General features: G+C 57.5%; 49 protein-coding genes (1 of these 49 running past the window's edge). 26 read left to right on the top strand and 23 right to left on the bottom strand.

Features of this window, described 5'->3' with window-relative positions:
* The 4 genes from R0I78_RS05140 to cysG all read left to right on the top strand — a co-directional run.
* Positions 1–759 carry the end of an assimilatory sulfite reductase (NADPH) flavoprotein subunit gene (locus tag R0I78_RS05140; protein WP_317074562.1) on the top strand. 1047 nt of this gene lie to the left of the window's left edge, so only the last 759 of its 1806 coding nucleotides appear in the window; the start codon falls outside the window, past its left edge; its stop codon occupies positions 757–759.
* Positions 749–2452, top strand: a complete 1704-nt coding sequence (gene cysI / locus R0I78_RS05135; protein ID WP_317074561.1) for an assimilatory sulfite reductase (NADPH) hemoprotein subunit — start codon at positions 749–751, stop codon at positions 2450–2452. Before R0I78_RS05140 ends, cysI begins: the two co-directional genes overlap by 11 nt.
* Positions 2442–3209, top strand: a complete 768-nt coding sequence (locus tag R0I78_RS05130; protein ID WP_317074560.1) for a phosphoadenylyl-sulfate reductase — start codon at positions 2442–2444, stop codon at positions 3207–3209. The genes cysI and R0I78_RS05130 overlap by 11 nt, the downstream gene beginning before the upstream one ends.
* A 629-nt stretch (positions 3210–3838) precedes the next feature.
* Positions 3839–5236, top strand: coding sequence for a siroheme synthase CysG (cysG, locus tag R0I78_RS05125; RefSeq protein ID WP_317074559.1), 1398 nt, complete (start codon positions 3839–3841; stop codon positions 5234–5236).
* Here cysG and R0I78_RS05120 read toward each other — a convergent pair.
* Complete coding sequence (locus R0I78_RS05120) at positions 5233–6048, bottom strand: TIGR03899 family protein (protein WP_019934461.1); 816 nt, start codon at positions 6046–6048, stop codon at positions 5233–5235. The two genes, cysG and R0I78_RS05120, sit on opposite strands and share 4 nt — an antisense overlap.
* A gap of 298 nt (positions 6049–6346) precedes the next feature.
* Positions 6347–6877, bottom strand: coding sequence for an inorganic diphosphatase (gene ppa, locus R0I78_RS05115; protein WP_019934460.1), 531 nt, complete (start codon positions 6875–6877; stop codon positions 6347–6349).
* Between the two features lie 201 nt (positions 6878–7078).
* On the opposite strand from ppa, the gene mpl reads away from it, so the two are divergent.
* The 5 genes from mpl (at position 7079) to R0I78_RS05090 (ending at position 11783) form a co-directional block, all read left to right on the top strand.
* Positions 7079–8437 carry a UDP-N-acetylmuramate:L-alanyl-gamma-D-glutamyl-meso-diaminopimelate ligase gene (gene mpl, locus R0I78_RS05110; RefSeq protein ID WP_317074558.1) on the top strand — a complete coding sequence of 453 codons (1359 nt, stop codon included), beginning with the start codon at positions 7079–7081 and terminating at the stop codon, positions 8435–8437.
* Positions 8430–9062: a flavin prenyltransferase UbiX gene (locus R0I78_RS05105; protein WP_317074557.1), complete on the top strand. Its 633-nt coding sequence runs from the start codon at positions 8430–8432 to the stop codon at positions 9060–9062. Before mpl ends, R0I78_RS05105 begins: the two co-directional genes overlap by 8 nt.
* Positions 9063–9481: 419 nt before the next feature.
* Positions 9482–10012 carry a hypoxanthine phosphoribosyltransferase gene (gene hpt, locus R0I78_RS05100; protein WP_317074556.1) on the top strand — a complete coding sequence of 177 codons (531 nt, stop codon included), beginning with the start codon at positions 9482–9484 and terminating at the stop codon, positions 10010–10012.
* Between the two features lie 80 nt (positions 10013–10092).
* Positions 10093–11013 (top strand): ABC transporter ATP-binding protein, encoded by a 921-nt coding sequence (locus R0I78_RS05095; RefSeq protein ID WP_317074555.1) that lies wholly within the window; start codon positions 10093–10095, stop codon positions 11011–11013.
* Positions 11010–11783 (top strand): ABC transporter permease, encoded by a 774-nt coding sequence (locus R0I78_RS05090; RefSeq protein ID WP_317074554.1) that lies wholly within the window; start codon positions 11010–11012, stop codon positions 11781–11783. The genes R0I78_RS05095 and R0I78_RS05090 overlap by 4 nt, the downstream gene beginning before the upstream one ends.
* Before the next feature lie 465 nt (positions 11784–12248).
* Here the strand turns inward: R0I78_RS05090 and panD are convergent, their stop codons facing one another.
* Genes panD through dksA form a run of 7 tightly spaced genes read right to left on the bottom strand, consistent with a single transcriptional unit; the run spans position 12249 to position 17641 of the window.
* Positions 12249–12629, bottom strand: coding sequence for an aspartate 1-decarboxylase (gene panD / locus R0I78_RS05085; RefSeq protein ID WP_317074564.1), 381 nt, complete (start codon positions 12627–12629; stop codon positions 12249–12251).
* Positions 12630–12655: 26 nt separating this feature from the next.
* Entirely contained in the window at positions 12656–13504 is an 849-nt protein-coding gene (gene panC / locus R0I78_RS05080; protein ID WP_019934453.1) for a pantoate--beta-alanine ligase, read from the bottom strand.
* A gap of 10 nt (positions 13505–13514) precedes the next feature.
* A complete protein-coding gene (gene panB, locus R0I78_RS05075) occupies positions 13515–14309 on the bottom strand; it encodes a 3-methyl-2-oxobutanoate hydroxymethyltransferase (protein ID WP_019934452.1) in 795 nt (264 codons plus the stop codon).
* Positions 14310–14321: 12 nt separating this feature from the next.
* On the bottom strand, positions 14322–14810 hold the full coding sequence (folK, locus tag R0I78_RS05070; RefSeq protein WP_019934451.1) for a 2-amino-4-hydroxy-6-hydroxymethyldihydropteridine diphosphokinase: 489 nt from the start codon (positions 14808–14810) through the stop codon (positions 14322–14324).
* Positions 14807–16198 (bottom strand): polynucleotide adenylyltransferase PcnB, encoded by a 1392-nt coding sequence (pcnB, locus tag R0I78_RS05065; protein WP_395535428.1) that lies wholly within the window; start codon positions 16196–16198, stop codon positions 14807–14809. The genes folK and pcnB overlap by 4 nt, the downstream gene beginning before the upstream one ends.
* 51 nt (positions 16199–16249) lie before the next feature.
* The gene (gluQRS, locus tag R0I78_RS05060; protein ID WP_019934449.1) at positions 16250–17173 is read right to left on the bottom strand and encodes a tRNA glutamyl-Q(34) synthetase GluQRS; all 924 of its coding nucleotides are present in this window, start codon (positions 17171–17173) and stop codon (positions 16250–16252) included.
* Positions 17174–17188: 15 nt separating this feature from the next.
* A complete protein-coding gene (gene dksA, locus R0I78_RS05055; RefSeq protein WP_019934448.1) occupies positions 17189–17641 on the bottom strand; it encodes an RNA polymerase-binding protein DksA in 453 nt (150 codons plus the stop codon).
* Between the two features lie 285 nt (positions 17642–17926).
* Here dksA and sfsA point away from each other — a divergent pair, with 285 nt between their 5' ends.
* Entirely contained in the window at positions 17927–18631 is a 705-nt protein-coding gene (gene sfsA, locus R0I78_RS05050; protein WP_317074553.1) for a DNA/RNA nuclease SfsA, read from the top strand.
* A gap of 76 nt (positions 18632–18707) precedes the next feature.
* Here sfsA and thpR read toward each other — a convergent pair whose 3' ends face one another.
* Both thpR and R0I78_RS05040 read right to left on the bottom strand, forming a co-directional pair.
* The gene (gene thpR / locus R0I78_RS05045; RefSeq protein WP_317074552.1) at positions 18708–19229 is read right to left on the bottom strand and encodes an RNA 2',3'-cyclic phosphodiesterase; all 522 of its coding nucleotides are present in this window, start codon (positions 19227–19229) and stop codon (positions 18708–18710) included.
* A complete protein-coding gene (locus R0I78_RS05040) occupies positions 19226–21424 on the bottom strand; it encodes an EAL domain-containing protein (protein WP_317074551.1) in 2199 nt (732 codons plus the stop codon). The genes thpR and R0I78_RS05040 overlap by 4 nt, the downstream gene beginning before the upstream one ends.
* A gap of 196 nt (positions 21425–21620) precedes the next feature.
* Here R0I78_RS05040 and hrpB point away from each other — a divergent pair, with 196 nt between their 5' ends.
* The 3 genes from hrpB to R0I78_RS05025 all read left to right on the top strand — a co-directional run bounded on the left by hrpB (position 21621) and on the right by R0I78_RS05025 (position 26933).
* Complete coding sequence (hrpB, locus tag R0I78_RS05035; RefSeq protein ID WP_317074550.1) at positions 21621–24053, top strand: ATP-dependent helicase HrpB; 2433 nt, start codon at positions 21621–21623, stop codon at positions 24051–24053.
* Positions 24054–24055: 2 nt separating this feature from the next.
* Complete coding sequence (gene mrcB / locus R0I78_RS05030) at positions 24056–26386, top strand: penicillin-binding protein 1B (protein ID WP_317074549.1); 2331 nt, start codon at positions 24056–24058, stop codon at positions 26384–26386.
* Between the two features lie 121 nt (positions 26387–26507).
* Positions 26508–26933: a VOC family protein gene (locus R0I78_RS05025; protein ID WP_317074548.1), complete on the top strand. Its 426-nt coding sequence runs from the start codon at positions 26508–26510 to the stop codon at positions 26931–26933.
* A 264-nt stretch (positions 26934–27197) separates the two neighbouring features.
* Here the strand turns inward: R0I78_RS05025 and hemL are convergent, their stop codons facing one another.
* Positions 27198–28484: a glutamate-1-semialdehyde 2,1-aminomutase gene (gene hemL, locus R0I78_RS05020; protein ID WP_317074547.1), complete on the bottom strand. Its 1287-nt coding sequence runs from the start codon at positions 28482–28484 to the stop codon at positions 27198–27200.
* A 149-nt stretch (positions 28485–28633) separates the two neighbouring features.
* Here hemL and erpA point away from each other — a divergent pair, with 149 nt between their 5' ends.
* Genes erpA through R0I78_RS05005 form a run of 3 tightly spaced genes read left to right on the top strand, consistent with a single transcriptional unit; the run spans position 28634 to position 29735 of the window.
* Positions 28634–28978, top strand: coding sequence for an iron-sulfur cluster insertion protein ErpA (erpA, locus tag R0I78_RS05015; protein WP_026344754.1), 345 nt, complete (start codon positions 28634–28636; stop codon positions 28976–28978).
* Positions 28979–28986: 8 nt separating this feature from the next.
* Positions 28987–29313 carry a glutaredoxin gene (locus tag R0I78_RS05010; RefSeq protein WP_317074546.1) on the top strand — a complete coding sequence of 109 codons (327 nt, stop codon included), beginning with the start codon at positions 28987–28989 and terminating at the stop codon, positions 29311–29313.
* On the top strand, positions 29310–29735 hold the full coding sequence (locus R0I78_RS05005; RefSeq protein ID WP_317074545.1) for an HIT domain-containing protein: 426 nt from the start codon (positions 29310–29312) through the stop codon (positions 29733–29735). The genes R0I78_RS05010 and R0I78_RS05005 overlap by 4 nt, the downstream gene beginning before the upstream one ends.
* 35 nt (positions 29736–29770) lie before the next feature.
* Here R0I78_RS05005 and R0I78_RS05000 read toward each other — a convergent pair whose 3' ends face one another.
* Positions 29771–31066 carry a peptidoglycan DD-metalloendopeptidase family protein gene (locus tag R0I78_RS05000; protein WP_317074544.1) on the bottom strand — a complete coding sequence of 432 codons (1296 nt, stop codon included), beginning with the start codon at positions 31064–31066 and terminating at the stop codon, positions 29771–29773.
* Between the two features lie 165 nt (positions 31067–31231).
* Between R0I78_RS05000 and tyrS the strand changes: the two genes are divergently transcribed.
* Positions 31232–32428, top strand: coding sequence for a tyrosine--tRNA ligase (gene tyrS, locus R0I78_RS04995; protein ID WP_019934436.1), 1197 nt, complete (start codon positions 31232–31234; stop codon positions 32426–32428).
* A 55-nt stretch (positions 32429–32483) separates the two neighbouring features.
* Here tyrS and R0I78_RS04990 read toward each other — a convergent pair whose 3' ends face one another.
* The 6 genes from R0I78_RS04990 to gltB all read right to left on the bottom strand — a co-directional run bounded on the left by R0I78_RS04990 (position 32484) and on the right by gltB (position 41837).
* The gene (locus R0I78_RS04990; RefSeq protein WP_019934435.1) at positions 32484–33113 is read right to left on the bottom strand and encodes a trimeric intracellular cation channel family protein; all 630 of its coding nucleotides are present in this window, start codon (positions 33111–33113) and stop codon (positions 32484–32486) included.
* Between the two features lie 55 nt (positions 33114–33168).
* Positions 33169–33984: a cobalamin-binding protein gene (locus R0I78_RS04985; RefSeq protein ID WP_317074543.1), complete on the bottom strand. Its 816-nt coding sequence runs from the start codon at positions 33982–33984 to the stop codon at positions 33169–33171.
* Positions 33977–34900, bottom strand: a complete 924-nt coding sequence (locus R0I78_RS04980; protein WP_317074542.1) for a cobalamin biosynthesis protein — start codon at positions 34898–34900, stop codon at positions 33977–33979. The genes R0I78_RS04985 and R0I78_RS04980 overlap by 8 nt, the downstream gene beginning before the upstream one ends.
* A gap of 3 nt (positions 34901–34903) precedes the next feature.
* Positions 34904–35602: a 5'-methylthioadenosine/S-adenosylhomocysteine nucleosidase gene (mtnN, locus tag R0I78_RS04975; protein WP_317074541.1), complete on the bottom strand. Its 699-nt coding sequence runs from the start codon at positions 35600–35602 to the stop codon at positions 34904–34906.
* Positions 35603–35951: 349 nt separating this feature from the next.
* Positions 35952–37367 (bottom strand): FAD-dependent oxidoreductase, encoded by a 1416-nt coding sequence (locus R0I78_RS04970; protein ID WP_317074540.1) that lies wholly within the window; start codon positions 37365–37367, stop codon positions 35952–35954.
* Positions 37368–37379: 12 nt separating this feature from the next.
* Positions 37380–41837 (bottom strand): glutamate synthase large subunit, encoded by a 4458-nt coding sequence (gene gltB / locus R0I78_RS04965; RefSeq protein WP_317074539.1) that lies wholly within the window; start codon positions 41835–41837, stop codon positions 37380–37382.
* 589 nt (positions 41838–42426) lie between these two features.
* On the opposite strand from gltB, the gene arcB reads away from it, so the two are divergent.
* The 3 genes from arcB to R0I78_RS04950 are packed head-to-tail and all read left to right on the top strand — an operon-like array spanning position 42427 to position 47348.
* Positions 42427–44772 (top strand): aerobic respiration two-component sensor histidine kinase ArcB, encoded by a 2346-nt coding sequence (gene arcB / locus R0I78_RS04960; RefSeq protein ID WP_317074538.1) that lies wholly within the window; start codon positions 42427–42429, stop codon positions 44770–44772.
* Entirely contained in the window at positions 44769–46124 is a 1356-nt protein-coding gene (dgt, locus tag R0I78_RS04955; protein WP_317074537.1) for a dGTPase, read from the top strand. The genes arcB and dgt overlap by 4 nt, the downstream gene beginning before the upstream one ends.
* A gap of 39 nt (positions 46125–46163) precedes the next feature.
* Complete coding sequence (locus R0I78_RS04950) at positions 46164–47348, top strand: inverse autotransporter beta domain-containing protein (RefSeq protein ID WP_317074536.1); 1185 nt, start codon at positions 46164–46166, stop codon at positions 47346–47348.
* A 4-nt stretch (positions 47349–47352) separates the two neighbouring features.
* On the opposite strand, the gene rfaH is transcribed toward R0I78_RS04950, so the two are convergent.
* The 4 genes from rfaH to metN form a co-directional block, all read right to left on the bottom strand.
* Entirely contained in the window at positions 47353–47856 is a 504-nt protein-coding gene (gene rfaH, locus R0I78_RS04945; protein WP_019934426.1) for a transcription/translation regulatory transformer protein RfaH, read from the bottom strand.
* A 99-nt stretch (positions 47857–47955) separates the two neighbouring features.
* Positions 47956–48786 (bottom strand): methionine ABC transporter substrate-binding lipoprotein MetQ, encoded by an 831-nt coding sequence (metQ, locus tag R0I78_RS04940; RefSeq protein WP_317074535.1) that lies wholly within the window; start codon positions 48784–48786, stop codon positions 47956–47958.
* A gap of 24 nt (positions 48787–48810) precedes the next feature.
* Entirely contained in the window at positions 48811–49464 is a 654-nt protein-coding gene (locus R0I78_RS04935; RefSeq protein ID WP_019934424.1) for a methionine ABC transporter permease, read from the bottom strand.
* Complete coding sequence (gene metN / locus R0I78_RS04930) at positions 49445–50488, bottom strand: methionine ABC transporter ATP-binding protein MetN (RefSeq protein ID WP_317074534.1); 1044 nt, start codon at positions 50486–50488, stop codon at positions 49445–49447. The genes R0I78_RS04935 and metN overlap by 20 nt, the downstream gene beginning before the upstream one ends.
* Positions 50489–50932: 444 nt before the next feature.
* Here metN and R0I78_RS04925 point away from each other — a divergent pair, with 444 nt between their 5' ends.
* The 6 genes from R0I78_RS04925 to gmhB are packed head-to-tail and all read left to right on the top strand — an operon-like array spanning position 50933 to position 57367.
* Positions 50933–51952 carry an ABC transporter permease subunit gene (locus R0I78_RS04925; protein WP_317074533.1) on the top strand — a complete coding sequence of 340 codons (1020 nt, stop codon included), beginning with the start codon at positions 50933–50935 and terminating at the stop codon, positions 51950–51952.
* On the top strand, positions 51945–52991 hold the full coding sequence (locus R0I78_RS04920) for an ABC transporter permease (protein ID WP_317074532.1): 1047 nt from the start codon (positions 51945–51947) through the stop codon (positions 52989–52991). The genes R0I78_RS04925 and R0I78_RS04920 overlap by 8 nt, the downstream gene beginning before the upstream one ends.
* A gap of 11 nt (positions 52992–53002) precedes the next feature.
* A complete protein-coding gene (locus R0I78_RS04915; RefSeq protein ID WP_317074531.1) occupies positions 53003–54808 on the top strand; it encodes an extracellular solute-binding protein in 1806 nt (601 codons plus the stop codon).
* Positions 54805–55785, top strand: a complete 981-nt coding sequence (locus R0I78_RS04910; RefSeq protein ID WP_019934419.1) for an ABC transporter ATP-binding protein — start codon at positions 54805–54807, stop codon at positions 55783–55785. Before R0I78_RS04915 ends, R0I78_RS04910 begins: the two co-directional genes overlap by 4 nt.
* On the top strand, positions 55782–56795 hold the full coding sequence (locus tag R0I78_RS04905; RefSeq protein WP_317074530.1) for an oligopeptide/dipeptide ABC transporter ATP-binding protein: 1014 nt from the start codon (positions 55782–55784) through the stop codon (positions 56793–56795). The genes R0I78_RS04910 and R0I78_RS04905 overlap by 4 nt, the downstream gene beginning before the upstream one ends.
* Positions 56796–56809: 14 nt before the next feature.
* Positions 56810–57367: a D-glycero-beta-D-manno-heptose 1,7-bisphosphate 7-phosphatase gene (gmhB, locus tag R0I78_RS04900; RefSeq protein ID WP_317074529.1), complete on the top strand. Its 558-nt coding sequence runs from the start codon at positions 56810–56812 to the stop codon at positions 57365–57367.
* Positions 57368–57671 lie beyond the last annotated feature (304 nt).

The following is a 57671-nucleotide window of genomic DNA, read 5'->3' as shown; positions in this document are numbered from 1 at the left end:
AAGGCCGCATTGCGCGAGTACTGTGCCAACCATCAGATTAAGGACATTATCGCCGGGCAGCCGGTGGCGCTGACCGCCGAGCAACTGCAGAGTGCCCTGCGTAAACTGACGCCGCGGCTGTACTCCATTGCCTCCTCCCAGGCGGAAGTAGACGAGGAAGTGCACCTGACCGTGGGGGTGGTACGTTTTGACCATGACGGACAGCCCCGTGCCGGTGGTGCCTCTTCCTACCTGGCCGACCGGCTGGAAGAAGGCGGCAAGGTGCGGGTGTTCGTGGAGCACAACGACAACTTCCGCCTGCCCGCCGACGACAACACCCCGGTGATCATGGTGGGTCCGGGCACCGGCATAGCGCCGTTCCGCGCCTTTATGCAGGAGCGGGATGACAGAGGTGCCGAGGGCAAAAACTGGCTGTTCTTCGGCAACCCGCACTTCACTCAGGACTTCCTGTATCAGCTGGAGTGGCAGCGCTACGTCAAATCCGGCCTGCTGGACAAAATCTCCCTGGCCTTCAGCCGGGATCAGGCCGAGAAAGTCTATGTGCAGCACAAGCTGAAGCAAGAGGGGGCCGAGGTCTATGCCTGGCTGGAGCAGGGCGCGCATTTCTATGTGTGTGGCGATGCCAACAAAATGGCTAAAGACGTGCATGAAGCCCTGATCGAACTGGTGGCTGAGCACGGCGGCAAGACCCGCGAACAGGCCGAAGATTATGTGGATGCGCTGCGCAGCGCCAAGCGTTACCAAAGGGATGTTTATTAAGATGAGCGAGCAAAAACTGTCTGACAACGAACGCCTCAAGCGCGAGAGTAATTTTCTGCGTGGCACCATAACGCAGGATTTGCAGGATCCGCTCACCGGTGGCTTTAACGGCGATAACTTTATGCTGATCCGCTTTCACGGCATGTATCAGCAGGACGACCGCGACATTCGCAACGAGCGTACCGCACAAAAGCTGGAGCCGCTGCACAATGTGATGCTGCGCGCCCGTCTGCCCGGTGGCATTATTAAGCCCGAGCAGTGGCTGACCATTGACAAGTTTGCCGCTGATCACACCATGTATGGCAGCATTCGCCTGACCACCCGCCAGACCTTTCAGTTTCACGGCGTGCTCAAGCGTGACATCAAGCTGATGCACCAGACCCTGAACAAGACCGGCATCGACTCCATCGCCACCGCCGGTGACGTGAACCGTAACGTGCTGTGCACCAGCAACCCGGTAGAGTCTGAGCTGCATCAGCAAGCCTACGAGTGGGCCAAGAAGATTTCCGAGCATCTGCTGCCCAAGACCCGGGCCTATGCCGAGATCTGGCTGGACGGCGAGCGGCTGGAAACCACCGACGAAGAGCCGATTCTGGGCTCCACCTATCTGCCGCGCAAGTTCAAGACCACTGTGGTGATCCCGCCGCACAATGACATTGATGTGCACGCCAACGATCTGAACTTTGTGGCCATTGCCGATAACGGCAAGCTGGTGGGCTTTAACGTGCTGGTGGGCGGTGGCCTGGCCATGACTCACGGCGACACCAATACCTATCCGCGCAAGGCCAGCGACTTCGGTTATATTCCGCTGGAGCACACCCTGGAGGTGGCCGCTGCTGTGGTCACCACTCAGCGTGACTGGGGCAACCGCTCCGAGCGCAAGAACGCCAAGACCAAATACACCCTGGAGCGGGTAGGCGTGGATGCGTTCAAGGAAGAAGTAGAAAAGCGCGCCGGCATTAAATTCGAGCCGGTACGCCCTTACGAATTCACCAGCCGCGGCGACCGCTTTGGCTGGGTGGAAGGCATAGACGGCAAGCACCACCTGACCCTGTTCATCGAAAACGGCCGCATTCTGGACTATCCGGGCAAGCCGCTGAAAACCGGCATGGCCGAGATTGCCAAAGTGCATCAGGGCGACTTCCGCCTGACCGCCAACCAGAACCTGATCATTGCCGGTGTACCCACCGAGCAGAAGGCGGAAATTGAAGCGCTGGCCCGTCAATACGGCCTGCTGGACGACAGCGTGTCTGAACAGCGGCAGAACTCCATGGCCTGTGTGGCGCTGCCCACCTGTCCGCTGGCCATGGCGGAAGCGGAGCGCTTCCTGCCGGAGTTCGTCACCGAGATCGAAGGCGTGCTGGCCAAGCACGGCGTGAATGATGACAGCATCATCTTCCGTGTGACCGGCTGCCCCAACGGCTGTGGCCGCGCCATGCTGGCGGAAATCGGTCTGGTGGGCAAGGCACCCGGTCGCTACAACCTGCACCTGGGCGGCAACCGGGAAGGCACCCGCATTCCGCGCATGTATAAGGAAAACATCACCGATCGCCAGATCCTGGAAGAGATCGACGGTCTGGTTGCCCGCTGGGCCGCCGAGCGTGAAACCGGTGAAGGCTTTGGTGACTTTGTGATCCGTGCCGGCATCATTGCGCCTGTGGTTGACTCCGCGAGGGATTTTTATGCAGTCTAATGTGTTGCCCGCTCTTGATGAGCTGACCGGCCTGTCCCGACAGCAGCAGGTCGAGGCCCTGGCGCCGCTCAATAAAGAGCTGGCGGCACTGAGCGCATTCGAGCGGGTGCGCTGGGCCCTGGACCATCTGCCGGGAGAGCCAGTGCTCTCCTCCAGTTTCGGTATTCAGGCGGCGGTGATGCTGCATCTGGTGACGCAGGCCAGGGCTGATATTCCGGTGATCCTTACCGATACCGGCTACCTGTTTCCGGAAACCTACCGCTTTATTGACGAGCTGACCGAGCGCCTGGGGCTCAACCTCAAGGTGTACCGGGCCGCCGAGTCCGCCGCCTGGCAGGAAGCCCGCCACGGCAAGCTGTGGGAGCAGGGGGTGGAAGGCATCAGCCGCTACAACCACCTGAACAAGGTGGAGCCGATGCAACGTGCGCTGCGTGAGCTGAACGCCGGCGTCTGGTTCTCGGGCCTGCGCCGCAGTCAGTCCGATACCCGTGAAGGGCTTGAGGTGCTGGGTATTCAGAACGGCCTGTTCAAGTTCCTGCCGATTATCGACTGGAGCAACAAGGACGTGCACTACTACCTGAAAGACCACGAGCTGCCGTATCACCCGTTGTGGGAACAGGGTTATGTGTCGGTGGGCGATGTGCACACCACCGCCAAGTGGGAGCCGGGCATGAGCGAAGCGGACACCCGCTTCAACGGCCTCAAGCGCGAATGCGGCCTGCACGAAATACCCGAGTCCGACGGCAGCGGTATTTGACCCCCTGAACCTGCAGCATCCGATGCAGGTCGAACAAGGAGCCGACTTCACGACACGCTTCGGTAAATGCTACTCACTAAAAAGCCTGCTGCGAACATATTCAATGTTCGGTCAGGCTTTTTAGTTCGTCACGGCGAGTAAACTCGCCCCATGAGCGCTCGGCAAATGTATCTGACCGCCATGGATGGCGGAAATGCCGAAAATGCAGGAGCAACTTTTCGGACCTGGCATTTGATCGGTCGTGAAGCCGCTCTCCTTGCCCTCCCTTTTAAGCGCTTTTGTAGCCGCCACTTTAGTCGGCGGGGCCTGTGAAACAGGCCAAAACTCCGGCCTCGAAATGGAATTACTCGTTCCCACGATCTGCGTGGGAATGCATAACCGTGCAGACAGCACCTCATTGTCACGAAGCAGCAGCAGGGATTGCCGTAGCCGACCGTCAAATGCCAGGGAAGGCATTTGCCGAGCACTACATGGATGTACTTGCAGCGTGTCGGCATAGGCAACCCTGCTGTGGCTTCGCAGTACAGTCCTAATGCGTTAAAAGCATAAAAAATCATTTTTTATTATTATACTGATATATGCCTGCCGGTTTATAGTTAGCCTGTCTATCGTTATTGTCGGAGCCGGCCATGGAACACCTGCCTCTTTTTATCAGCATTGAACAACGTCCCTGCCTGGTGGTAGGCGGCGGTGCCGTGGCCGCCCGCAAGGCCCGGCTGTTGCTGTCTCGCGGAGCCAGGCTGACCGTGGTGGCCCCCGAACTCTGCCCCGAGCTGGAACAACTGCTGCCGGAGTTTGAGTGGCGGCAGGCCGAGTTTGACGAAACGCATCTGCAGGATCATTTTCTGGTGGTGGCCGCCACCAGCAGCAAGGAAGTGAACGCCCGCGTCTATCAGCTGGCCAATCAGCGCGGCATTCTGGTCAACAAGGCCGATGACAGCAAGCGCTCGGCGGTGATCTTTCCGTCCGTGGTGGAGCGCTTTCCGCTGCAGCTGGCGCTCAGCACCGGTGGCAAGGCACCCTGGCTGGCCCGCCTGCTGCGGGCTCGTATTGATGCATTACTGCCGTCACACTGGGGCGCACTGGCAGAGGTGGCCGGCCGGTTGCGGGAGCGGGTGAAAAACAGTTTTGGCAGCAGCGAAGAGCGTCGTCGTTTCTGGGCCCGGGCTCAGGATGACGGCACCCTCAATGCTTACCTGAAACACGGTAACCTGGCGGCGGCAGAGCGCTGGCTGCAGCAGAAAGCGCAGCTGCCGTCACAAGGCGAAGTGATCCTGGTGGGGGCCGGCCCGGGCGACCCGGAACTGTTGACGGTCAAGGCGCTGAACGAGCTGCAGAAGGCCGATGTGGTGCTGTACGATCAACTGGTGTCGGATGAGATCATGGCGCTGCTCCGTCCTGAAGCGGAATTGATCCCGGTAGGCAAAAAGGCGGGTAATCACAGCGTGCCCCAGGATCAAATCAATCAGCTGCTGGTGGATCATGCGCTTGAAGGCAAGCGGGTGGTGCGTCTCAAGGGCGGCGATCCCTTTATGTTCGGCCGCGGCGCGGAAGAGCTGGAGACCCTGGTGGAAGCGGGCATTCGCTATCAGGTGGTGCCCGGCATTACCGCTGCCGCCGGTGCTACCGCCTATGCCGGCATTCCGCTGACCCACAGGGATCATGCTCAGAGTGCGGTATTTATTACCGGTCACTGCAAGAAGGATGGTGAAGAGCCGGACTGGGCCAGTCTGGCCAACAGCCGCCAGACCCTGGTGATTTACATGGGATTGATGCGCTCGGCGCATATTCAGCAGCGATTGATGGAGCATGGCTTAAGCGGTGCCACGCCGGTGGCGTTGATTGAGCGGGGCACCACTCAGCAACAAAAGCTGGTGCGTGGCACTCTGAATGAGCTTGGCGAGCTGGCAACTCAAGTGGAAAGTCCGGCGCTGATGGTAATTGGCTCAGTTACCTCACTGGCCGGCAAGCTGGGCTGGTTTCAGTCTCAGGCCGAGGTTGAAACCCTGCTCGATCGCGCTGTTTAAGCGCCTTTGTCCTGCTCCAGCTGGCCCAGCGGGGCCAGCAACTCCAGCACATCCGTTATATAGTCTGCCGGTGTGACTTCTGTCATCAGCGCGGCCAGCTCGTTGCCAATGCCGGTAAAACGGTAATACAGCAGCCGTACGCCTTTGCGCCGTGGGCTGAGTTTGAGCCGTCTGTCTCCCAGTATCAGGGTGAGCGGGTTGGCAGTGGTCAGCTCGCCCGACTCCAGCTCGGTCTGGTGTAATAATCCCAGTTCAAACAGCTGCATCAGGCCGGCAAAGGGCAGGCGATATTTTCCCGGAGTCAGCTTTTGCTGGCGCAGCCCCTGCCAGAGTCCTTTTTGCCGGTAACCCAGAAACAGCCGTAAATTGTCATCGCCAAAATGGCAGCCAAGCGCACTGGCCTTTTGCAGCAGCAGGGCGTCTTTTTGGGTCATACGCCGCAGGCAGGTGAGCGCCTGTACTGAACAACGGCCGGGCTGAGCAATTTCACGGGTCAGTATGCTGGCCCAGAACTGCTGCATGGCGCTGTGACGAATATTTTCTGCAAGACTCATGAAATGACTCAGCCAGTCAGGATCCGGCTCGCCCCCTACGTCGCTGCCGCATTGTTCATGAGCCAGGCGCATAATGGTTTCCAGATTCTTCTGGCGGGCGGCGTCTTCCAGCTGCTGCCGGATTCGGTAACGATCCCCAAAACTGTTGGGTGAGTCTCCGTGCAGCAAACCTGCCAGGCCTCGCTGTTCGGCCAGCTCGCGCAGTAAATGTTTACTGTTTTTTATCTTTGTATCCTGACTGAGTGTCTTGGTGATCATGAACGTCAATTCAGCTTGTTAATTATGTTTTCACCATGTTAAAATTCAGCTGCAACTTTTGAAAGGATCACCGAATGAAAAAAGACAAGTCCAGGATGACTTGGTTGCTTCTGTTCATTGGCTATGTCTCAAGCCTCGGGATCCTGGCCATCATGATATAGGGCAACCGGTTAATCTGTATACAAAAAAGGCTCGTTAAGAGCCATTTTGCCAACATTCATCAAAAACCGGCTGACCGCCACACCAATAAAAAAAGAGCACCGCAGTGCTCTTTTTTTATATCAGCAAGGCAGAATGATCAGGCCTTATTGTAACGCTCGGCGGAAGCCAGAATTTCGGCTTCAGCGGCGGCCTTGTCTTCCCAGCCTTCTACCTTCACCCACTTGCCGGCTTCCAGCTCTTTATAGCGCTCAAAGAAGTGTTTGATCTGGGCCTTGAGCAGCTCGGGCACGTCATTGATGTCCTGAATGTGCTCATATTCCTTGCTCAGCTTGCTGTGGGGAACGGCGATTACCTTGGCGTCTTCACCGGACTCGTCGGTCATTTTCAGTACGCCAACCGGACGGCAGCGGATCACTGAGCCGGGCACGAGGGGGTGAGGAGTGGGTACCAGCACGTCTACCGGATCGCCGTCCAGAGACAGAGTCTGGTTCACGTAGCCGTAGTTGCAGGGGTAGAACATGGGAGTGGCCATGAAACGATCCACAAACAGGGCACCGGTGTCCTTGTCTACTTCATATTTGATGGGATCGGCATTCTGAGGGATTTCGATTACCACATAGATATCTTCGGGCAGGCTCTTACCGGCCGGTACCAGGTTCAGGCTCATGACGTTTCCTTGTATATAGTTAGTTACGTATTTGTGAATCGAGTGTACCACCGCGGCCGCTTTGCATCTGTTATACAAATGGGTAACGGCGATGACAGGCAGGCATTATAACCGGCCTGTCGCGTGAATCACCAGAGCAGTGCCCAAAGAGCCGCCACATTGCTAGAATGGCTGCACTTTTTAAACGCCGAAGGCAGTCTCATGCATATTCATATTCTCGGTATTTGCGGCACTTTTATGGGCGGGCTGGCGGTGCTGGCCCGTCAGCTTGGCTACCAGGTCACCGGCAGTGACGCCAATGTTTATCCGCCCATGAGTACTCAGCTGGAGCAACAGGGGATCACGCTGATCGAAGGCTATGATTCAAGCCAGCTCGATCCAGTGCCGGATCTGGTGGTGATCGGCAACGCCATGAGCCGGGGCAATCCTTGTGTGGAAGCCGTGCTCAACCGGCGCATTCCCTATACCTCCGGTCCGCAGTGGCTGCTTGAGCATGTGCTGCAGGACCGCTGGGTACTGGCGGTGGCCGGCACTCACGGCAAAACCACCACTTCCGGCATGCTGGCGCATATTCTGGAAGACTGCGGCCTTGCGCCCGGCTTTTTGATCGGCGGCGTGCCCGGCAACTTTGAGGTTTCTGCCCGTCTTGGCAATGCACCTTTCTTTGTGATCGAGGCGGACGAGTACGATAGCGCCTTTTTCGACAAGCGATCCAAGTTTGTACACTACCGCCCCAGCACTCTGATCCTGAACAACCTTGAATTTGATCATGCGGACATCTTTCCCGATCTGGCGGCAATCCAGCGGCAGTTTCATCATCTGCTGCGCATGGTGCCCGGCCATGGTCGTATTCTGATGCCAACACATACACCGGCGCTGGACGCGGTGAAAAACATGGGCTGCTGGAGTGAGCTGGAATATGTGGGCGAGGGGGGCCGCTGGCGCGCCGAGCTGCTGGCGGGCGACGGCAGTCACTTTGCGGTCTGGCTCGATGATGAGCGGACAGGAGAGGTGAACTGGTCCTGCATGGGTCTGCATAATGTGAACAACGGCCTGATGGCGCTGGCCGCCGCCCGTCATGCCGGTGTGCCCGTGGCCGAAGCCATTGTCGCCCTGTGCGGCTTTGTGTCGCCCAAACGGCGCATGGAGCAAAAAGGCGAGGTGAACCGCATTCGAGTATGGGACGACTTTGCTCATCATCCCACCGCCATTGCCACCACCCTGGCCGGCCTGTGCGCCCGCAGCAAGGGCGGCCGGGTACTGGCGGTGCTGGAGCCCCGCTCCAACACCATGAAAATGGGCGTGCACCAGCAAGCGCTGGCAGACTCGCTGCAACAGGCCGATGTCACCTATCTGTTTCAGCCTTCCGGGCTTGAGTGGAATTTGCAGGCGGTGGCCGATGCCTGCCCTCAGGGCCGGGTGTTTGACGAGTTAAATGCATTGATAGCCGATCTGGTGCGCGAGGCCGAGGCTGGCGACGACATTCTGATCATGAGCAACGGTGGTTTTGGCGGTATTCATGACAAGTTGCTGGCGGCATTGGAGGCAAAGCATGGCTGAATATTCCCGACAGCAGCAAATCACTCTGGCCCTGAGCGGCGCGTCCGGTGCACCTTATGCGCTGTCTTTGCTGAAATGTCTGGTAGCGGCCGGTATGCAGGTGCATCTGCTGGTATCCAGCGCCGCCCGTGTGGTGTTAGCTACCGAGCAGGGTGAGCAGTGGCCGGGCAAACCGGAGCTGCTGGCCGATTATCTGTGCGAGCGCTATCAGGCCGGGCCCGGTCAGATTCGAGTGTATGGCAAGGAAGAATGGTTCTCGCCGGTGGCCTCCGGCTCAGGCGCTCCCCGGCGCATGGTGATCTGCCCCTGCTCCATGGGCACGGTGGCTTCCATTGCCAGCGGTGCGTCCGACAACCTGATCGAGCGCGCCGCCGATGTGGTGATCAAGGAAAAAGGCCAGTTGATTCTGGTGCCCCGCGAGTCGCCGTTATCCGAGATCCATCTGGAAAACCTGCTCAAACTGGCACGCATGGGCGTGACCATCATGCCGGCAGCACCGGGCTTTTATCATCAGCCCAAATCGATCGACGATCTGGTGGACTTTATGGTGGCACGGATCCTGGATCATCTGGGGCTGGATCAGGATCTGGTCAGCCGCTGGGGTTACGGATCAGAGCGAAGCTAGAACCCGGAAGCTGGAAGTAAAAACCAGTTGTCTGTAGGTACAGTGCAGTTCGTCGGCCAAAGCGCACTGCTTCTCCGGCACGCCGTGAACCCATCCATGGGGGCTCCACTGCGCCATCCATGGCGCAGAGGGCGCGACGAAGCAGACACCCTTTGTCCTCCTCAGAATGTGCTGGGGTGACTGTATGCAGGCGATGCCGAGGTTACTCGAAGTAGCAGTGGGGATTGCCGAAGCCGACCATAAAATGCCATGGATGGCATTTTCGAGCGTTACAGGGAAGTACTTGAAGCGTGTCGGCGGAGTGCAACCGCACTGATGCTTCGCGCTGCGTATCCGCGTTTGTGCACAGGTTTGGGAATTCCGCTAAAATACCGCTTTAATCACAGCCGGGTGTGATTCACCCGAATGGAGCAGTAACAATGAAACACCGAGTGGATGTGCTGATCGGCACCGATGAGGTCAATGCCAGAACTCAGGCGCTGGGCGAACAGATAAACAACCACTATCAGGGCGTTGATGAGGTCGTGATGGTGGGCCTGTTGCGGGGCTCCTGCATCTTTATGGCCGATCTGTGCCGCCATCTTACCGTGCCGGTGCGGCTCGACTTCATGACCGCCTCCAGCTACGGCAACAGCATGGACAGCAACCGGGATGTGCGCATTCTTAAAGATCTGGATGACGAGATTCACGGCAAGCATGTGCTGATAGTGGAAGACATCATCGACACCGGTTACACCCTGAGCAAGGTGAAGGAAATACTGACTCTGCGCAGCCCGGCCTCGCTCACCATTTGCACGCTGCTCGACAAACCCGAGCGTCGTGAAGCCCAGGTGCCGGTAGACTGGGTGGGCTTTACCATTCCCGATGAATTCGTGGTAGGTTATGGCATCGACTACGCACAACGTTACCGCAACCTGCCTTACATCGGCAAAGTGGTACCGCTGGAGTAGCGCGCTCTCTGTATTCCGACACTTAATTCCTTCATATGCCTGGTCCTTGCCCAGGCATATGTTTTTCGTTTGGAGAAAATATGACCAAAGCACTGGAAATTCAGGGCTTGCGCAAAACCTATGAGGGTGGTGTGGAAGCGCTCAAGGGAATAGATCTGAATGTGGAAGCGGGTGATTTTTACGCCCTGCTGGGCCCCAACGGAGCGGGAAAGTCCACGACTATCGGCATTGTTTCCTCGCTGGTGAACAAAACCGGCGGCACCGTAAAGGTATTTGGTCACGATATAGATACTGAGCTGGAGCAGGCCAAGTCCTGTATTGGTCTGGTGCCCCAGGAATTCAACTTTAATCAGTTTGAAAAAGTGCGCCAGATAGTGGTGAATCAGGCCGGGCTCTATGGTGTGGAGCGCAAGGAAGCTCTGGCCCGGGCCGAACGTTACCTGAAACAGCTGGATCTGTGGGACAAGCGGGATCTGCCGGCGCGTACTTTGTCCGGTGGCATGAAGCGCCGGCTGATGATAGCCCGTGCCCTGATGCATCAGCCCAAACTGCTGATCCTCGATGAGCCTACCGCCGGAGTGGATATCGAAATTCGCCGGGCCATGTGGGATTTTCTGAAAGAAATTAATGCTGAAGGTATCACCATTATTCTTACCACCCACTATCTGGAAGAGGCGGAGATATTGTGCCGCCATATCGGCATTATCGACAAGGGCCGGCTGGTGGAAAACACCACCATGAAGGGGTTGCTGGGCAAGCTCAATGTGGAAACCTTTATTCTCGATCTGGCTGCCGACTGTCGCGAGCCCTTTTTATCGGGTTTTAACTGGCAGATGACAGACGATCACACCCTGGAAGTGGAAGTAGCAAAAGAGCAGGGGCTGAATGGAGTGTTTGCTCAGCTGAATGAGCAGGGTATTCGTGTGCTGAGCATGCGCAACAAGGCCAACCGGCTGGAAGAATTGTTTGTAACACTGGTGGAGCAGGGGAGAAAAGCGTGAATACCAGACAATATTACATCGCCTTCAAAAGCATACTGCACCGGGAGATAGTGCGTTTTACCCGCATTTGGGTGCAGACCCTGGTGCCGCCAGCCATTACCATGACCCTCTATTTCGTGATTTTTGGCAACCTCATCGGCAGCCGTATCGGCGAGATGGGCGGCTATTCCTATATGGCCTTTATTGTGCCGGGTCTTATCATGATGTCGGTGATCACCAACTCCTACTCTAACGTCGCCTCGTCGTTTTTCAGCAGCAAGTTTCAGCGCAATATAGAAGAGCTGCTGGTGGCCCCGGTGCCCACCTATGTGATCATCGCCGGTTACGTTGGTGGCGGCGTGGTGCGGGGCCTGCTGGTGGGTCTGATTGTGAGTCTGGTATCGCTGTTTTTTGTGGATTTGCAGATAAGCCACCTGTTCAGCGTTATCTTTACTGTTTTTCTGACGGCTGTGCTGTTTTCTCTGGCCGGGCTGCTGAACGCCATTTTTGCCCGCTCCTTTGATGATATCAGCATTATTCCCACTTTTATTCTGACGCCGCTGACCTATCTGGGCGGGGTGTTCTACTCCATCGAGCTGCTGCCGGAGTTCTGGCAGGGCGTGTCTCATGCCAATCCTGTGCTCTATATGGTGAACGCCTTTCGTTATGGTTTTCTCGGCATCAGTGATGTGCCCCTGACCGTGGCCTACGGCATTATTATTGCCTTTATCGCTGCCTTCTACGGCGCGGCCTGGTACCTGATTCACACCGGCCGCGGCCTGCGGCACTGATCAGCAGGTGTCTGTAACGCCTGCGTAAACGGGCAAAGGGCACTGCTTCGCCGACACGCCGTGAACCCCTCCCTGGGGGCTCCGCTGCGCCCTCCCTGGCGCAGAGGGTGCGGCGAAGCAGACACCCTTTGTCCTTCTTGGACACTCGGAGCTGATTGGCAGCATGCAGGCAACGCCGATGTTGCCCGAAGCAGCAGTGGGGATTGCCGTAGCCGACCATAAAATGCCATGGATGGCATTTTCGAGCGTTCATGGGGCGAGCTTTGCTCGCCATGACGAATTAAAAAAGCCTGACCGAATATTAATTATGTTCGCAGCAGTCTTTTTTAGTGAGTGGCAATCAGTGAAGCGTGTCGGCGGAGCGCAACCGCATTGATGCTTCGTTGCACGACTTTTCCGGCTCGTTTAAGCAAAAAGGCAGCCAGTTGGCTGCATTTTGTTATTTACTGCGATGAAAGCCGATAATCAGGCCAGTTGCAGCGGAATGTTTTTGCTGGTGCGCACTATGTTGTTATCGGCATCCAGATAGACCAGGTTCGGGTCGTAAGATTCGATTTGCTGCTCGCTCATGGGCGCGTAGGCGCAGATAATGATACGGTCACCCACGGCGGCCTTGCGGGCAGCGGCACCGTTCAGGGAGATCATTTTCGAGCCACGCTCACCGGCAATGGCGTAGGTATGAAAACGCTCGCCGTTCTCGATGTTATAAATATCAATCTGCTCATATTCGCGAATATTCACTGCATCCAGCAGATCCTGATCAATGGCGCAGGAGCCTTCATAATTCAGCTCGGCGTGGGTAACCCGGGCCTGATGCAGCTTGCCTCTGAGCATAATGCGTTGCATGTCCATGTTTGCTTGTCTCCGTATCGTTAGCCGAGTGTGACGACCCGGTTGTCTATCAGTCTGGCCTTGCCCAGAAAGGCGGCCATTAAAATGACCACTGCCCGGCTGTGTTCATTCAGCGGGAGCAGGGTATCGGCATCTACCATATCGATGCCATCGGTGCGAAAACCGGCGTCATTCAGCCGGGCGCTGCCATCGGCAGCCAGCTGTTCAAGGTTACGTTCGCCGGCGGTCAGCCGTTCTGCCAGCCAGTTCATGGTGGCGGCAAGCATGGGTGCCAGTGCCCGTTCGGCCTCGGTCAGGTAACCGTTGCGTGAACTCAGCGCCAGGCCGTCGTCGGCGCGTACCGTGGGCACGCCAATAATGTCTACCGGCAGGTTCAGATCTGCAGTCATTTTACGGATCAGTGCCAGTTGCTGATAATCCTTTTCGCCAAAACAGGCCACATCGGGCTGCACCAGATTGAACAGCTTGCACACAACCGTGCTGACGCCGTCGAAATGGCCCGGGCGCAGCGCCCCTTCCAGTACTTCGGAAACACCTGGCACAACGACTTTGGTCTGTTGTTGCTGACCATGGGGGTACATCAGCTCGGGGGTGGGAGTAAACACCAGCTCGGCCAGCTCACCCAGGCGTTCGCAGTCTTGCTCCAGCGTGCGCGGATAGGCATCCAGATCGGCGGCACGGTCAAACTGCAGGGGATTGACGAAAATACTGACCACGACTCTGTCGGCCTGTTCACGGGCCCGGCGTACCAGCTCCAGGTGACCATTGTGCAGGTTGCCCATGGTGGGCACAAAGCCGATGCGCAGGCCGGCGCGACGCCACTCACTGATGGTGGCTCTCAGCTGTTCTATATTACTGACCACTTGCATGGAACTTCTCTCAGTTAAAGCTGTGCTCAGGGCCGGGAAAGCGGCCTGCGGCCACCTCGGCCACATAGGTCTCGATAGCGGCCTTTACATTGCCGCTGTCAGCCAGGAAATTTTTGGTAAATTTGGGCACATAGCCGGTAGTCAGCCCCAGGGCGTCCTGCATCACCAGCACCTGGCCGTCGGTATCGGCACCGGCACCAATGCCAATCACCGGAATCGACAGCATGCGGCTGATCTCGGCCGCAAGCGGGCTGGGTACGCATTCCAGTACCAGCAGCTGAATGCCGGCGGCTTCCAGCGCTTTGGCATGATGCTTGATCTGCGCTGCCTGCTCGGCTTCACGGCCCTGCAGCTTGAAGCCGCCGAACACATGCACCGACTGGGGTGTCAGCCCCAGATGACCACATACCGGCACGCCCTGACGGGTGAGCTGCTGCACCGTCTCGGACAGCCAGTCACCTCCTTCCAGCTTTACCATATGAGCACCGGCGCGCATTAACGTTGCCGCATTGGTACAGGCTTGCTCCGGGTTGCTATAGCTCATAAACGGCATGTCGGCGACGATGAACGCCTTTTCGCAGCCATTAGCCACACAACGGGTATGGTAAGCCATGTCATCCATGGTTACGCCAAGGGTGCTGCTTTCACCCTGCAGCACCATGCCCAGCGAGTCGCCAATTAAAATGGCGTGCACACCCGCTTGCTCAAACAGAGTGGCAAAGGTGGCGTCATAGGCAGTGATCATGGCGATTTTGTCGCCGGCCTGCTTCATGGCCCGCAGTCTGGCGGTAGTGATTTTACTCATTTTGGTTTCCTGTTACTGCTCGGACAGAGGCGTCATGCCGTTGAGCGGGCATTGTTGCAGCAGGGAGGAGAGAGTCGTGCCGCAGGGCAGGGTAAGCTCAGGGGCGAGATCTGCCAGCGGATAAAGTACAAATTCCCTTTGCTTCATGCCGTAGTGAGGAACGGTAAGACGTTGATCATTAATTTGCTGCTCTCCATAGAGCAGTATATCGAGATCCAGTGCTCTGGGTCCCCAGCGTTCATCCTTGCGAACGCGTCCTTCCCGCTGCTCGATGGCCTGCAGCGCATCAAGCAGGTCGTGGGGGGAAAGGCTGGTATCAAATACCGATACGCCATTGATAAAGTCGGGCTGATCGGCCGGACCCATGGGCTTGCTGCAATACAGCCGGGAGTGACGCAGGCTGCCGGCGTCAGCCAGGGACGACAGGGCCTGCTGGGCCGCGCGAATACGGGCCAGTGGCTCATTCAGATTAGCCCCCAGGGCGACATAAACCCGTGTCACGACTCTTTTTTCCGGCGCGGGCGGCGACGCTTGCGTTTACGGCTGCTGCCTTCGTTATCGTTGCTGTTGCGCGCAGGGCGGCTCTGTTGCTGACGATCGGCCGGGTGGTGCCCCACCGGGTGGCGTTCCATGGGGTTGGCCTGCTGAAAGTCGGTCCACCAGTCGGCCAGTTCACGCAAACGCGGGTCCAGCTCGGCCCGCAGCAGCAAAAAGTCGTAGCCGGCGCGAAACTTGGGATGTTCCAGCAAGCGGAACGGGCGCTTGCCGGCGCGTTTGGTGAGCCTGTCCTGCAGCTGCCAGATATCGCGCACGACGGTACTGAAGCGACGCGGAATGGCCACGCTTTTGACCTGGCGGCTAATGACTTCGTCGGCAGCCAGCATAAAGGCATCGTGATAGCCAAGGCCACCTTCGTTAACAAATTCCTGGGTGCGGGTTTCTACCGGGCCCCACAGCAGCGCAGCGTACAGGAAAGCAGGAGTGACCCGCTGTTCCTGAGCAACGCGTTCATCGGTGTTGGCCAGGGCCAGCTCAATAAAGCGACCATAGCGGTTGTTACCGCGGCCCATCACCTCAAAGGCTTCCGGAAACAGTGGCGCAAACAGGCCGTAGTGCTGCAGCTGACGATAGGTTTCGACACCCTGACCGGCCAGCAGCAGCTTGAGGGTTTCTTCAAACAGGCGGGCAGGCGGAATATCGGTCAGCAGTGGTGCCAGCTCTCTGATGGGCGCTTCGGTGCGCGGACTGATGGACAGCCCCAGCTTGGCGGAAAAACGCACGGCACGCAGCATGCGCACCGGGTCTTCCCGGTAACGGGTCTCCGGGTCGCCAATCAGATCAAGGCGGCGGGCTTCAAGATCTGCCAGGCCGCCGGCAAAGCCCAGCACGGTAAAGTCAGCAATATTGTAGTAGAGGGCGTTAACGGTAAAGTCGCGGCGTTCGGCATCTTCTTCGATGGTGCCGTACACGTTATCCCGCAGCAGCATGCCTTCCTTGGAGCGGGAAGACACATGCTTGCTGGTGTTCACGCTGTGGTGATGGCCGCGAAAGGTCGCCACTTCAATCACGTCCCGGCCAAACAGCACATGGGCCAGACGAAAGCGACGGCCCACCAGCCGGCAATTGCTGAACAGCCCCTTTACCTGCTCCGGTGTGGCATTGGTGGCCACGTCAAAGTCTTTGGGCTGGCGGCCCAGCAGCAGGTCGCGCACGCCACCGCCTACCAGGTAGGCTTCATAGCCACCCTTGTTCAGGCGATAGAGCACCTTGAGGGCGTTATCACTGATTTGTTGGCGCGAAATACCATGCTGGTCGCGCGTCAGTACCACGGGTTGCAAGGGCAACGCCTCCTGTTGTCGGGTCAGCAGCTTTTTACAAAAGCCGGCAATCTGGGAAAAAATAGGACACCTCGCGAGGGTCGGGGTTGAAAAATCGGCGCACTATGATAGCGCAGGGCGCTGAAAATGCGAACTGTCGGCGCAATTCAGCTCAATATCTGGCCTCGAAGGCACTTTATTCAGCTGCCAGTTCGAAATGGCCCAGGCCAGCAATTCATCTGCACCGGCACCAAACAAGTCTGCCGGTGGCTGCTGCCCGAGAAACGTCAGGGCCTGCCACAAGGCCTCACCTGGTGCTTTTATATTCAGGGGAGGCGCATGGTTTTGCTTGGACAGCTTATTGCCCTGAAATACCGCCAGGGGCAAATGCAGCCAGTCGGGTACGGGAGCATTCAGCAAACGGTAGAGTGCAATCTGGCGCGCTGTGGGCTCCAGCAGATCGGCACCGCGCACCACTTGTGTGATGCCCGCATCCATGTCGTCAATGACTACCGCCAGGTTATAGGCATAAAAGCCGTCGCGCCGGCGCACAATAAAATCTTCTTCTGCGAGGCGCTCGTCCACGCGCACCTCACCTTGCAGCTGATCGTGAAAACCATAGACGGGGCTGAACATTTTCAACCGCACGGCGGCACCTTTTGCTGCCAGTCCCAGTTTCCGGCAGTGGCCGGTGTAGAGCCCCCCGGCGGCGGCAATCTGTTTGCGGGTACAGTGACAGTAATAGGTAAGCCCGCGGCTGGCCCAGTCATCCAGTATCTGCTGATAACGCTCATGCCGCTGGCTCTGATATACCAAGGCACCGTCCCAGTGCAGGCCAAAGGCCTCAAGGGTGCGTAAAATATCATCGGCTGCCCCCGCAACTTCCCGGGGCGGGTCCAGATCTTCAATGCGCACCTGCCATTGCCCTGCCAGACTGCGGGCCTGCAGGTAGCTGCCAAGAGCGGCAATCAGAGAACCAAAATGAAGGGGACCGCTGGGAGAGGGGGCAAAGCGCCCTGTATAGCGGTCGGGCGCTGTGTTATTCATGGATATACTGACCGGTCAGTAACCGGCCATCTGCTTTTCCTTGATCTCGGCCAGGGTTTTGCAGTCGATACACAGATCGGCAGTGGGACGGGCCTCAAGACGACGAATGCCAATTTCCACGCCGCAGTGCTCGCAAAAGCCGAAATCGTCTTCTTCGATTTTCTGCAGGGTTTTTTCGATCTTTTTGATCAGTTTACGTTCCCGGTCGCGGGCACGCAGCTCAAGGGCGAATTCTTCTTCCTGGGCGGCTCTGTCTACCGGATCCGGGAAGTTGGCGGCTTCGTCCTTCATATGGCCCACGGTGCGATCCACCTCTTCGCGCAATTGATTGCGCCAGGCACCCAGAATTTTGCGGAAGTGCGTCTTCTGCGCTTCGTTCATGTATTCTTCGTCGGGCTTGGCCTGGTAGGGTTCAACACCGGCAATAGCCAGAATACCGAGAGATTTTTTGGTTTCGACTGCTGGCATTCTGTATCTCCTAAAAAGCAAATATTGCGCCAACCAAATTTGAGAAGCGGCTATCTATAGCAGAAAGCATAATGGCAAAGCAATTTTACCGTGCTGTTTCTGCGAAAGTGGTCTTCGTACGGCACAATCTGGCTATATAAACACCACCACCATGTCACCAAAGAGTCCATGCTTTCTTATGGTGACCCCACCAGATGGGGGCGAAGTGAGCGCTTTTCAAGTCTGGAGCCTGAAACCTTGTTACGGTTACCATTCCGTATCATTTCAACAACTATAGGTTTTATTTTGGATTTTTCCTCATCATTGGGCTGCGGGCGGCTGATTCGGCGCTATAAACGTTTTTTGGCCGATGTGCAGGCGGAGGGGCGGGAGCTGACGCTGCATTGCCCCAATACCGGCCGGATGACGGGGTGTGCCGAGCCGGGCTGGACCGTATTTTACTCCACTTCCGATAATCCCAGGCGAAAATATGCCCATACCTGGGAGCTGAGCCGCAATGATGCCGGTGATTTTATTTGCGTGAATACCAGCCGGGCCAATCAGCTGGTGGCCGAGGCGCTGAGTGAACAGCGAATTCCGGCACTGGCCGGTTATGAACGAGTGCGGGCCGAAGTGCGCTATGGCAGTGAAAACAGCCGCATTGATTTTTTACTGAGCGGCGAAGGCCGGCCCGACTGTTATGTGGAGGTGAAAAGCGTGACCCTGCATGAAGGTGGCGGGGCCGGTTTTTTTCCGGATACGCAAAGCCTGCGGGCACAAAAACATGTGCGCGAGCTGATGGAATGCGCCAAGGCCGGTCACAGAGCGGTGATGCTGTTTTGCGTGCTGCACACCGGCATTGAGCGGGTCAGCCCCGCAGAGCATCTGGATCCCAAATACGCCGCTCTGGTGCGCGAAGCCGTTGCCGCCGGCGTGGAATGCCAGGCCTGGAAGGCAACGATTTCACCAGAAGGCATGACCCTGACCAAGCCAGTACCGGTGGAGGTTTAAACACCGAAGTGTCGTTGAAAGCCGTCTGCAGGAGCGGAATAGCGCTGCGATAACCGACATTCCTGCTCCCTAGTCCCTATTCCCTTTTCAAAGGCCAGCGCTTCTGGCAGTGATAAACCGGCCCCTGCGCGGTCAGCTCGGAGCGATACAGGCACAGGCTGTCCGGGCGGTAATGCAGTGGCGCTATGGGTGGTAGCGCCTCACTGGTACAGTTTCTGAACAGAGTAATATGAGGCCGGTAGGCGCGGTGGGGCTTGCCGGCACCCAAAGCCCGGCATTTCAGCTCTACGGTCTCGTATAACTTCATCAGAGAGTCAGGCGGTGCGCTTGGCCCCAGCCAGATAACGCCGGCTTTGGCAAAGCAGCCCAGCCGATCCAGAGTGAGGGCAAAGGCAGGCAGTGTCAGGCGGTCTATCTGGGCCAGCAAAGAGGTCTGCTGTTCGGGTGTGCATTGACCCATAAAATGCAGAGTCATATGGAATTGCCCGGGAGGAACGCGCCGGCCCGGCAGCGCCAGCCGGTTTTGTAATAATGTCAGCTCAGGGGCCAGCTGCTGGGCGGCGAAGGCCAGAAACAGGCGATTGTTCGTTTCAGTCATACCGTTGCTTTTTGATCGCCTTTTGATCGTATGTTATGGCCGCGGTATTGCAGTGCATCGGCTGCCGGAAGCGGTCTGGCGAACAGAAAGCCCTGGCCATGATCACAGCCGGCAGCAGCAAGAAATGCCATTTGCCATTCTGTTTCTATGCCTTCTGCTACCACCATCAGGTCGAGCTTGTGCACCATGGCGGTAATGGCTTCTACCATTTGTTGATCCACCAGGCTGGTTTCCAGATCCTTGATGAACAAGCGGTCAATTTTGAGGGAGTTGAACGGCAGTTGGCGCAGTTGCGACAAGGAGGAATAGCCGGTGCCAAAGTCGTCAATAGAGATGCGAATGCCGAGCTGTTGCAGCTGGTTAATCAGCGTCATGGCCAGCTCCACATTTTCCATCAGCATGGATTCGGTAATTTCCAGTTCCAATAAATAGGGAGGCACCTTCAGGTGTGCCATTATTCGCTCTATCTTGCAGGCGAGATCCGGCTCTCGTAGCTGGCAGACACTCAGGTTGACGGCAACGGGTCTGACCGGCACGCCATGTTGGTACTGCTGCCGAATAAACTCGCAGGCGGCTTCAATCACCCAATAGCCGACAGGGACAATCAGGCCGGTTTGTTCAGCGATATCGATAAAACTGCCTGGGGCCAGCAGACCTCTTTCAGGATGCTGCCAGCGAATTAATGCTTCAAATTTTATGTTTTTGCCGCTGTTCAAAGACACTATGGGCTGAAACATCAGCACAAATTCCCGGCGTTGCAGAGCCCGTCGTAACTCATCTTCCAGCACCATGGCCTGCAGCGCCTGCTCCTGCATAACGCTGTTATAGAAGGACAGCTGATTCTTGCCTGCCCGCTTGGCGTTATACATGGCCAGATCAGCATTGCGCAGTAACTCGCTGCTACTGCTGCCGTCATCAGGAGCCATGGTAATGCCGATGCTGGCACTGATGGTTGCCTCGTGCTGCCCCAGGTTTACCGGTTGGCTCAGGGTGCTGATAATCTTTTCGGCTACCTGGCGGGCATTATCGGCATTTTCTATGTTGAGCAGAATCACTGCAAATTCATCGCCACCCAGCCGTCCGATGATATCGGCTTCCCGTACTGCTTCTTGCAGACGGTGCCCCACCATCACCAGCAAGCGGTCACCGTCTTCATGGCCGGTGGAGTCATTGATGCGCTTGAAATCATCCAGATCCAGATATATCAGCGCCAGGCATTCACCCTTGCGGTGGTTGTGAAAAAGGGCCTGATCCAGCTTTTCGGTCAGGAAGCGACGATTAGCCAATCCGGTGAGCTCGTCGTGAAAAGCCAGGTGTTCCAGCCGGTTGGTTTGCTGTTTTACCAGGCTGCGCAAGCGTTCAGGCTCACGTAAGATGCGATGGAGTAATAAAGACATAATGGCAGCAAGCAGCAGACTGAAGCCGGCCCCGGTGATCATGGGCTGAACAAAGCTGACCGGACGACTCATGGTCAGAGTCCATTCACCATTGGGCACTTGAATGGTACGCGTAATTTGCAACGGTGTCAGCGGGGCGTCAGTGCGGGCAAAAATATCGGTGCTGCCGGTATCGGGGTGCTGGCGTGACAGGGTATAGGTGTAGTGTTTTTGTGCCAGCGTCTCCAGCTCTGTGACTGCCAGCAAATCATCCAGGTGGATCAGGGCCGTTACAAAACCCCAGAACTCCTCACGGCCATTTTGATCAAGAAAAACAGGATTGCGCCCTACCAGGCCCACACCACCCTGCACCAGCGGGAAGGGACCGGCCAGAGTCAGCTTTTTGCTGTTGACGGCCTGCCAGGCTTCTTTGCTGCGCTGGTCACTGAATAGCAGATTATGACCAATGCCCTGCTCATTACCATGCAGTGGATAGACTTGCTCGGTTGTACCGTCTGGTGCCAGCTGTAATGCAGACACACCACCCAGAGAATCCATGACTTCTCTGGCAAACTTGTTGAAGTCATGAAATTCCCCGTTACTGCGGCGTACTTCCTGAGCAAGAATATAGGTAGACGATAGCGCCTGCGTCAGGCGGCGCTCCAGTGATGAGGCCTGAGCACTGGCGACTTCCTCTACCAGCAGCAGCTGCTCTTTACGATCTGCCTGCAGCCTAAGGTGCGTATAAAACAGGCCAACAGAAAAAATGCAGACAAACGTCAGCAGCGTATAAAAAATGCTAAGCCGAGCTTTAAACATAACAGCTGCCGGCGCAGAACCGTGAAATTGCTGGTGGTAAAAACCAATGCATGGGCAACAAGCTCCGTCTGGTTACCGAGAAACCACTATACACAATCTTACGCCAGTGTTCCGTATGAGTGTTGCGCTGGCGCAAATTTCATTCCTGCAGACCTTTTGGCACAATAGCCGGGTTTAATGCCAGCCGAGTAACGCCGTGAACCAGCTACCCATTACCCAGGTTCTGCCGCAACTGCAGCACGCCCTTGCGGCCAGCCAGATTATTATTGAAGCCCCGCCCGGTGCCGGCAAGTCTACCTGGCTGCCCTTGTGGCTGTTGCAGCAGCCGGCTATTGAAGGGCGCATTATTATGCTGGAGCCGCGCCGGCTGGCGGCTCGCAGCATAGCGCAGTATCTGGCGACGCAGCTGAATGAGCAGCCTGGGCAGACGGTAGGCTATCGCATGCGTGGTGAAAGCCGTATTGGTAAACAGACCCGGCTGGAAGTGGTCACCGAGGGCGTATTAACCCGCATGCTGCAGGCAGATCCGGAGCTGAACGGGGTTGGTCTGCTTATTTTTGATGAATTTCATGAGCGCAGTCTGCAGGCGGATCTGGCGCTGGCTTTTGCGCTGGAATGCCAGGCACTGCGGAATGACCTTAAAATCATGGTGATGTCGGCCACTCTGGATGGCCTGGCTCTCAACAGCCTGCTGCCGGAAGCGGCCCTGGTAAGCAGCCAGGGACGCAGTTTTCCGGTGGCGCTGGAATATCGGCCCCGCAACCTGCATACACCGCTGGAAGAAAGTCTGGGTCTGGCCGTGCTGGATGCGTTGGGCCGTGAGCAGGGCAGCCTGCTGGCCTTTTTGCCCGGCGAGCGGGAAATTCGCCGGTCTGCAGAGTGGCTGAATGAGCGCTTGCCCGATGATGTGGAGCTCAGACCCTTATATGGTCGTCTTTCCCTTGCGGAGCAACAGGCAGCCATAGCGCCAGCCCAAGAAGGCCGGCGCAAGCTGGTGCTGGCCACCAATGTGGCAGAAACGTCGCTCACCATTGAAGGTATTACCCTGGTCGTGGACTCGGGGCTGGAGCGCCAGGCCCGTTTTGACCCTGAGTCGGGTATCACTCAGTTGCACAGCCGGCTCATCGGCCAGGCCTCGGCCACTCAGCGGGCCGGCCGCGCCGGACGGCTACAGCCGGGCACCTGTATTCGGCTGTGGAGCAAAGAGCAGCAGGAACGGCTGGCCCCCCGACGACCGGCAGAAATTGAGCAAAGCAGCCTCAGTGGTTTTTTGCTGGAATGCGCCGCCTGGGGAGCCCTGCCGGAACAGTTGCCTTTGCTTACACCGCCGCCTGCATCGCTGCTGGCGGCGGCGCAGCAAGAGCTGGAGGCGCTGGGCTTACTGGCCGGCACTCAGCTGACAGCGCTGGGCCGGCGGGTCTGGCAGCTGGGCTGCGAGCCCTGGCTGGGGCAGTTGCTGCTGACTGCACTGGAATGGCAACAGCAGGGCCGCAAGGGGGCCCTGGCGGATGCCGCCTGGTTGCTGGCGCTGCTGGAAGAAAGCCGCCTGGGTAATGGCCCCCTGTCGGGTCAGTTGCTGGCCTCCCAAGGCCGGCTTAAACCGTCGGCCCGGCGCTGGTTCGAGCGGGTAAAGCAGCCAATGAGTGAGCCCGAAGGAACCTATGTGGGCGCCTTGCTGGCCAACGCCCGGCCTCAGTGGCTGGGGCAGCTGCGTAGCGGGCGTCGTTACGGCCTGGCTGGTGGCCTGAGTGCCGACCTGCCCGAAGCCAGCTCGCTTACCGGCAAAGACTGGCTGGCGGTGGCGGCACTTGGCCGGGGCGAGCGGGGCGTGTTTGTGCAGGCGGCCGAGCCGGTAGCGCTGAGTCAGTTACAGCAGTTGTTACCGGAGCGCTTCAGCGAGCGCGAACAACTGGAATGGGATGACGATGCCGGCCGGGTACGGGCCGAGCGACAGCGCTGCTTCGGCACTCTGGTGCTGCAACGGACGCCGTTGAGTTCGGTCAGCCCGGAACAAAAGGCGCAATGTTTGCTGCAGGAAATACAAAAACGGGGCTGGGAAGCATTACCGTTGAATGAAAAAGCCGGGCAAACCTGGTTACGAATGAAGCTTGCCGGACAAAAACTGGCCGATAAAGGCTTTACCGAATGTGATGAAATCGCCTGGCTGGCCGATGCCGAGCAGTGGCTCGCCCCGCACCTGCATGGCCTGGGCCGCTGGAGTGAGCTGAGCAGGCTCGACTGGCACAGTATTTTACTGAGCCGGCTGGACTGGCCACAGCGGCAATTGCTGGATACTCTGCTACCGTGCCAGTTTGAGCTGGCCACCGGCACCAAGGCAGCCATTCGTTACCGGGAACAGGAAGATCCGATTCTGCCGGTGAAATTACAGGAAATGTTCGGGCAACCCGGCTCGCCGCTGCTGGCCGAAGGCCGTGTGCCACTGATTCTGGAGTTGCTGTCGCCGGCGCGCAGGCCGCTGCAGCTGACCCGGGATCTGGCTGCCTTCTGGGCCGGTGCCTATGACGATGTAAAAAAAGAAATGCGCGGACGCTACCCCAAACACCCGTGGCCCGATGATCCCGCCAATGCGGCGCCGACCCGGTACACCAAAAAACGAATGAATCACTGACTATGGCAAAAAAGACAACCCGTAAATCCCGCAAAAAGCCGGTGAAAAAACAGCGCCGCTTTGGCTGGGGACTCATGCTCAAGCTGGCCCTGGTAGGGACAGTATTAATGGGCATTTTTGGCATTTATCTGGACAGCCAGGTGCGCGCCCGCTTTGAAGGACAGAAGTGGTCGCTGCCAGCGCTGGTCTACAGCCGGCCGCTGGAGCTGTTTCCGGGGCAGAAGCTGTCTCATGCCCAGATGCTGCGTGAACTGCAGATGCTGAATTATCGCAAGGTGGCCAGCCCTTCGCGGCCCGGTGAATATGCGGTGAGCCGTAACCGTATTGAAATTCATCGCCGGCCGTTCAACTTCTCTGATGGTGCCGAGCAGGCCCGTACTTTGCTGCTGAGCTTTGACGGCCAGCGTCTGAGCCGCATGCAGAATCCGGATAACGGCCGCGAGCTGGGTTATGCGCGCATGGATCCGGTGCTGCTGGATCGTCTGAACGTGGACGAACGGGAAGACCGGCTGCTGGTGCGTCTGGATCAGGTGCCCGAGCTGCTGGTGCAGGCGCTGATCACGGTGGAAGACAGAGACTTCTATCAGCACGATGGCGTGTCGCCGCTGGCGATATTGCGGGCCCTGGTGGTCAACATCAAGGCCGGCCGCACCGTGCAGGGCGGCAGTACCCTGACTCAGCAGCTGGCCAAGAACTTCTTCCTCAGTCAGGACCGCAGCCTGTGGCGCAAGGTTCAGGAAGCCTACATGGCACTGATTATCGACTTTCGCTACGACAAGGACGAGATTCTTGAAGCCTATCTGAATGAAGTTTATCTGGGGCAAAACGGCGCCAAAGGGGTTTATGGCTTTGGTCTGGCCAGTTATTTTTATTTCGGCCTGCCCATCAACGAGCTGAATCCGGATCAGATGGCGCTGCTGGTGGCGCTGGTAAAAGGACCTTCTTTTTACGATCCCTGGCGTAACAGTGAGCGGGCCCGTGATCGCCGGGATCTGGTGCTGCGGCTGCTGGCCAATGAAGGTCATATTGACCGCCAGACCTATGAGCAGGCCAGCAGCCGGGATTTGGGGCTGATTGAGCGTGGCCGTATGGGCTATGGCCGCACTCCGGCTTTTATGGGGCTGCTGAAAGACGAACTGAATACCCGCTTTGGTGCCGGCTTTCTTAATCAGAACGGCCTGCGCATTTTTACCAGTCTGGATCCCATCGCCCAGCATACTGCTGAGCAGGCGGTGGCCGAGCAGATAAAGCAGCTGCGTGCCAATACCAAGCGCCAGGATCTGGAAGCGGCCATGGTGGTGTCAAACTGGCGCAAGGGGGAAGTGAGTGCTGTTGTGGGCGGAGCCGATCCGGCCTTTGCCGGCTTTAACCGGGCGCTGTCAGCCCGTCGCCAGATAGGCTCGCTGATCAAGCCGCCTGTGTATGCGCTGGGTCTGGAAAACGGCTATCGTCTGTCCAGCCCGCTTAAGGACGAACCCGTTACTCTGCGCAGTGAAGGCGGACAGGTATGGCGGCCCAAAAACTACGATCGCCAGTATCGCGGCAGCGTGCTGCTGGTGGATGGTCTGGCCAAATCCCTGAACGTGCCCACGGTGAACCTGGGGATGGCAGTGGGTCTGGATAAAGTAGTGGACGGACTCAAGCGCATGGGCGTAGAGCAGCCGGTGCCGCCTTATCCTTCCATGCTGCTGGGCACGCTGGAGCTGACCCCGCTGGAAGTCAACCAGCTGTATCTGACTCTGGCCAATCAGGGGTTGTATCAGCCGCTGACGTCCATTCGGGCCATTCAGGACGAAGAGGGCGAGCTGATTTATCAGCACACTGCCAAGGCCACTCAGGTGCTGGACCCTCAGGCCGGTTATCTGGCGCTTTATGGTATGACCCGGGTAGTGGGTGGCGGTACCGCGGCCCATCTGGCGGCCCGTTTTCCTAACCGGATCATGGCGGGTAAAACCGGTTCTACCAATGACTTGCGGGATGCCTGGTTCTCCGGACTGGATAACGAAGAGCTGGTTACCGCCTGGGTGGGCCGGGACGATAACGGCGTGACCGGCCTGACTGGTGCCAGCGGCGCCCTGCGCATTTACAGCCGCTATCTCGATGGCCGCGGCGTTGACTCTTTACAGCTGTCGCCGCCGGCGGGTATTGATCAGGTTAACTTTGCCCTGAGTGACGGCCAGCCTGCCGACCCCCGTTGTGAGCAGACCCGGCTATTGCCGGCCCGCACCAGTGGTCTGCCGCCGATACGCGGCTGTCAGCCGTCCATGCCTGAGCTGCCCAGCGGAGAGCAGGTGGGCGACTGGCTGCGGGATATTTTTAACTTTGCCCGCTGATGATAATAAGCTGAGTAAATAAGGGGGAGCCACTGTGCTCCCCCTTATTGTTGATGCCGGCGCAAACGGGTGAAAGCCGCCGTCTCCGTATATGCTGAATAGAGAGACGGAGGGAAGCGCTATGTTTGCTTTTCATCATGTAACGTTAAATGTGCGTAATCTGAATGCATCAGAAGGGTTTTACAAAGGGCTGGGGTTTGAGCCTGATTACCGCTGGCAGGATGAGAAGGGCGAGCTGCAGATTTGTCATCTTCGTCTGGGGCAGGCGCGGCTGGAGCTGTATTGTTTTCGCCCTGAAGAAGAGCCGGATCTGGGCGCTTTGCCGCCCTGGGCGCAGAGCCATAGGCTGGGGCTGAGACATTTTGCCCTGCAGGTTACTGATCTGGATGATGCCTTAAGCAGTTTGCACGGGGCCGGCTTGCTGGCCGATAAACCAACGCCGGTGCCGGGTCAGACCTGTGCCCGCTATGTATTTATTATGGATCCCGACGGCAACAGCGTGGAGTTGCTGGAAGCACCGCTGGTGGAAATACAGCGGCCGGCGTAAGCAGAATGGATATTTGAGACTTCTGAAGCTGTGCTCATATTCAGCGAAGCAATGGCAGGGATTACCGTAACCGACCGGCAAATGCCAGGGATGGCATTTGCCGAGCGTTCATGGGGCGAGCTTGCTCGCCGTGACGAACTAAAAAGCCTGACCGAACATTGAATATGTTCGCAGCAGGCTTTTTAGTGAGTGGCTTTCAACGAAGCGTGTCGGTGGAGGTAACCCTGCCGTTGATTCGTGGTGAAGACGGCTCGGTACTAGCCTTTAGCTCTTGAGCGCAGCAAAGGCCTTGTCGGCGGCGGCCAGGGTGTCAGCAATTTCCTGCTCACCGTGGGCCAGCGACATAAAGCCGGCTTCAAAGGCGCTGGGTGCCAGATAAACACCGTTATCCAGCATCAGGTGGAAGAAGCGTTTAAAGGCGTCCAGATCGCAGCGGGTGACCTGCTCATAGCGGCTGATGTTTTTTTCTTCGGTAAAGAAGAAGCCAAACATGGCACCCACCCGGGTGGTGGTAAAGGCAATGCCGTGCTTGTCGGCGGCGGCCTGCATGCCCTCAACCAGGGTTTTGGTTTTCTGCTCCAGTGCTTCATACACGCCGGGCTGGCTGATGGCATTCAGGGTGGCCAGGCCTGCGGCCATGGCCACCGGGTTTCCGGACAGGGTGCCGGCCTGATACACAGGACCGGTGGGAGCCAGGTGCTCCATCACATCACGACGGCCACCAAAGGCACCTACCGGCATGCCGCCACCGATGATCTTGCCAAGGGTGGTGAGGTCGGGCTTAACGCCAAAGCGCTGCTGTGCGCCGCCCAGAGAAGCGCGGAAGCCACACATGACTTCATCAAAAATCAGCAGGGCACCAAACTCGTCACAGATGGCGCGCAGGCCTTCCAGAAAGCCGGGTGCGGGAGGAATGCAGTTCATGTTGCCGGCCACCGGCTCCACGATAATACAGGCGATGTCGGCCGGGGCGGCCTCAAAAGCGGCGCGTACCGAGTCCAGATCGTTAAAGGTGCTGGTGAGGGTGTGCTTGGCAAAGTCGGCGGGCACGCCCGGCGAGTTGGGCTGGCCAAGAGTCAGGGCACCGGAGCCGGCTTTAACCAGCAGGCAATCGGCGTGGCCGTGGTAGCAGCCCTCAAACTTCAGAATCTTGTCGCGGCCGGTAAAGCCCCGGGCCAGACGAATGGCACTCATGGTGGCCTCGGTGCCGGAGTTTACCATGCGCACCTGCTCCATAGAGGGCACCAGCTGGGACACCTTCTCGGCCATGGTCACCTCCACGCCGGTAGGGGCACCGAAGCTAAGGCCGCGGGACACGGCTTCAATCACGGCGTCTTTGACCACGTCGGCATTGTGGCCCAGAATCATGGGGCCCCAGGAGCCGATATAATCGATATAGCTGTTACCGTCCACATCATACATACGGGCACCGTCGGCGCGTTCAATAAAGCGGGGAGTGCCGCCCACGCCGCTGAAAGCGCGAACCGGAGAGTTGACACCGCCGGGAATAAAGCGGCGGGCCTGGTTAAAGAGATCGTCAGACTTGGACATGCACAAAATCCTTGGTGGTTATGGTCGAGTGTGATGCGGACTATAACAAAATCTGCTCAGGCCGAGAATCGGCCCCGGTCGCACAATACTTGAACTGTTTGGTCGGGTATTGGATAATTTTGCACAACACCATATATAAAGAGGTAGTGATGAGCGAAGCAGTCCCCTTGCCGATCCAGATGAGCGATGCGGCAGCCAACAAGGTAAAAGCCCTGATCGCCGAAGAAGAAAACCCGGATCTGAAGCTGCGGGTTTATATTACCGGCGGCGGCTGCTCCGGCTTTCAGTACGGCTTTACCTTTGATGAAAAAAGCAATGACGGCGACACCGTGATTGAAAAGAATGGCATCATCATGGTGGTAGACGCCATGAGTCTGCAATATCTGGTGGGCGGTACCGTTGACTACATTGAAGGCCTCGAAGGCTCCCGCTTTCTGGTAACCAACCCCAACGCCACCAGCACCTGCGGCTGCGGCTCTTCCTTTAGCATCTGAGGCTGAATATGTCTTTGTTTGACTGGTTTGGTGGTGGTGCCAGCAAGGCGGCTGAGTCGGCCCCGGCGGTGCAGAGCCCGGAAAAGCTGGCGCTGTATCAGAAGGAATGGTGCCCTTTTTGCCAGAAGGTGAGCGCGGTAGTGCGCGAACTGGGCCTGGAACTGACCGAATATGACACCAATAACCCCGAGCACCTGCAGGCACTGATGGCCGGTGGCGGTCAGCGCATGGTGCCCTGCCTGCGCATTGAACAGGACAACGGCGAGTATTTCTGGCTGTATGAGTCGGCAGATATTGCTGCCTACCTGCGTTTGCACTTCGGCAAGGCATCATGAGCAGCTTTGTGCTGCATGAGCGCCTGGCCGCCGACTGCGTGGTGCTGGGCGACCTGCCGTTAAGCCGGGTGCTGCTGGCCAAAGACGGCCGCTATCCCTGGCTGATTTTAGTGCCCCGTTATGCCGAATTGCGGGAAATTCATCACTTGAGCGAGGCGGATCAACAGCAGCTGATGCGTGAGTCCTGTGCGCTGGCGCAATTAATGGAACAGTCGCTGTCACCCGATAAGCTGAATGTGGCCGCACTCGGCAATATGGTACCTCAGCTGCACCTGCACCATGTTGCCCGCTTTACCACCGATGACGCCTGGCCAGGCCCTGTCTGGGGGCGTTTTGAGGCCTTGCTCTATGATGATCTTGAGGCCGAAGCTGCCCGCTGGTGTGAACGGTTGGCTGCACTGCCGGACTTTGTCGCTGCTTAATAAAAAACGGCCCGCCAATGCGGGCCGTTTTTGTATCAGTTCTTCGCCAGCATCACATTGCCGACACGAGTCAGCTGGGCCAGCAGTGTGTTGGCCCTTGGCTTGAACCGGGCCAGTTCGGCAGCGGGCAGTTTGGCGGCCTGAGGCAGCTTCACCGTCTTGGGATCCTTGTGCACGCCGTTAACCAGAAACTCATAATGCAAATGCGGACCGGTGACCCGGCCGGTGGCCCCGAGCGTTCCGATTTGCTGCTCCTGCTTTACCCGCTGACCTTTTTTAACCATGCGTTTATGCAGATGCAGATATTTGGTCACATAAGTACTGTCGTGGCGAATAAACACATAGTTGCCGTTAAAGCGGTTATAGCCAGACTCGGTCACGACACCGCTGCCGGCGGCCATTATCGGCGTACCGGTGCGTGCTGCATAGTCTATGCCTCTGTGCGGCCGCACCTGACCGGTGACCGGATGCAGCCGGCGGGGGTTAAAGTTGGAGCTGATATGGGTAAAGTTCACCGGTGCCCGCAAAAAGCTTTTACGCATGGCGCGGCCTTCCGGTGAATAGTAGTTGCCGTCTTCATGACGCACAGCGCGATAGACCTTGCCCTGATTCACAAATTCGGCGGCAAGAATGTCGCCGCTGCCTACCCTTAGCCCGTCTTTGTACTGCTCTTCAAATAGCACGGTAAAATAGTCACCTTCGCGAATATCCAGCGCAAAGTCGAGATCCCATGCAAACATGCCGGCCAGGCTCATAATTTGACTGGCGCTGAGGCCAGCAGTCTTGCCGGCATTCCAGAAGCTCGAGCTGACTCTGCCCTGGGCAAACCGGCTGCGGCTTTCCAGACTGGCACTGTGAATACGGCTGCTCAGTCCCTTGGCACCTTTGGTGATTTCCAATGTGCGGGCGGCGTCCAGAGAATAGAGCAGGGCGGTAAATTCATTATTGCGGTTGTAGCGAAATGTGAGTTTGTCACCGGGATGCAGTGACTGCAGGGCCTTCGCTTCTTCAAGCTGGCTGAGCTCGTGCAGCAATGCAGAGGGCAGGCCCTGACGGGAAAAAATCAGCGACAGCGCATCACCGGACTTTACCTGAACTATTTGCTCCTGAGCATGACGGCGAGACTCATTAAAAGGAATATTCTCGACTTCCAACGCCAGAGGATAACGCTCGCCAGCCACAATGAGGGCATCGGTTTGCTCAGCTATCGCCCGGCTGGCAACGGCCTGTTCACTGGGTAACATGGCCAGTATGCCCATACCGATACCAAGGGCAAAAATGGCAATACGATGTCGACGGGGTAAATTATTCAGCAGTTTAATCACAGGCATGCTCGGCTCTTCCCTGAAAACTGGCAAAAATTCTACAGTCTTTCCAATTTCTTCGCCATTCCAGTAATATGGCTTGCTTAACTAAATTATATTGCCTGATCCCTTTTTGTGCCCCGGCAAAGCGCCAGAGGGTGTCTCAGGCTTGCCAACAGGAGTGTAGTTGTCATGTCCCAGCTGGAAGCGGCGCTGGCGGAAATTAAACGCGGTGCCGAAGAGATACTGGTTGAAGAAGAGCTGATTGCAAAGTTGAAGGAAGGTCGCCCGCTACGGGTAAAACTGGGTATGGATCCCACCGCGCCGGATATTCATCTGGGTCATACCGTGATCCTTAACAAGCTGCGTCAGTTTCAGGATCTGGGCCATCAAGTATTGCTGCTAATTGGTGACTTTACCGCTCAGGTAGGCGATCCGTCCGGCAAAAACACGACCCGCCCGCCGCTGACTGCCGAGCAGGTGGCCGCTAATGCCAAAACCTATGCCGAGCAGGCATTCAAGGTGCTGGACCCGGCGAAAACCGAGATAGTGTATAACTCCAGCTGGTTGAGTGAACTGGGTGCCACCGGCATGATTCGTCTGGCTGCCCGTCAGACAGTCGCGCGTATGCTGGAACGGGACGATTTTAAGAAACGCTATGCTTCCGGCCAGTCCATTGCTATTCATGAATTTATGTACCCGTTATTGCAGGGCTACGATTCAGTGGCACTGAAGGCCGATATTGAGCTGGGAGGAACCGATCAGCGCTTTAACCTGCTGATGGGACGTGAGCTGCAGAAAGACGAAGGCATGACGCCTCAGGTGGTGCTGACCATGCCGTTGCTGGAAGGCCTGGACGGCGTCAAGAAAATGTCCAAGTCGGCAGGCAACTACATTGGTGTGGACGAAGCTCCCAATGAAATGTTCGGCAAAATCATGTCGCTGTCCGATGAGCTGATGTGGCGCTATTTCGAGCTGTTATCCCGTCGTAGTCTGGACGAGCTGGCCGCCCTCAAGCAGGAAGTGGCCGACGGTGCCAACCCGCGGGATACCAAGATTTTGCTGGCCAGAGAAATTATCACCCGCTACCACAACGAAGCAGCTGCCGAACAGGCTTATCAGGACTTTGTGCAGCGGTTTCAGAAAAACGCCATTCCTGACGATCTGCCGGAAGTGACCCTGAATGCCGGTGCCGACGGCATGGGCATTGCCAATTTGCTGAAAGACGCCGGTCTGGTGGCGTCCACCTCCGAGGCTCTGCGCATGATCAAGCAGGGTGCGGTAAAAGTGGACGGTGACAAGCTGGAAGACAGCAAGCTGCAGGTACTGCCCGGTCAGGCGGTATATCAGGTAGGCAAGCGCAAGTTTGCCAGGGTCACCGTGGCCTGAGTCTGAGGCTTTAACGCTAAAAAAGGCAGCTCATTGAGCTGCCTTTTTGTTTTCCTCACCGCGTCAGCGAGAACACCGGCAACGACAGGTGCCAGCGAATGGCGGCAACCCTGAGTATAAAGGTGCCCAGCATGCCCAGGGCGGTGGCCAGCAGGGTGGGCAGGCCCAGCGCCAGAGTGCCGGTGTAGAGAATGCCGCCCAGAATACAGGCGGTGGCATAGATTTCCCGCTGCAGCACCATGGGCACTTCCCGGGCCAGCACGTCCCGAATCATGCCGCCGGCCACCCCGGTAATTACCCCCATTACCACCGCCACCATGCCGGAGGTGCCATGGCTCAGAGCCTTGTCGGCACCAATCACGGTAAACACCGCCAGGCCAAAGGCATCTGCCAGAGGCAACATATACCAGGGCAGCCGGCGGGGCAGGCGAACTATATAGAGTCCCAGCATGGCCGTGCCCAGAATGACCCAAAGATAAAGGGTATCCGCTACCCAGAATACTTGCTCGGCCCCGATAATAAGGTCCCGTATGGTGCCACCGCCAATGGCGGTGACGGCTGCCAGTACGATGACGCCAAAGCCATCCATGCGCAAACGGCCTGCAACCAGAATGCCCGAAAAGGCAAATACGGCGGTGCCGAATAAATCACTCCAGTAAAATACCGAATCAACCAGGGGCAGCAATTGTCTTTACCTCAACAAAAAAGGGCCGCCATTGTATAGAGGCGGTATGAGGAACTCAATTCGCCTTCTGTCTGTGTTGACGAACCAGATCCAGCTGCTGGCAAAGCCCGGCAATGCCACCGGGAGTGCGTGGAGTAAAGCGGTGCAGAGTGTCCACATCCATAGTGAACAGCTGGTTTTGCTGTACGGCAGCAAGCTCCGGCCAGTCTTTCCAGCGCTGCAGAGCAGACAGGTTCCGGGCCAGAATCACGTCCGGATTTTGTGCCAGCACAAATTCTGCATCAATTTGCGGATAGGGTGTGGGGCTGTCGGCGGTAATACTGTCTCCGCCGCACAGGCTGACCGCCTGGCCCATCCAGGTATGCTGGCTGGCCGACATCAATGGCACTTCGTTCAGCTGATAAAACAGCCTGACCGGCGCTGCTTCTTGATAGCGCTGACGCAGGGCGGCAAGGCGGTGCCGATAATGTTCTGCCACCTGCTGAGCCTGCTGCTCATGGCCGGTGAGCCGGCCAAATCTGAGCAGCTCGTCACTCAGGTCATCCAGTTGTTTGGGCTCGGAATAGGCTACCGGTATACCCAGTTGCACCAAGGGAGCCACCTGCAGCGACTGCGCGCTTTGCCAGGCGATAATCAGATCCGGCTCCAGTGCCAGCACTTGCTCCAGATTAATGGAGCGGTAATTGGCAATGTCGGGAAGGGCAGTGGCGGCCTCGGGATAATCACTGGCCTCATCCACTCCCACCACCTGTTCGCCGGCACCAATGGCAAACAGTATTTCGGTAATATGCGGGGCCAGACTGATAATGCGTTTTGCCTCTCCGTAGGCCAGCGCCGGCATCAGCACTAACAGCAGCAGTAATTTAGCCATAAAGCAGCGGCACCAGAGTCAGGGTCCAGCCAATGGAGAGCCAGAACAGTAACGCCAGAGCCAGCCGCAGCAGCAGCCCGCGGGCCTGATCAGAACGCAGCTGATTGCCGCTGCCCAGCTTGGGGTAATACTCGGTGGCCTGAGTGTAACGTCGTGGCCCGCCCAGGCCAGCATTCACGCCAGCAGCGGCGACTGCCAGCAGCCGGCCGGCGGCAGCAAAGCCCCACAGGCTGCCTTTGGCCCAGCCACGGACTGCCCGGCGGGAGCCGGGATAAATCAGCAGGGTCAGTGCCAGCATATGAAATGGCAGCCAGGCCATGGCACGGTACAGCGCCGAGGGCAGAGTGCCAAAGGCGCGCCAGTCATTCAGCTTGCATGGCCAGGCCTGTACCGCCAGCCGCAGCAGGGCAAAGCTCAGCGCCGCATAAATGCCTCCGGCCAGATACCAGCAGGCCAGGGCAAAATCCCCGGCCAGCCGCAGCACCGCCACTTCCGCCGCTGCCTTGCGCAGCCCCAGCTCGGAGAGGGCATCGGTCTGGCGCAAGCACAGAGGGGCCAGAGTTAACCGGGCCAGATTGCGTTGTTCAGCTATCTGTTTAAGCGTTTGCGGCAGCCGCCGGCTGATCCGGCCCGCATCCAGGCAGGCCCATAACAACAGCACATCCAGTAACTCGGGCCAGGGGGCCAGCTCGGCAATGGCCCACCAGGCGGCCAGCAGCGGCAGCAGCACCACCAGCCATAGCCCCATCCCCGCGGCTTTCAGGTAACCCCGGCTGTAGCCGGATTTGTTCAGCCGCCGGCCCAGGCGTGTCAGCCCTTGGGTGAGCAGCGGCTGCAATTTGTCGGCAGGCTGCAGCAGACTGAGCAGCAGTGCCAGCGTCAGCAGGCTGAGAGGGTGTTCCAGCAGAAACGTCATGGCTTAGCCGGGCAGACGCTGTACCATGGCCTTGACCATGGCCGAGGAATGGCGGGCGGCCACGTTCAGAAAGGCTTCAAATGATTCGGCCTGCTCCTTGCCGGCAATGTCCGACAGGGCACGCACCACCACAAAGGGCACCTTGAACTGATGGCACACCTGAGCAATGGCACCGGCTTCCATTTCGCAGGCCTTCATGGCCGGAAACTCGGTGACCGCCTTGTGCAGCTGCTCTTCCCGGTGCATAAACTGATCGCCGGTACAGATAAGGCCGACGGCGGAATTGATGTCATCCTGGCCGGTGAGGCATTCCCGGGCCAGTTCAATCAACGCCGGATCGGCGGTAAAGGCCGGCGGCTGCTGGGCCATTTGCCCCATTTCGTAGCCAAATGCGGTCACGTCCACATCGTGAAAGCGCACCTCACTGGATACCACCACATCGCCCACATGCAGGGCCGGATCAAAGCCGCCGGCGGAGCCGGTGTTGATCACGCACTTGGGTGAAAAGCGCTCCAGCAGCAAGGTGGTGGCAATGCTGGCGGCTACCTTGCCGATACCGGAGCGGGTGATCACCACCTCCTTGTCGGCAAGTCGGCCCTGATAAAACTCGCAGCCGCCTACTGTGGTGGTAGTGGCGTTTTCCAGCTGGGCGCGCAGCTCGGCTACTTCCTGCTCCATGGCCCCGATAATTCCGATAGTCATAACAATAAATTCCGCAAAAATGATGGGCGCAAGTGTACCACCATCACCTTAAAAGGCCGATTGCACAGCACCTAAATTCGTTTGTTGGATGTGGATTTGTGGATTGCGAAGCACCAGCAGGGTTGCCAGCAAATAGCTACAGACAGCCCGGTGGTGAACAAGGAGGATAAAGGGTGCCTGCTTCGGCGTGCCCTTCGCGCCAAGGATGGCGCGACGGAGCCCCCAGGGATGGGTTTACGGCGAGCCGAAGAAGCAGTGCCCTTTGGCCGACGTATTTGCATGACTCAACCGACAGTTAAAACAAAAAGGCCGCTCAATGAGCGGCCTTTGCACATGAGGCTAATCAGGCTTACACGCCGATATAGTCCATGATGCCCTCGGCGGCCTTGCGGCCTTCGGCGATGGCGGTCACCACCAGGTCAGAGCCGCGTACCGCATCGCCGCCGGCGAAGATGCGCGGGTTGCTGGTCTGGTAGGCAAACTCGGCCTGCTCGGGGGCGATGACCCGGCCCCACTGATCGGCCTCAATGCCAAATTCCTTCAGCCAGGGCTGCTCGTGAGGCTGGAAGCCAAAGGCCATAATCACGGCGTCGGCCTCAAGTACCTGCTCGGAGCCGGGTACGGCTTCAGGGCGGCGGCGGCCGTTGGCATCGGGCTCGCCCAGCTGGGTGGAGACCACTTCCACGCCGGTGACCTTGCCATTGTCGCCCACCCGAATGCCGGTAGGCTGCAGGTTGAACATGAAGTTCACGCCTTCTTCCCGGGCATTCTGCACCTCGCGGCGAGAGCCGGGCATGTTGGCCTCGTCCCGGCGGTAGGCACAGATAACGTTGTCGGCGCCCTGACGAATGGAGGTGCGCACGCAGTCCATGGCGGTGTCGCCACCACCCAGCACCACCACCTTCTTGCCGGCCATGTCGATGTAGTCAGCAGCCTGCTTCTCGAAACCCAGCACCCGGTTAGCGTTGGAGATCAGAAAGGGCAGGGCGTCGTACACGCCGTCGGCGTTTTCGTTGGCGAGGCCGCCGCGCAGGTACTTGTAGGTACCCACGGCCAGGAAGACGGCGTCATAGTCGTCCACCAGGCTTTGAAAGGACACGTCCTTGCCCACTTCGGTATTAAGGCAGAATTCCACACCCATCTCGGTGAAGATTTCCCGGCGACGGCTCATCACCGACTTTTCCAGCTTGAACGACGGAATGCCGAAGGTCAGCAGACCACCGATTTCCGGATAACGGTCAAACACCACAGGGGTCACACCGTTACGGGCCAGAATGTCGGCACAGGCCAGGCCGGCGGGGCCGGCACCGATAATGGCGACTTTTCTGTCGGTCTTCACCACCTGAGACATGTCCGGACGCCAGCCCATCTCAAAGGCCTTGTCGGTGATGTACTTTTCTATATTACCGATGGTCACGGCACCGAACTCGTCGTTCAGGGTGCAGGAGCCTTCACACAGCCTGTCCTGCGGGCAGACGCGGCCGCACACCTCGGGCAGGCTGTTGGTCTGGTGACACAGATCCGCCGCCTCAAAGATGCGTCCCTCGTTGGCCAGCTTCAGCCAGTTGGGAATGTAGTTGTGTACCGGGCACTTCCACTCGCAGTAAGGGTTGCCGCAATCCAGGCAGCGATCGGCCTGCATGCTGGCCTGGCTGTCTGAAAAAGGTTCGTAGATTTCCACGAACTCGATTTTACGGGTGCCGATGGGCTTCTTGGGCGGATCGACACGTTGTACGTCTATAAACTGAAATACGTTCTGGCTCATCACAATCTTCCTTTACTGCGCGTGGACACGGAGCTCGGCGGTAGAGCGGCTCTGGTGACCCAGCAGGGATTTCACATCGCTGGACCTGGGTTTGACCAGCTTGAACATGGGCAGGTAACGGTCGAAGTCGGCCAGTATTTGCTGTGCCCGGTCGCTGCCGGTTTCCTGCAGGTGCTGAGTAATAATGCCGCGCAGGTGCTCCTGATGGATCACCAGCTCGTCCAGTCCCAGCAGCTCAACCAGCTCAAAGTTGGTTCTGAGCTCGAAATCATCGTCTTCGTCCAGCACATAGGCAAAACCGCCGGTCATGCCCGCGGCGAAGTTCACGCCGGTGCGGCCCAGCACGGTGACAATGCCGCTGGTCATGTACTCGCAGCCGTTGTCGCCCAGGCCTTCCACCACGGCAATGGCGCCGGAGTTGCGCACCGCGAACCGCTCGCCGGCGCGGCCGGCCACGTAGAGGTAACCGCCGGTGGCACCATAGAGGCAGGTGTTGCCTGCCAGGGTGGCGTCCTGAGAGGCAAAGGCCACGCCCACATGAGACTTGATTACCAGCTTGCCGCCGGTCATGCCCTTGCCTACATAGTCGTTGGCATCTCCGGTGAGGATCATCTCCAGACCGCCGGCATTCCACACTCCGAAGCTCTGACCGGCAGTGCCGTCCAGATGAATGCGTACCGGGTCGGCTGCCATGCCCTGGTTGCCGTGACGTTTGGCTATTTCGCCGGACAGGCGGGCCCCCACCGAACGGTCTGTGTTGCGAATGGCATAATAGAAGTTACCGCCGGTCTTGCTTTCCACCGCAGGCAGGGCGTCTTCGGTTATTTTCAGGTTGAGTACACCCTTGTCGAAGTTGGGATTGCCGGTCTGACAGAACACACCCAAGCCCGGTTTGGGCTCGGGCTTGGCCAAAATGCCGGACAGATCCAGTTTTTGCTGTTTGGCGGTGAGGCCGGGCAGGGCTTGCAGCAGATCGGTGCGGCCGATAAGGTCGGTCAGCTTGGTGACACCCAGTTGCGCCATCAGCTCGCGGGTTTCCTCGGCGATAAACTTGAAGTAGTTCTCTACCATCTCCGGCAGACCGAGGAAGTGATCCCTGCGCAGCTTTTCATCCTGAGTGGCCACGCCGGTGGCGCAGTTGTTCAGGTGACAGATCCGCAGGTACTTGCAGCCCAGGGCCACCATGGGGCCGGTACCAAAGCCGAAGCTTTCGGCACCCAGAATGGCCGCCTTGACGATATCCAGACCGGTCTTCAGGCCGCCGTCCACCTGCAGCCGGACCTTGTGGCGCAGGCCGTTGGCCACCAGCGCCTGCTGGGTTTCGGCCAGGCCCAGCTCCCAAGGAGAGCCGGCGTACTTGACCGAGGTCAGCGGGCTGGCGCCGGTGCCGCCGTCGTAACCGGACACGGTGATCAAATCGGCATAGGCCTTGGCCACGCCGGTGGCGATGGTGCCCACGCCGGGCTCGGACACCAGCTTCACCGACACCAGGCAGTCGGGGTTGATCTGCTTGATGTCAAAGATCAGCTGGGCCAGATCCTCGATGGAGTAAATATCGTGGTGCGGTGGCGGCGAGATCAGGGTCACCCCCGGTACCGCATAACGCAGCTTGGCGATTTCGGCGGTTACCTTGTGGCCGGGCAGCTGGCCGCCCTCGCCGGGCTTGGCCCCTTGAGCCACCTTGATCTGAATGACCTCGGCGTTCATCAGGTAGTGCGGGGTCACGCCAAAGCGGCCTGAGGCCACCTGCTTGATTTTGGAGTTCTTCAGGCTGTTGAAACGGCGGGGATCCTCGCCGCCCTCGCCGGAGTTGCTCTGCCCGCCCAGGCGGTTCATGGCCACGGCCAGCGACTCGTGGGCTTCCGGCCCCAGCGCGCCGATGGACATGGCGGCGCTGTCGAAACGGGGGAACAGTTCGCTGGCAGGCTCCACCTCACTCAGGTCAATACCGGCACCGGCGGGCTTCAGCGTCAGCAGATCCCGCAGGGTGGCCACCGGACGCTCGTTCACCAGTCTGGCGTAGACCTTGTAGTCGTCATAGTTGCCGGAGCGCACCGCCTTTTGCAGGCTGGTAACCACGTCCGGGTTGTAGCTGTGATATTCACCGTCATGCACGTATTTGAGCAGGCCGCCCTGGTTCAGGGGCTTGCGGGCAATCCAGGCAAGCTTGCTCAGGTTGAACAGGTCCTGCTGGAAATCTTCAAAGGCGGCGCCCTGAATACGGCTGGACACTCCCTTGAAGCACAGTTCCACCACCTCGTCGTGCAGGCCGATGGCTTCAAACAGCTGGGAGCAGCGGTAAGAGGCGACGGTGCTGATGCCCATTTTGGACATCACCTTGTACAGGCCCTTGTTGATGCTGTTGCGGAAGTTCAGCAGCGCCTGGCGCAGGGGCATGTTCAGCACGCCGTCGGCCACCTGGCGGGCCAGGGTCTCGTAGGCCAGATAGGGGTAGATGGCGGTGGCGCCAAAGCCCAGCAGCACGGCGAACTGGTGCGGATCCCGCGTGCTGGCGGTTTCTACTATGATGTTGGAGTCGCAGCGCAGGTTGGCTTCCACCAGGGTGCGTTGTACTGCGCCCACCGCCATGGCGGCGGGGATCGGCAGCCGGTCTTCGCGAATGGCGCGGTCACTCAGCACCAGCAGCACGGCGCCGTCGCGCACGGCGGTGGTGGCTTCTTCACACAGCCGCTCGATGGCCGCCTTCAGGCCTTCGGCCGGCTCAAAGTTCAGATCCAGCACGCAGTGTTTGTGCTCGGACTGATCCAGCTGCATCAGCTGATGAAAGTCGGAGTACAGCAGAATGGGTGACTCAAACTGAACCCGGTTGGCATGGCCATGGGTTTCGTTAAACACGTTCTGCTCCCGGCCGATCAGGGTAGCCAGAGACATAACGTGATTTTCCCGCAGCGGATCGATGGGCGGGTTGGTCACCTGGGCAAACATCTGGCGAAAATAGTCATAGACGGAGCGGGCCCGGCTGGACAGCACCGCCATGGGGGCGTCGTCCCCCATGGAGCCGACGGCCTCCTGGCCGTTTTCGCCCATCACCCGAATGACCTGGTCCAGCTCTTCCATGGAATAGCCGAACAGTTTCTGATAGGTGCGCAGCTGTCGCTCGTCCAGCTCGCGCTGGCCGGCCTGTTCGTCGGACAGGTCTTCAAAGCGCTCCAGTTTGCGTCTGTGCTTGTTCATCCACTCCTTGTAGGGGTGGCGGCCCTTGAGGTCGTCATCGATTTCAAAGCTGTTCCAGATCTTGCCGCTGGCGGTATCCACCACGAACAGCTCGCCCGGGCCGACCCGGCCTTTTTCCAGCACTTCGTCCGGGGTGTAGTCCCAGATGCCGATTTCGGACGCCAGAGTAATAAAGCCGTCCTTGGTGCGCACATAGCGAGCCGGACGCAGGCCGTTGCGGTCCAGGGCACAGGCGGCAAAGCGGCCGTCGGACATCACGATGCCGGCGGGGCCGTCCCAGGGCTCCATGTGCATGGAATTGAAGTCGTAAAAGGCGCGCAGGTCTTCGTCCATGGCCGGGTTTTTCTGCCAGGCGGGCGGGATCAGCATGCGCATGGCCCGGAACAGGTCCATGCCGCCGGCCAGGAACAGCTCCAGCATGTTATCGAGGCTGGAGGAGTCGGAGCCCGAGGTGTTCACATAGGGCGCGGCGTCCTTCAGATCCGGCAGCAGCGGCGAGGCAAACTTGTAGGCCCGGGCCTGGGCCCACTGGCGGTTACCGCCTATGGTGTTGATTTCACCGTTGTGGGCCAGAAAGCGGAACGGCTGGGCCAGGGGCCAGCGCGGCTGAGTATTGGTGGAAAAGCGCTGGTGGAACACGCAGATGGCGGACTGCATGCGAATGTCGGCCAGATCCAGGTAGAACCTTGGCAGATCCGCGGGCATGCACAGGCCTTTGTAGGTCATCACCAGGTTGGACAGGCTGACCACATAGAAAAAGTCGTCACTGATGCGCTTTTCAATGCGGCGGCGTACGATATAGAGGCGGCGCTCAATGTCCTTTTCGGCCCAGCCGGCAGGGGCGTTAACAAATACCTGCTCAATGCGCGGCAGCGAAGCCTTGGCGATTTCGCCCAGCACACCCGGGTTTACCGGCACCTCGCGCCAGCCCACCAGGCTCAGGGTTTCCCGCTCCAGCTCTTCGTTAATAATGGCTCTGTGTTGCTCGGCCAGGGCGGCATCGTGGTTGAGGAACAGCATGCCGACCGCGTATTTGCGGCCCAGGCTCCAGCCCTTGTCTTGTGCCACGGCGCGAAAGAAGCTGTCGGGTTTCTGCATCAGCAGGCCACAACCGTCACCGGTTTTGCCGTCAGCGGCAATACCGCCCCTGTGCTGCATACGATCCAGTGCCGAAATGGCAAGGCGCACTAGCTTATGACTGGTTTCGCCTTCGGTATGGGCGATCAGGCCAAAGCCACAGTTGTCCTTTTCCAGTGTGGGGTCATAAAGAGACATTGCTTTCCTCCATTGCTCGGCTGCTGGCCGGGCGACTGCGTATTACTCAGCGCATTCTGCGTCGAAGCGTCCGTTGCCATAAGTGGCTTAATTACAAAAATATCGATAATTTTTTGTGAGGTCAACGAAATGTTTTCATTCCGAAGTAACCGTGTCCCGCGACTTGATGTCAGATTTTTTTAATGTAAAAAGCGCTTGTTTAGGGTTTAATGCCGCCCTGATGTGATTTTTGTGCCTTTGATCCTTTTCTTTATTGATGTTTGGCGTAAGCAAGTGATGTACACCAGTTGTTGTTTTATTACAACAAAATGGCGCTTTTTCTTGATTTTACTCCTGCATTTTATTGGTGCATTAATTGCCCCATACCAGTGCATAGGCGGGAAAGTGGTCCGTGTTCAGCTGGTTGCATGTTCAATTTTGGTGCATATCGGCTAAATGTACCGGCTTATATTGATCGTCTTTGGTAATGACTGGCGCTGAGTTACGTCAAATTTACCTCTTTTGGTGCAGACATCATTCAGCCAGGCTACATGACAGTGCACTTCGGAGCCGGTATTCTTTGAGCTTGCCGTTGCCGAAGGAAAGCCTGATGAAACCCATTAAAACCTGGGCCCAGTACTATGTGGACCTGATGACCAAGCTGGGCATAGTCCGCTTCAGCATGTTGCTGGCTGCCTGCATTATTCTGCTGGCCATCTTTATACAGGTGGGAGTAACCCTGTTTTTGCGCGGCTCGGTAGAGTCGGTGGATATGGTGCGCTCTATTTTCTTTGGCCTGCTGATCACTCCCTGGGCGGTGTATTTTCTGTCGGTGGTAGTGGATCAGCTGGAGGATTCACGCCAGCGGCTGAGTCGTCTGGTGCAGAAGCTGCAGCAAATGCGCGACCGGGATCAGGAGCTGAACAGCGAGTTGCAGGAAAAAATCGAGCTGCTTAATCGTCAGATTGAAGAAACCCGCAAGGCGCAGGCGGCCCGCCAGCAGGCCATTGAAGATCTGGAAAGTGAAGTGTTTCAGCGGGAAAAAGCTCAGATGGAATCTCAGGAACGCTCGGCACTGTTGCGTTCCTTTATCGATACTTCACCTGATCTGGTGTATTACCGTAATGAGCTGGAGGAATTTTCGGGCTGTAACAAGGCCATGGAAAATCTGCTCGGCCGGCCGGAAAAAGAGCTGATAGGCCTTACTCCTTACGATGTGTATCCGGAAGACGTGGCTGATAAAGTAGTAGAAACCGATAAAGAAGTCTTTGCCCGCAACGAAACCCAAACCTACGAACAGTGGTTGCAATATCCGGATGGCCGCCGAGCCTGCTTTGAGCTGCGCAAGGTGCCCTTCTTTGATCGGGATGGCAAGCGTCTGGGACTGTTGGGCTATGGCCGCGATATTACCGAGCGCAAGCGCTATCAGAATGAGCTGGAGCAGGCGAGCCAGGACAAAACCACTTTTATATCCACCATCAGCCACGAACTGCGTACGCCGCTGAACGGCATAGTGGGCTTAAGCCGTATTTTGCTGGCCACTGAACTCAGCGACGAGCAGCGCCAGCATCTCAAAACCATTCACTTCAGCGCTGTGACCCTGGGTAATATCTTTAATGACATTATTGATCTCGACAAAATGGACCGCCGCCGGCTGACGCTGGCACCTGAACCCATGGATTTGCCCGGCTTTCTTGATGACCTGGAGAGTCTGGCACGGCTGCAGGCGGAGCAGAAGGGGCTGTATCTGCACTTTGACCGGGACGGTGACATACCCGACTGGATTGAGGCGGATGGCACCCGGTTACGTCAGGTGCTGTGGAATCTGGTGGGTAATGCGGTCAAGTTTACTGACGACGGTGGCGTCACCATTCGTTGTATGGCTGATGAACTGACCCCCGGAGAAGTTACTCTGCGCTTTGATATTGAAGATACCGGTATCGGTATTCCTGCCGCCTTGCAGCAAAAGATATTTGCGCTCTATTTTCAGATTGAAGGCAGCAAACACGCTACCGGCACCGGCATTGGTCTGGCAGTGTCACAGCAGCTGGTGGAAGCCATGCATGGTACCATTGAACTGGACAGCGAGCCGGGGGAGGGTTCCTGCTTCAGTATTACCATTACCGTGCCTACCACTCAGGCACCCAAAGACGACCCTGTGCTGGCCCAGCTGCCTTGTTTGTCGGTGTTGCTGGTGGAAGACGTCGAGCTGAATATTACCGTGGCCTGTGCTCTGCTGGAAAAACTGGGTCATAGTGTCAGTGTTGCCCGCAACGGCGGTGAAGCTTTTGCATTACTGGCTGAGCAGCAGTTTGATCTGGTGTTCCTGGATATTCAGCTGCCGGACATGACGGGTTTTGATATCGCCGGCCAGCTGCGGCAAGACGCTGAGCAGCAGGGAACCAGATTGCCGCCGCTGGTAGCGCTGACAGCGAATGTCATTAGTGACAAGCAGAAATACCTGGCCGGCGGTATGGATGATGCCATCAGCAAACCGCTCTCGTCCAAGGCCATCAAAGGCGTTTTGGCCCGTTTTTTTGGTCATAAGCCACCTTGCGGCAAGGCTGCAAGGGCGGTCTCTTCTGCCGTTGCTGAGGCTTCCCGGGACGACGCGGTACTGGATACTGTTTTTCTGCAGGACTATGTGGAGACGGTAGGTGCTGCGGCCTTGCTGTCCAGTGTGGATATGCTTGGCACCATGGCGGGTGATTATCTGTCGCGGCTGAAAAGCGTTACTGCCGAACGCCGGCAGCAGGAAATTGTGGAAGAAGCTCACAAAATAAAAGGGGCGGCGGGTTCGGTGGGGCTGAAGCGGGTGCAGCTGCTGGCCCAGCAGATACAAAGCCCGGATTTGCCCGACTGGTGGGAACGGCTGGATGACAGAGTGAATGAACTGGAACGGCTGCTTGAGCCGGATCTGGCGGAATTGCGGCACTGGCTGGAGTTGCGTGTATGAGTCGTTATGCAGACCTGATCCGCGCTGAGCGGTTACGACCTGCTTCTGTGCCGGAAACCACAGTGCAGGCAATAGAAGCAGACAGGGCGCGTATTGTGCAGTGCTCGCCGGTACGCCGGCTGCAGCAAAAGACTCAGGTGTTTCCGTTGGACGTAAAAGCCTCGGTACGTAGTCGCCTGACTCATTCTCTGGAGGTAAAGGAAACCGGGCGTCAGCTGGCACTTAGGGTGGCCGCTGAGCTTGAACCTGAAGTAGAGCGGGATGCGCTGGTCAGTCTGGTGGAGATGGCCTGCCTGCTGCACGATGTGGGTAATCCGCCTTTTGGACATTTTGGCGAGGCGGTCATGATTGACTGGCTGGGACAGCAGCTGCCGGGCTTGTTTCGCCGGGCCGTGGGTGAGCCGTCCCGGCAATGGCCTATGCTGCTCGCAGATTTACGCCAGTTTGAGGGGAATGCCCAGAGCCTTCGGCTGGTGCATACCCTGCAGGATCTGAATCTGAGCCTGAGTCAGCTGGCAGCACTGCAAAAATATGTGCGCGGTGCTTATCAGCCCAAAACCGGCGGCCGCTGGCAGCAAAAACCCGGACACTTTTTCAGTGAGCGGCCGCTGGTGCAGCAAATCCGGCAACTTTTTCCCACTACCGCCCGGGGCCGTCATCCGCTGACATTTCTGATGGAAGCAGCCGATGACATGGCCTATGGCGTGGCGGATCTGGAGGATGCCGTCGACAGGGGGGTGCTCAGCCTGGCCGAGCTGGAACGAGCCCTGCTGAATAACGGCAACGACTATTTGAAGACGCTATGGCAGGGCTCCCGCGTGCAGGAGCCGGGGTTTTTCAGCCGCTTTCGTGAGCGGCTGGGGCAAGACTTGCTGCCGTTGGTTACTGAGCAGTTTATGTTGCACCAACAGGCCATTCTTGAGGGGGAGCACGATCAGCCGCTGCTGGCGGCGGAGCAGGCTCCCGCCGACGCGCTGCAGTGGCTGAAAAGCTTTGCTCACGAACATGTGTTTCGCCGTCGTGAGGTCGAATCGCTTGAGCTGGCAGGGTTTGCCGCACTCAAGGGCGTGCTCGACGCTTTTGCGCCTTTGCTGACATTGTCTGCGGCCGAGTTTGTGGATCTTGAAAACCGCCGCGATGCCAATGGCCAGCTGCTGCGCCGGCTGTTTCACCGGTTACCGGCACGGCACCTGGCGGCCTATCGGCGCGACAGCCAAAGCGCACCTTTTTTTGAAAGTGAGGCCGAGCGGGAATGGTATTTTCGCGTGCGCCTGCTGCTGGACTTTATCAGTGGCATGACAGATACCTATGTGCTGGAAGAATATCGGCTGCTGTGTGGTCTTCAGAGCTGAATACCAGACCGTGATATAAATAATGCTGGAGGCTGACAGGTGCGTTGGTTTTACCTGCTGCTGTGTTTGTTGATCATGACGCCAGCCATGGCCGCCGGACCAGTGATGGTGATGCATCAGGTAGTGGCAGGCGAGAGCTGGAGAGCGCTTGCGGCTCGTTATCAGCTGAGTGAACGCCGGCTGCGATTTGAGTTTAACCGGGAGCGCTTTCTGGTGCCGCTGGCACCGGGAGACTGGGTTTGGGTACCAAACAAGTCAGTACCACGTAAAACTCCGCTAACCGATGTGAGCGCGGTTTCTCCGGTGCCGGCCAGAACTTCCACCTTGCCCGTTACCGATTCAGTGGCCTTGCCTGTGCTGGGCCGTCCCGACCCTGCTCTTGCCCCCAAATCGGATGAGTTGCTGCTGACTTTGGCCAGTGCTGCCAGAGCGGCTGCCAGTGATGATATTGACAGTTTTCTGCTGAGCCAGACCGAGCTGCTGGCTGAGGATACTCTGTCGTTTGGCACCAGCCAGCTGGCCGCGCTGCCCTGGCTGAACCCCAGTGACTGGTACTGGGATTATCAATTACCCTTGTTTGATCGTGATGCCAGGGCTAATACTCAGCTGGCACTTCCGGTGAACCGGCAGCTTAACAGTGAACTGGGAATAGATTACCGGGACGACCGGCTTACCTATCAGTTGGGTTTGCACTATCGCCGTGATCTCCCGGCTGACAATCAGTTACACCTTCAGCCTCTGTTTGACTATCAGGATGACACCTATCACAGACGGGGTGGCGTTCTATTATGGATGCAGCATCAGGATTTACGTCTGGGCGCAGCACAATACCGCCCGCTTTCTCCCTGGTATTCCGGTGAGCGGCCCGCTGCGGGGAGAGTCTGGTTTGGTGAGGGTAATATCAGTGCGCTGCCCGGGCTCAGCATTAGTGGCCGTTACTACCAGTGGCAGGGCCGTCAGCTGCAGTTGTTCGGCAGTGGTGATAAATACAAGGCAGCCGCTTCCCGGCAGTGGTCGCTGAGTTATGCACCCTGGCGTATTTTGCGGTTACAAACCTCGGTGCTGAATAACAGCGAAGACGAGTTTGAATCCCGCATTCGACTGATGTTTGAGCTTCCCCTCAGACTTTCTCCCGGACTTTGGTGGCGGCCTGCCGAAAATAATAACCTGGAGGAATACCGGCCTCTGCAATATCACAGAGTCCTGGTACTGGAGCATCGTTAAGGGCTTATTTAGGCTGGGGGGTAAATTCGGTATTGGCAAAACTGCCGCGTGTTTCACTTTGCAGCAGGCTGATCAGCAACAGAGCACGATGATCGCCGTCTGCTTCCTGATAGATGGCTTCCATACCGGCAAAGGGACCGCTGTGAATGGTGACTCTGTCGCCGCATTGGGGCAGATCGCTGAGTTTGTTCTGCAGACGCGGGTCTCCGGTGCGGCACATCAGCTCAAAAATAAGTTCGTCGGGCACCACGCAGGGAGTGTCGCCAAAGCGCACCAGATTACGGACACCGCGAGTGGAACGCAGAGAAGTAGCGCTGATTTTTTTCAGGTTGGCCCGCAAAAACACATAACCGGAAAACAGGGCTTCATTGCGGACTATGCGTTTACCACGAATGATACGTTTAGCTTCCACAAACGGACAGAAACACTCCACATTCTGGTTCTCAAGATGAAGCAGCGCCCGCTCTTCTTCCCGGGGCCGGCAATGGGCAAGATACCAGTTGAGCATAAATCCGTCCTGCGCAGGTGAGTAAATATCGCATTATGGCAGCAACCATAAAAAAGGGCCACGGCATGCCGTGGCCCTGAAGATAAAGTGAGCAGTAACTTACCAGCCTTTTACCACACCGCCTTTGAACAGCTCCAGTGCGGCCTGATAGACCTCTTCGCTCTGATACGCCTTGACGAAGGTCTGAATACGCTCGTCATTCTGGTTATCTTTGCGGGATACAATCAGGTTAACGTAGGGTGACTCCTTGTCTTCCACAAACAGGCTGTCGCGGCCGGGCAGCAGGTCGATTTGTGACGCATAGGTGGTGTTGATCACTGCAAAGGCCACGTCATCCAGCGAGCGGGGCAGCTGCGGTGCTTCCAGCTCGATAATGTCGAGGTTTTTGGGATTGCCGGTAATGTTCAGGGGAGTGGCTTCCAGGCCTACGGCATCATCCACTTCAATCAGACCCTGCTGCTCCAGCAGCAGCAGGCTGCGGCCCAGGTTGGTGGGGTCGTTGGGCACGGCCACCTTGGCACCGTCGGACAGTTCATCCAGCGACTTGACTACCCTGGAGTAGGCGGCAATGGGATATACAAAGGTGTTGCCCACCGGTACCAGCTCATAACCACGGTCGGCAATCTGCTTGTCGAGGTAAGGCTTGTGCTGAAAGGCGTTGATGTCGAGGCTGCCGTCGCTCAGGGCTACGTTGGGAGTCACGTAGTCGCTGAAGGAGACCAGCTCTACTTCCAGGTTGTATTGCTCTTTGGCGACCCTAGCTGCCACTTCGGCTACCTGCTCCTCGGCACCGGCAATCACACCCAGGCGCAGCGGCTTGGCAGCTTCGGCTTCGGCGGTAGTTTGTTCGTTCTGTTCACCACAACCGGCCAGCGCCAGGGCCGAAGCCAGCAGACCCAGGGTAGCGAATGATTTCAGTCCTGCTTTCATATTGCACTCCTTGATAAAGAAAACTCAGCGACGATCCATTCGAGCTACCAGCCGTTCGCCGGCGCTCTGAATGATTTGTACCAGTACCACCAGAATGACCACGGTAATCAGCATAATTTGCGGATCAAAGCGCTGGTAGCCGTAACGAATACCCACATCTCCCAGGCCACCGCCACCCACGGCACCGGCCATGGCCGAGTAGTTCACCAGGGTGACCAGGGTGATGATAATGCCATTGAGCATGCCCGGCAGGGCCTCGGGCAGCAATACCTTATACACAATTTGCAGCCGGCGCGCGCCCATGGCCTGCGCCGCTTCCACCAGCCCTGACGGCACTTCCATCAGGGCCCCTTCCATCAGCCGGGCCACAAAGGGAATGGCAGCCACGGTCAGCGGCACCACGGCAGCCCAGGTGCCGATGCTGGTGCCCACCACCAGCCGGGTAAAGGGAATAATGGCCACCAGCAGAATGATAAAGGGCACGGAGCGACCTATGTTGACCACGGTTCCCAGTATTTTGTTAAAAGCCTTGTTTTCCCAGATCTGACCGGGCTTGCTCACATGCAGGGCAATGCCCAGTGGCAGGCCCAGGGCGCAGGCAATAGCGCCCGAGCCAAAGGTCATGATCAGGGTTTCCCAGAGTGCCGAGAGCAGCAGATTAATCATGGCGTCGGACATAACCGAGTAACTCCAGTTGAATTTTGTGTTCGTTCAAATAGGTCATGGCGGCCTGAGTCTGTTCTGGTGCACCGTCCAGCTCTGCCAGCATAAAGCCGAATTTTACGCCGCCGGCATATTCGATATCGGCACTGAGAATGGTTACATCCACGCTCAGTTCCCGGCTTAAAATGGAGATCAGCGGTGTGTCCACGGTTTCCCCGGTAAAGCCCAGCCGCACCAGGGGCAGGGCACCGGGCTCCTGCACAGCCGACAGCCGCTGCTGATATTCCTCGGGAATATCCAGATTAATGGTGGAAGCAATAAAGCGCCGGGCAAGATCAGTCTGAGCATTGGCAAAAAACCAGGCCACGTCACCCTGCTCAATCAGCTCGCCGTCATTGATAATGGCGACCTTGTCACAAATGGACTTGACCACCTGCATCTCATGCGTGATCAGCAAAATGGTCAGGCCCAGCCGCTGGTTCAGCTCTTTCAGCAGCGCCAGAATGGACTGGGTGGTCTGCGGATCCAGCGCCGAGGTGGCTTCGTCGCACAACAGTACCTTGGGGGCCGGTGCCAGTGCCCGGGCAATGGCCACCCGTTGCTTCTGACCGCCCGACAGCGCATTGGGGTAGGCATGGGCACGGTGAGAAAGACCCACCAGCTCCAGCAGTTCGTTCACCCGCTGTTTGATCTCGGCCTTTGAGGTGCCTGCCAGCTCCAGAGGCAGAGCGATATTGTCAAACACGGTACGGGATGACAGCAGGTTGAAGTGCTGAAAAATCATGCCGATATTGCGGCGGGCGCGGGACAGCTCGGTGCCGCTCATGGCGGTCAGATCGTTACCGTCTACGTAGACACTGCCCTCGGTAGGGCGCTCGAGCAGATTAACGCAACGGATCAGGGTGCTTTTTCCGGCACCGGATTCGCCGATAACGCCCATAATCTGGCCGGCAGCAACCTCCAGATCCACGTTTTTTACGGCGTGAACGGCGGAGTCGCCTGTTCCGTAGCGCTTGGTGATATTGGTTAGTTTGATCATCGGAGGATGAGCCTTCCGGTATGGTTATCCACTGCGTAAACAGCGTAAGAACAGGGACAAGTCATGTCATCATGACTGATGGCAGAGAATGCTAAGCCGTCTGGACGTCTGCGTCAACGAGTATTTACCGGTAAGGCTGCCACAATGAAACATGAGCCTTTGCCTTGGCCCGATGCCAATGCCTTGATATAAGATGTAAAAGATAAAGATAAGCCGTAAGCTGGCGGCAAGAGGCTCAGCATCAGCGTGGTCTGAGCGAAGCACTAGCAGGGTTACCTTCTTCGACACGCTGCGAGCACATCCATGTGGCGCTCGGCAAATGCCATCCATGGCATTTGACGGTCGAATCCGGTAATCCCTGCTATTGCTTCTGACAGTGCGTTGTCTGCTGTGATAAGCCAGCAGACACTTATTCTTTTTCAGGGAACGAATACAAGGAATCCGATGGGCCAGTATTTTCTGCGTCGATTATTGCTGCTTATCCCCACCTTTTTAGGCATTACCCTGGTGGTGTTTGCCATTACCCGCTTTGTGCCCGGCGGCCCGGTAGAGCGCATGCTGATGGAAAGCCAGATGGCAAGCAGTGAGTTCAGCCAGAGCAGCCGGGGCGGACAGGTGCTGTCTGCCGATCAAATTGAAGAGCTGAAAGCTTTCTATGGTCTCGACAAGCCGGTGGGAGAAGCCTATCTGGACTGGCTGGGCAAGCTGGTGCGCCTCGATCTGGGAGAATCTACCCGCTACTACCTGCCGGTGTGGGAGCTGATAAAAGAGCGGCTGCCAGTCTCGGCCTTTTTTGGCATCAGCACTTTTATTCTCAGTTACCTGGTGTCCATTCCCTTGGGCATTCTCAAGGCGCTTAAACACAACAGCCGTTTCGACAGCATCAGCTCCATGTTTATCTATGCCGGTTACGCCCTGCCGGCCTATGTGGTGGGCATTTTTCTGCTGACGGTGTTTGCCTTTCAGCTGGGCTGGTTTCCCATGGGGGGCTTTGTGGGGGACGACTTCTACTATCTTGAGGGCTTCTGGCCCAAAACCCTGAACCTGTTTCATCATGCCCTGCTGCCGCTGATTGCCTATGCCATCGGCGACTTTGCCGTGCTCACCATGACCATGAAAAACAGCCTGATGGAAAACCTGTCAGCAGATTATGTGCGCACCGCCGTGGCCAAGGGGTTACCGTTTCGCAAGGCGGTCACTCGCCATGCCCTGCGCAACAGCCTGATCCCCATTGCCAGCCATTTCGGCAACGTGATTTCGGTGTTTTTTGCCGGCTCCTTTCTGATTGAGGTGATCTTTAATATCGACGGCCTTGGCCTGCTCGGCTACGAGGCGGTGGTGGAGCGGGACTACCCTGTGGTGATGGGCATACTGGCGGTGACGTCACTGCTGATGCTGCTGGGCAATATATTGTCGGACATCTGCGTGGCGCTGGTGGATCCGCGAGTGAGGTTCGATGGCTAGGCTGCTTTCCGATGTGACCAAAAAGAAACTGCGCCGCTTTCGCAGCATTAAACGCGGTTACTACGCCTTTATCATTTTTATGGTGATGGTGCTGCTGGCCGCCGCCGCCGAGCTGTGGGTCAGCAATCGGGCGCTGCTGGTGAAGTATGAGGGGCAGCTGTACTTTCCCACCTATGGGGCCGTGATCACCGGCAACACCTTTGGCCTTGGCTATCAGTATGAAACCGACTACCGGGAGCTGAAGCAAGTGCTGAGTGAGCAGCCCGGCAACTGGGTGCTGCTGCCGCTGGTGCCCTGGAGTCCTTACGAGCAGGATTACAGCGGTAACAGCTATCCGCCCACGGCACCCAGCCTGGACAGCCGGCACTTTCTCGGCACCGACAGCTCGGGCCGGGACATAGTGGCGCGGCTGGTTTACGGCTTTCGTACTGCCGTGGGCTTTGCCTTTATCGCGCTCACTGCCAGCTATGTGATTGGCGTGATGCTCGGCTGCCTGATGGGCTTTCTGGGCGGGCGTTTTGATTTATTGTTTCAGCGTTTTATCGAGATCTGGTCGCAGGTGCCGTTTCTGTATGTGATCATGATTTTGGTGTCGATTACTCAGCCCAACTTTGCCCTGTTTGTGGCCATCAACGTGCTGTTTGGCTGGATGGGCATCACCTGGTATATGCGTACCCTGACCTACAAGGAAAAGGCCCGGGATTATGTGCTGGCGGCCCGGGCCCAGGGGGCGGGCACTGTGCGTATTATCGTGCACCATATTCTGCCCAATACCCTGATGATGATCGTCACCCTGGCCCCCTTTACCGTGGTAGCCAATATTTCCCTGCTTACGGCGCTGGATTACCTCGGTTTTGGCCTGCCGCCGCCCACTCCCAGCTGGGGGGAGCTGCTGCGTCAGGGCGTGAACCACCTGGACTCCCCCTGGATAGTAGCGTCGGTGGTCAGCGCGGTGTCGCTGGTGCTGATCAATGTTTCCTTTATTGGTGAGGCCATTCGTGAGGCCTTTGATCCCAAACATTTTTCCCGATACGAATAGGTGAGGACTGCATGAACAAACTGCTGGCAATACTCGCATCTTTCAGCCTGGCCCTTAGTCTGCAGGCCGCTGAGCTGCCCGATAATCTGGAATGGGAAACCAATACTGCGGATCCCATTTTTGCTTCCCCCGAAGCCAAGCGGGGCGGACGCTTTAATATGACGCTGATGAGCTTTCCGCTCACCTTTCGCACCGTAGGGCCCGACTCCAATACTTCGTTCCGGTCTTTTGTACTGGAAAATCAGCTTGGTCTCTATGCCCTGCATCCACAAACCGATAATCCCATACCAGCGCTGGCCACTCACTGGGCCTTTGGTGATGACAACCGCACCATGTATTTCAGGCTGAATCCGGACGCTCGCTGGTCCGATGGCGAGCCGGTTACTGCTGATGATTTTCTGTTTGCGCTGGAATTTATGCGCTCCAAGGTGATTCGGGCCCCCTGGTATAACAACTACTTCACCGAAGAAATTACCGATGTGACCAAATATGATGACCACACCATTTCGGTGACCGCCGGCAGCCCCAAGAGCCGGCGCGAGCTGCTCAATACGCTGGGGCTGGTGCCCCAGCCCGCGCATTTTTATGAAATGAGTGAAGACTGGGTGCGTCGTTATAACTGGGAAGTGGTGCCGGTGACCGGTGCCTACGTGATCAGTGACGTCAAGCGCGGCCGCTCCATTACCTTTAAACGGCTGGACGACTGGTGGGGCAATGAACTCACCTATTACAAACATCGCTTTAACGTGGATGAAATCCGGCTCACCGTAGTGCGGGATCTGAATATTGCCTATCGCCATTTTCTGCGCGGCGATGTGGATACTTTTGGTCTGATCCTGCCGGAATGGTGGCACGACAAAACCAACACTCCAGAATACCGCGATGGTCTTATTAATCGCATCTGGTTCTATAACGATATGCAACAGGGTGCGCAGGGGTTTCATCTGAACACGGCTCATCCCAGGCTGGCTGATGTCCGGGTGCGGCAGGGCATTGCTCATGCCATTAATATGCAGCGCATGCTGGAGACCATACTGCGCGGTGATTACGAGCGTATGAATAGTTTTGGCACCGGTTATGGTGACTTTACCAACTACGATATTCGCGCCCGGGAGTACGACATTAACAAGGCCAGAGCCCTGTTTGCCGAGGCCGGCTACGATCGTCAGGGGCCGGGCGGTATTCTGCTTAATGCCACAGGCGATCGGCTCAGTCTGGCGGTGACTTACACCACTCAGGAACATACTGCCCGTCTGGCCATTCTGCGGGAAGAGGCGCGCAAGGCCGGGCTGGACTTGCAACTGAACCTGGTAGACGGTGCCACCGGCTTCAAGTCGATGCTGGAGAAAAAGCATGAGGCGGCCTGGCTGGGCTGGGGCGGCGGCGGTCTTTACCCCCAGTACTGGGAGTTCTTTCACTCTCTTAATGCCAACAAGCCCCAGACCAACAACCTGTTCAATGTCAGCGATGCGGAGCTCGACCGGTTAATCGAGGAATATCGTCGTACCATGGACCTGGATGCCAAGGCGGCCGTTTCCCGGAAAATTCAGCGCCGGGTGCACGAGCTGGCCATCTTTATTCCCGGCTATCAGGTGCCTTATACCCGGGAAGCCTACTGGCGTTATGTGAAACTGCCCGAGAGCAAGGGTACGCGGCATTCGCCGTCCTTATTCTGGCCGATGGAAGGCTATCCTTACAGCACCGGCGGTCTGTTCTGGATTGATGAACAGCTGCAGGCAGAGATCAAGGCCGGGGGCAAAAAATACGAGCCGGTACTGGACGTGGTGGAAACCTGGCGGAGGCCTGAAAGCCAATGACGGCATTGCTGGAAGTGGACAACCTAGCGGTCAGTTTTACCACCGAAGCGGGCCGCTTTCGCGTGGTGGATGACGTCAGTTTTTCGCTGGCACCGGGTCAGACCCTGGGGCTGGTGGGTGAGTCGGGCTGTGGCAAGAGTGTGACTGCCCTCAGCCTGCTGGGCCTGCTGCCGCAACCGGCAGGGAAAGTGGAAGGTGGCCGGACTTTGTTTCAGGGAGCAGATCTGCTGACTCTGAGCCCAAAAGCGCGTTATCGGCTGAGGGGCAACAAGATTGCCATGATATTTCAGGATCCGATGACGGCGCTGAACCCGGTGCATACAATCGGTCGCCAGCTGACCGAAGTTTATGATCTGCATCGGCCTGAGCTGAACAAGACACAACGGCGGGAAGCCGCGTTAAACATGCTCAATAAGGTTGGCATTTCCGAAGCTGAGGCCCGCTTGAATGCGTACCCTCATCAGCTGTCGGGAGGTATGCGTCAGCGGGTAATGATAGCCATGGCGCTGGCCTGTGAACCGGACTTGTTGATCTGCGATGAGCCCACAACGGCGCTGGATGTGACCATGCAGGCGCAGATTCTGCATCTTATTGACGAGCTGCAACAGCAAAACAATATGGCGGTGATCTTTATCACTCATGATCTGGGTGTGGTAGCCCAGATCTGCGATCAGGTGTTGGTGATGTATGCCGGTCGCAGCGCTGAGCAAGCCAGTGTGCTTGATCTGTTCGAACGTCCGCGACATCCCTATACCCAGGGGCTGCTGGCATCCATTCCCCGGCTGGACCGTCAAAGTAAAACCGAGCTGCCGGTGATTCCCGGGCAGGTACCCTCTTTGGAGCAGCTACCGGCTGGCTGTCGCTTTGCCAATCGCTGCGCGTACAGCAGCGAAGTGTGCACTACTCAACCGGCCCGGGAGCAGGCAGGAGACGGGCATCAGGTCTGGTGTCACCATTGGCGGGAGCTGGCATTATGACGGCACTGCTGCAGTTAGAGCAGCTGACTCAGCATTTTACCCTTGGCGGTGGTTTGTTGCGTTCGGGGAAAAAACTCTATGCGGTGGATGGCATCAGCTTTGAACTGAAAGCCGGAGAAACGCTGGGGCTGGTGGGAGAGTCTGGTTGTGGCAAATCTACTCTGGCCCGGGCTTTGCTCAAGCTGCATGAGCCCACCTCAGGGCGCATCATCTATGATGGCACCGACATCACCGGCTACACCCGCCGGCAAATGCAGCCCCTGCGGCGTGAAATGCAGATGGTATTTCAGGATCCGCAAGAATCCTTAAATGGTCGCCATACCATAGGCACTCTGCTGCAGGAACCGTTTGTTATTCACAAAACAGGTAGCTGGCGCGAGCGTCAGATCTGGGCGGCAGAGTTGCTGGAACGGGTTGGGCTGCCGGCCTCTGCACTGGATCGCTTTCCTCATGAGTTTTCCGGCGGACAGCGTCAGCGCATTGGTATCGCCCGGGCAATGGCGCTCAACCCGCGCTTGTTGGTGTGTGATGAGGCGGTATCGGCGCTGGATGTGTCGGTACAGTCGCAGATCCTTAACCTGCTGTTATCGTTGCAGCAGGAACGAGGCCTGGCCATGTTGTTCATCGCTCATGATCTGTCGGTGGTGAAGCATGTGTCGGATCATATCGCCGTTATGTATCTGGGGCGGATTGTGGAGCAGGCACCGGCGGAAGCGCTCTACCGGCAGCCAATGCACCCTTATACACGAGTGTTAATCTCGGCCATTCCCCGGCCGGATCCCAGAGTTCGGCGAGAACCCGTCATGCTCAGCGGCGAACTGCCATCTCCTGCCAGCCCGCCCAGTGGCTGTCATTTTCGAACCCGTTGCCCTTACGCCGGTGATCGTTGTGCTCAGGAAGTGCCAATGCTGCAAGGCAGTGAGCATAAAGTCGCCTGCCATTATGCCGCTGAAATTGACTCAGGTGCCCGCCAGCCCTGTGCTACCATGCGTTCGGTAACAATTGACTAAAGGCAGGTATTACAGTGGCAAAGCCAGCGATTTTTCTCGACCGGGACGGTGTCATCAACCAAGACAGCGGTTATGTCTCCCATTCTGACGATTTCATTTTTATTGACGGGGTGATCGACGCCCTTCGCTTGCTTAAGGAAAAGGGCTACCTGCTGGTAGTGGTTACCAATCAGTCCGGTATTGCCCGGGGACTGTTCAGCGAAGACGATTTTATGCGTCTGACCGAGTGGATGGACTGGTCCCTGGCCGACAGAGGCGTCGATCTCGATGGCATCTATTTCTGTCCTCATCATCCTTCTGCCGGTAACGGTCCGAACACCAAGGCCTGTGACTGCCGCAAGCCGGCACCGGGCATGTTATTGGATGCAGCCAAAGAACTCGGCATCGACATGGCCGCTTCCTATATGGTGGGCGACAAGGTATCGGATATAAATGCGGCCATTGCCGCCGGCGTGGGCCGCCCCATGCTGGTACGCACCGGCAAGGAAATTACCGAGGAAGGGGAAAAACTGGCGAAAAGCGTCTATTCTTCTCTAGTGGAATTTGCACAGGAATTGCCCGAAGTGAAGTAAATATCACCTTTAAGGTCAACTTTTATTCACTTGAATCAGCGGAAGGCATTTTTCCGCAAAAAGCCCTTGCGCAAAAATCGCGGCTCCCTATAATGCGCATCCACTGACACGGGGCAACACGCCTACGGTCACAAACGTTGAAAGACAACAAAATAAAGTTTGATTCAACGCTTGACGAACACCAAGAGTTGCGTAGAATACGCAGCCCTGACCAGCGAAAGCGGTCAACGCTCTTTAACAATTTATCAAGCAAACTGTGTGGGCACTCGCAGTCGATTGAGAAACAAAAAATATTGTTTTTCAA

The organism is Oceanimonas sp. CAM02, assembly GCF_032842915.1.
Classification (GTDB): Bacteria; Pseudomonadota; Gammaproteobacteria; order Enterobacterales; family Aeromonadaceae; genus Oceanimonas; species Oceanimonas smirnovii.
The sequence above is the reverse complement of the archived record's forward strand: the minus strand, read 5'-3'. Positions and strand labels throughout refer to the sequence as shown.

Excerpts from the sequence above, each read along its gene's own strand:
- cysI (WP_317074561.1), top strand. The coding sequence starts at position 749 with ATGTTTATTAAGATGAGCGAGCAAAAACTGTCTGACAACGAACGCCTC.
- R0I78_RS05130 (WP_317074560.1), top strand. The coding sequence starts at position 2,442 with ATGCAGTCTAATGTGTTGCCCGCTCTTGATGAGCTGACCGGCCTGTCC.
- cysG (WP_317074559.1), top strand. The coding sequence starts at position 3,839 with ATGGAACACCTGCCTCTTTTTATCAGCATTGAACAACGTCCCTGCCTG.
- R0I78_RS05120 (WP_019934461.1), bottom strand. The coding sequence starts at position 6,048 with ATGATCACCAAGACACTCAGTCAGGATACAAAGATAAAAAACAGTAAA.
- ppa (WP_019934460.1), bottom strand. The coding sequence starts at position 6,877 with ATGAGCCTGAACCTGGTACCGGCCGGTAAGAGCCTGCCCGAAGATATC.
- mpl (WP_317074558.1), top strand. The coding sequence starts at position 7,079 with ATGCATATTCATATTCTCGGTATTTGCGGCACTTTTATGGGCGGGCTG.
- R0I78_RS05105 (WP_317074557.1), top strand. The coding sequence starts at position 8,430 with ATGGCTGAATATTCCCGACAGCAGCAAATCACTCTGGCCCTGAGCGGC.
- hpt (WP_317074556.1), top strand. The coding sequence starts at position 9,482 with ATGAAACACCGAGTGGATGTGCTGATCGGCACCGATGAGGTCAATGCC.
- R0I78_RS05095 (WP_317074555.1), top strand. The coding sequence starts at position 10,093 with ATGACCAAAGCACTGGAAATTCAGGGCTTGCGCAAAACCTATGAGGGT.
- panD (WP_317074564.1), bottom strand. The coding sequence starts at position 12,629 with ATGCAACGCATTATGCTCAGAGGCAAGCTGCATCAGGCCCGGGTTACC.
- panC (WP_019934453.1), bottom strand. The coding sequence starts at position 13,504 with ATGCAAGTGGTCAGTAATATAGAACAGCTGAGAGCCACCATCAGTGAG.
- panB (WP_019934452.1), bottom strand. The coding sequence starts at position 14,309 with ATGAGTAAAATCACTACCGCCAGACTGCGGGCCATGAAGCAGGCCGGC.
- gluQRS (WP_019934449.1), bottom strand. The coding sequence starts at position 17,173 with ATGAATAACACAGCGCCCGACCGCTATACAGGGCGCTTTGCCCCCTCT.
- dksA (WP_019934448.1), bottom strand. The coding sequence starts at position 17,641 with ATGCCAGCAGTCGAAACCAAAAAATCTCTCGGTATTCTGGCTATTGCC.
- thpR (WP_317074552.1), bottom strand. The coding sequence starts at position 19,229 with ATGACTGAAACGAACAATCGCCTGTTTCTGGCCTTCGCCGCCCAGCAG.
- R0I78_RS05040 (WP_317074551.1), bottom strand. The coding sequence starts at position 21,424 with ATGTTTAAAGCTCGGCTTAGCATTTTTTATACGCTGCTGACGTTTGTC.
- mrcB (WP_317074549.1), top strand. The coding sequence starts at position 24,056 with ATGGCAAAAAAGACAACCCGTAAATCCCGCAAAAAGCCGGTGAAAAAA.
- R0I78_RS05025 (WP_317074548.1), top strand. The coding sequence starts at position 26,508 with ATGTTTGCTTTTCATCATGTAACGTTAAATGTGCGTAATCTGAATGCA.
- hemL (WP_317074547.1), bottom strand. The coding sequence starts at position 28,484 with ATGTCCAAGTCTGACGATCTCTTTAACCAGGCCCGCCGCTTTATTCCC.
- erpA (WP_026344754.1), top strand. The coding sequence starts at position 28,634 with ATGAGCGAAGCAGTCCCCTTGCCGATCCAGATGAGCGATGCGGCAGCC.
- R0I78_RS05010 (WP_317074546.1), top strand. The coding sequence starts at position 28,987 with ATGTCTTTGTTTGACTGGTTTGGTGGTGGTGCCAGCAAGGCGGCTGAG.
- R0I78_RS05005 (WP_317074545.1), top strand. The coding sequence starts at position 29,310 with ATGAGCAGCTTTGTGCTGCATGAGCGCCTGGCCGCCGACTGCGTGGTG.
- R0I78_RS05000 (WP_317074544.1), bottom strand. The coding sequence starts at position 31,066 with ATGCCTGTGATTAAACTGCTGAATAATTTACCCCGTCGACATCGTATT.
- tyrS (WP_019934436.1), top strand. The coding sequence starts at position 31,232 with ATGTCCCAGCTGGAAGCGGCGCTGGCGGAAATTAAACGCGGTGCCGAA.
- R0I78_RS04985 (WP_317074543.1), bottom strand. The coding sequence starts at position 33,984 with ATGGCTAAATTACTGCTGCTGTTAGTGCTGATGCCGGCGCTGGCCTAC.
- R0I78_RS04980 (WP_317074542.1), bottom strand. The coding sequence starts at position 34,900 with ATGACGTTTCTGCTGGAACACCCTCTCAGCCTGCTGACGCTGGCACTG.
- mtnN (WP_317074541.1), bottom strand. The coding sequence starts at position 35,602 with ATGACTATCGGAATTATCGGGGCCATGGAGCAGGAAGTAGCCGAGCTG.
- R0I78_RS04970 (WP_317074540.1), bottom strand. The coding sequence starts at position 37,367 with ATGAGCCAGAACGTATTTCAGTTTATAGACGTACAACGTGTCGATCCG.
- gltB (WP_317074539.1), bottom strand. The coding sequence starts at position 41,837 with ATGTCTCTTTATGACCCCACACTGGAAAAGGACAACTGTGGCTTTGGC.
- arcB (WP_317074538.1), top strand. The coding sequence starts at position 42,427 with ATGAAACCCATTAAAACCTGGGCCCAGTACTATGTGGACCTGATGACC.
- dgt (WP_317074537.1), top strand. The coding sequence starts at position 44,769 with ATGAGTCGTTATGCAGACCTGATCCGCGCTGAGCGGTTACGACCTGCT.
- rfaH (WP_019934426.1), bottom strand. The coding sequence starts at position 47,856 with ATGCTCAACTGGTATCTTGCCCATTGCCGGCCCCGGGAAGAAGAGCGG.
- metQ (WP_317074535.1), bottom strand. The coding sequence starts at position 48,786 with ATGAAAGCAGGACTGAAATCATTCGCTACCCTGGGTCTGCTGGCTTCG.
- R0I78_RS04935 (WP_019934424.1), bottom strand. The coding sequence starts at position 49,464 with ATGTCCGACGCCATGATTAATCTGCTGCTCTCGGCACTCTGGGAAACC.
- metN (WP_317074534.1), bottom strand. The coding sequence starts at position 50,488 with ATGATCAAACTAACCAATATCACCAAGCGCTACGGAACAGGCGACTCC.
- R0I78_RS04925 (WP_317074533.1), top strand. The coding sequence starts at position 50,933 with ATGGGCCAGTATTTTCTGCGTCGATTATTGCTGCTTATCCCCACCTTT.
- R0I78_RS04920 (WP_317074532.1), top strand. The coding sequence starts at position 51,945 with ATGGCTAGGCTGCTTTCCGATGTGACCAAAAAGAAACTGCGCCGCTTT.
- R0I78_RS04915 (WP_317074531.1), top strand. The coding sequence starts at position 53,003 with ATGAACAAACTGCTGGCAATACTCGCATCTTTCAGCCTGGCCCTTAGT.
- R0I78_RS04910 (WP_019934419.1), top strand. The coding sequence starts at position 54,805 with ATGACGGCATTGCTGGAAGTGGACAACCTAGCGGTCAGTTTTACCACC.
- R0I78_RS04905 (WP_317074530.1), top strand. The coding sequence starts at position 55,782 with ATGACGGCACTGCTGCAGTTAGAGCAGCTGACTCAGCATTTTACCCTT.